This window comes from Pedobacter jejuensis (genome assembly GCF_003725795.1).
Taxonomy (GTDB): Bacteria; Bacteroidota; Bacteroidia; order Sphingobacteriales; family Sphingobacteriaceae; genus Pedobacter; species Pedobacter jejuensis.
Genome location: NZ_RBEE01000041.1, coordinates 1 through 48,803 on the forward strand (window position 1 = coordinate 1; position 48,803 = coordinate 48,803).

Sequence of the window (48,803 nt, forward strand, 5' to 3'; positions counted from 1 at the left end):
ACATGCTCCAGAATATCCAGCTTTTACTGAATTATCTCTTATGTTCAATGTATCGTCAGGTGTAAAGACAAAAATTGCAAAATTAGAATTTTTAGCACTTTCAATTAAAGAATTAAGTGTCGTAGCAGATAATTCAAAATTTGTCTGCGACCAAATTTCTACAAATGCATAGTGTTGTAAGTTTGTTTGAATTGCTTTTGCAATAGGTAGCCCTTCAACTGAACTACCAATAAAAATTCTAGGTTTCAAGATATAATTAGCTTATAAAGTATTTTACTAAAATAGTTTTAAAATTTGAATTTTAATACCCTTGTTTACTTAATTAATAAGCTAAACTTGTAGAATAATTCTTGTCGATCTTTTTCTATTCGCTAAAATATTTAATGCACTCAATACAGCAAAAAGAAGAAGAAACGTCTCTAAATGTATAGATATCCATCTCCTACTGTATATTTCTCTTTTTGCTTTAAGGTTATATGCAAGGGTTACGGTAAAAAGAAAATGTCTCAAAAAACGAATATTTATGAGTACTGTAAAATGATTTAAAAGCTGTATGTGTAATTTCACAGATCCGGAGATTGATGAGGATGGCTATTGTAGTGACGCCTGACTAACTTCCGAATATGATAGCGAATGTCATACATTGGATAAACCGCTGTCGGTTGACCCCCACTCGCCAAAAATATTTTTCTCATAACTCAATATTAATCAATGAAGTTATAAACCATAAAAAATTGGTGCAAAGGGGTCATTCAATTGTGGTTTATCCACCCTTGCAGCTGCCATTCGAATGTAATCCAATCCTTCCCCCCTTGAATAACCAGTACCGATTTTCCTAATTACCTGGAAGAGTTGACTATAAAGATTTATCAGATTGTCTTTACAAAGACGTGATAAATTGAGGTTTAATAAATTGAAAAAACTGAACTTTGTATTGAGCATAATAATATATAAATTTATTTCTTTTCCAAGATTAACCCTTTACCACTCTTTATATGTTGGATACAAAAATAAGTTGAGATAATAATCAAACCTACTAAAACATTTGACAAAAGATCAGAGATGAGAAAATTATCAACGCCAGAAATCCCAGTTTATATGCGTTATGTCTTAAGCTTTGGATTAGTTTCTATCGCGACTATCATTAAACTTTACCATTTTAATATGATAGGATTATCAACGCCTTTTCTATTGTATTTCGGCACCGTCATTGTTTGCAGCCGATGGCTTGGAAAAGGCCCCGCCTACTTTGGCATTTCGATTTCGTTACTCGCTATCATATATTTTTTTATGGCTCCTTACGGTGCCCTCGCCATCAATCATAATCAATCGATACAATTATTGCTTTATACTGTCGAGGCCTGGCTCCTTATCGGATTGAGCAATGCTTTAAACGAATCAACAAAAAAAAACCTGACGCAAATGAAACTATTTGAGGCCATAATGGCGAAGTCAACGGACGGAATAGTTGTTGTAGATAAAGATGGTAAGCGTACCTACTGCAGCCCTTCAGTAGAAAATGTAATAGGTTATAGCGCTGAAGAATATCTTAAGCTACCCGCATGGAAACTTGGTCATCCTGACGAGTTAGAAAGAATCAAGGAGCAGTATAAGAATCTCACCGAAAGCAGCGGTGAGTGTATGGTTTTGCTACATCGGATGAGACACAAAAATGGCAAATGGATTTGGGTGGAAAGCAGGGTGACCAATTCGCTCGATGAATCTGGCGTAGCATCAATGATTGCTAATTTTAACAATGTTACAAAAAGGATAGAAACTGAACAGCACCTAAAAGATTTTATTGGTATAGTTTCTCACGAACTTAAATCGCCTCTTACCAGCATGAAAGCATATGGGCAGATAACGTTGAAGAAAATCGACTTAAAGGATGATTCCGGTGCATCTACTTTCGCTTTAAGAATGTCGCATCTGACTGACCGAATGTTGAAGCTGATAAATGACATGCTTGATGTAGCTACAATTAATGCAGGCCAACTGAAACTTGATATACAGAAATTTGATTTGAATGCTTTAGTTCACGAGGTAGTGGATTCACTTCAGCAAACAACAGATAGACATCAACTTATTATCAATTTCAGTGAACTTCAGGAAATTAGCGGCGATAAGGAAAAATAGCCCAAATACTCACCAATCTGATTACAAATGCCATTAAATATACACCATCAGGCGGAGAAATAAACATAGCATCCAAAATTATTGATGACAGAATTAGAATATCAATAACTGATCATGGCATAGGTATTCCAAAAAAAGATTTTGATATCATTTTCGACAGGCTATACCGCATTGGCAGCTCAGGCGTCATCAAAGGACTGGGCTTTGGTTTGTATATTTGTCAGAAAATAATTCAGCAACTTGGAGGAACGATAACTGTTGAGAGTGAAGAGGGAATCGGCTCTACATTTAGTTTTGAATTGCCATACCCCAATAAGTAGTAGGTTTGATTCGCCCTTTTAATAAATAAAATACCAAAAGATTTCTCATAAATCACCTTTCAATTATAATGGTCAATTAGGCTGCCTACTTTATAATCACAGACACACGAAATATTCAAACGCCTAAGTAACTGACCTAAAGAAATAATTAATTTCGTATAGGGAGAACAAAGGATTAATGTTCAACCGTAAAAAAACGGTATTTAAATATTCTTAATTCAATTACGGAACAACTAATTGGTATTAAATACAGTAAACAAACTCAAGGTTAAAAAGATATAGAAATGTTCATAAGAAAACATTAGAAATATCAAACGAGCAATAAATCTGTATCTCTTAGTAGTCTAAACTAACCTTCATCTAGTAGTAATTTGCTTGGTTTGGCTATTTTAACTATTATACTATTGTTAGCCTTTAAATTGGATAAACCAGAATGGATTGATCCCGTCCCACCAGAAATAAATTTGCTATAAAGTATTACTTGTCAATTGATTAGTAATTTGGCGGCAAGGGATTAATCAGATTAGTTTATCCACCTTGAGCTTAAAAAATGGCATTTCTTTCTCCCAGAGTTCCTTCTGAAGGTGACACCAGTGCGCTTTGTACTCTTCGCAGGCATACTCGATTATTTTTGTCCCCTCAAGCTCCCGCGCTGAGTAGCCCAATAATTCGGTTAATGCCTCGTTTACCTTGATAATAGTCAGGTCTGATCGAATTATCTTGCTTGCAGCGCTGGTATGTTAAAGATAGTATTAAACTTATTCTCGCACCTCCAGAAACCTATTTTCAATGTTCGCTTTACTATCATCTTGTTTCATGGCAGAGACATCTTCTCCGGGCTGATTATTTGTGGTTTCATGCTATTGAATGAGCGACGGGCCTTAGGCATAACGTTACTATTTGGAACAATGATTCCACTCAACGATATGGTTACCGTGCTCAGTAAAAACTATAACGGCGTTCTACAGGCCCTTCCCCATGTTATCGCCATCATTGTTTGCTTTGTATTCGGGATAGTTTTATTAATAACCAAACCTAAATTGAAAGCTTCGTGAGAGCACCGGGATATATTAAGCTTATCAGTTCAGTTGACATCAATACTAACAATAGTGTAGTGGAGCTCAATATTCTTCCTGGAGAGAAAACTCCCTGACATTACCATACTTTATTTTCTGAAACATTCTCGGTCCTAAAAGGAACCCTTAAATTAGGTAAAGGTAGAGAGATCCTCCCTTTAAAACAGGGAGATTTAGCGACAATAAACCCAAAAGAGAAACATTATTATCATAATGTTTCTAACGAGGAATGTAGAATAACCACCACCATTGATCCTGGGAACAAGAACTTTGAGAACGCCCTTTTATATTTTAAAAGGATTGGAAAATGACCGTTTGGCCACAGAAGCAGAAACGCCAAGTAAGTTTTCAGATTTAGTCTTGTTTGTATACCTAAGCAATTCCAGAATGGTAGGCATTCAGAAATAGCTGAGCCGATATTTAGCTACTTTCCTAAAGCCGCTATTAAAAAAGGTAATTTCAACCATTTAATTCAAAAGTATTGTAACTAAAAACAAAAATCATAAGGGAAACTCAAAACCAATGCCAATTACAATAGACCCTGAAAGTGGTAAAATTTTATCTGTAGTAGGTGGTAACTACCAGATACTTGTTTTGGGGCAAACAAACCTACGAAGCATTTGCGATTATTGAAATGCTGATGCCTCCTCAAAACGGCCCAGGCCAAATTCACACGATAAGTTTTATAATTCCTTTTATATCGTCGATGGCGAAGTGAAGTTCATTCCGAAACCGGGGTTTATATCGCAAGAAAGAGTTCTTTTTTAGTGGAGCATGAAGGAGGTATAGTACATTATTTAAATATGTAAGCGATAAGATGGCTTAATTGCTTTATTTAGTTATGCCTGCCGGGCTGGAAGAGTCTTTTGAAGAAGTTGGCAATCCACTTGCTGCTGAAGAATTTCTTCCACCGCCACCAATGACCACTGAAACTATCAAAGACTTACAGGCCATTGCACAAAAGCATGAACAAGTATTGTATCCGCCAACCTTACTTGATTCGATATTTTAAAAATAATTTAAATGATATGTCAGATAAAAATATAATACTGATCAACAACTTAAAAATATCGAAAATTAAATTTTAAAAAATAACTCACTTTGGCCAGTTCCTGCAAATCAGATAATAAAAAGTTCGAAATTTTCCCAGTAACGGCTAGAGAAATGGTGATAAACTGTTGTGCAAATTTTGTGCAAATAAGTTTTGGCTGTCATATTATGATTTGCAAAACTGAAAGCAAAAACGTAGAATGATTTTAAGCTCTGAGAATTCAAAAAAAACTATTTATCGTTATCTAATTTTGTTGTGCAAATTTTGTACAAATAAAAAACCCGACTCGGACGGAGTGGGGCTAATTTATTGATTATCAGATATATATTGTGGAATCGAACCAGCGATCCTCTGATTAAAAGTGAGTTTAGAAGAATTGTTATAGCCTTACTTAAAAGCTACGCTATTTTGGCTATTGGAGAATAGAAAATTTTTCTTTCAATAGCGCCATGTCTGCGCTCACCTTAATATCTAAGACCTTGGCATAAATTTGAGTTGTTTTAATATTAGTATGTCCCAGCATTTTTGAAACACTTTCGATCGGAACTCCATTTAGTAAAGTTACCGTTGTTGCAAATGTATGCCTTGCGATGTGGGAGCTCAAGTGTTTTTCAATTCCACACAGAATTGCAATCTCCTTTAAATACTCATTCATCTTCTGGTTACTTGATACTGGCAGTACCCTACCCTTATTTATACAGTAGGCATTATCTTGATATCTGTCCAATATTACCACAGCTGAAGGTAGTAAAGGAACTGCAGAGCGTACACCTGTTTTTGTCCTGTTAGTATAAATCCAGCTACTACCATCAATTCCTATCTGGATATTAGATAAACTGAGTTTTTCTACGTCTGAATATGCAAGTCCGGTAAGACAACAAAAAAGAAAAATATCCCTGACTTGAGAAAGCCTTTCAGTAGAAAATTTTTTTCTAGCCAAGATATTAAGTTCTTCATTAGACAAAAAAGGACGTTCGACTGGTTTCATGTTTATCTTATACCCAAACATCGGGTCCTTATCTATCCATCCTGACGCCAAAGTGATTCGGAGAATCTTTCCAAAGTTCTTTAGGTATTTTGCAGCAGTATTACCAGAACATTTATTTTCCGTTCTTAGAAAAAATTCAAAGTCATTTATAAAAGGACGATTGATTTTCTTAATGTTCATGTCTTTGGTGCAATATTTCTTTTCAAGAAAAGCTAAAACATGACGCTCCAATACCTGAAATCTTTTGAGGGTTCCTATGGCATAACCATTCCCGATTAAAGCTTCCATGTTTTGATTATGAAGCATAACAGCTTCCATTACGGTATGAATTTCCTTTTCAATCCCTAACCACTTACATCTAATACTTTCTGCTGTAATTTCCTCAGATGACTCCGAAAGATTCTTATGTGCCTTATAAATTTCAGATTGAAGATTGTCAAGATATGCATTGAAAATTTTTACTTCCTCTTTACTTCCAATCTGGCGACCTGTTTTAGGATTCCAGCGGTCAAGGTCACAATTAACACCGGTAGTTGTTTCGGAACGTTGTCCTGAAACCGTTATGCGCACATAAACCGGAACAATTTTCTTTTGTTGATTTTTTGGTCTCTTTACATAAAAGAGCAGACTAAAATTAGTTTTCATATAACTGAATTAAGGTTAACAAAGTTAGCCTTACAGTCTAAAAACGACAAGATGTTCATCCTTTGAACTACTTGATTAACAATAGGTTACAAGCTATTCGGTGAGTCATTGCTAAATTTCAAATGACTCACCGAATGACGCACCTTTTATATGTGATTTAATGCACATATTAGGGCTTTTAGGCCTTCCACAAAAAACACTAATCATATGATTTACAACGTTTTAGTGTTTTTTGGTCTCATTTTCAGTGACCCCTCAGGGGTTCGAACCCTGGACCCACAGATTAAGAGTCTGTTGCTCTACCAGCTGAGCTAAGAAGTCGGTGATTATTAATCAAATATAAAATAAAAGGGTGATATAGCAATGTATTGTATAGTAAGTTGAGAATACCTAGTAATAATAAATTTTTCATAAGATTTTTTTAAACTATCCTATATCATTCTTAGGTTGTCGAATTATTACATTAGGTCTTCGACAAGCTCAGACTGGCACCTAAATAAATTCAATTCTACCGTCTTCCACTAGGGTTTTATTTACCATAGTATCCTAAATGTTATCGGTATCCCAAATGTAACCCATAGTAACATTCAATCCCTTCTAACATATTTTTGCATCCAATTAACAACAAAGATTTATTAATTAACAGCAAAATTATGACCACATACAACAACAACAATAAGGTTTCGCTTGCCGAAAGTTTATTTCGTAAGCACTTATCTTATTTCACAAACCCGGAAATGAACCGGGAAGAATACGCTAAAATCTTTACTGAAGATGTGGTACAGGAATTTCCTTTTGCGCCAGCGCCATACGCAAAAACAGTAAGTGGAAATGAGGCAATTACCGAATACATTAGAAACGTAATCAAAGGGGCGAGTGATTGGGCTTTTACAAATTTTAATTTTTTCCCTACCTCCGACCCAAACATGGTATTTGTTGAATTTGAAGGCAGTGCCAAAGTAATTGCTACTGGTAAGTTATACCAACAAATCTACGTGGGTCGTATATCGATAAGAGGAGAGCAGATTGAAAACTATCGAGAGTATTGGAACCCAACTTCGATTTTTGAGGCATTTGTATAAATTTAATAGTTACTGTTTTATCGCCGTATTGCTTGTACGACAAGTCTTGCTGAATTTATTTCAGCATCTTCGCTGCAAAAAAGACCGGGAGATAATTCAGAGTGACGTAAACTAAAAAATGTAGCTTATTAATAAGTTGAAGGAAAATTAATAATCGAATTCAGGTTAGTAATTAGGAAAACCATTGGTCATAGACCGCTCTATTCCGCTGCGCTCCAATCGAGGTGACGGGAATATAAAACGTCATTTCGAGCATCGCCGAGAAATCTTTTTAATTAGCCGTATGAAGATTTTAGTTCCGCTACGTTCCAATGGAGCTGACGGTAATGCCCGAAAAGCGACTTACCTTTGTTAAATAAACGTGATTGAAATGGAAAGCCCCAATTTTTCATTGGGCTTGCAATGTAAAGCAGGGCTGAAACACCAAAAGGATTACTGAACTAACTTTCAGAGAAAAATAAAATTGCCAAAGAAACACAGAAATCACAGAAGAAGTATGAATGTAATTCCGAATATGATCGATAAATCTTTGTAACCTGAGTTCAATTCTTAAACTTAATATTTGCTGTTTTATCGCCGTAATGCTTGTAAGACAAGTATTGCTGAATTTATTTCAGGGTGACGTAAACTAAAAAGTAGGATTAAAATTATTGTTCTTTGAATCTTTGACGATGCTGTTTCCCCCATTCGTGCATGGAAACAATCATTTCTGAAAGCGTTTGGCTATAAGGCGTTAATTCATATTCGACGGAAATTGGTCGAGTGTTTAACACAGTTCTGGTAACCAAACCATTGATTTCAAGATCCTTTAATTCCTTCGATAAAATTCTTGGAGATATTTCAGCCTCTCTGGATAATTCGCGAAACTTAAGTTTACCGCCCCTTAAAATGGCTATTAAAACTAATTTCCATTTTCCTCCAATAACATCGAGGGTATCTTGCAAAGCGAGCCAAGCTTTTTTGCATTCTTCATCAGTCGCGGGCTTTAAACAACGGTCTTTATTCATCACGATACCATAAATATTATCAAGGCAAAAGTATGCCATTTGCCTATATTTTAATGTCTAATTAACAACATAAAACATTTTAAATTATAAAACCTATTATGGATATATACACTAAAAATCCCAAAGACTTACTTACAGAAAGTTATTTTGTTTATACTTTTCTTATTCCGCCTAGTAAGATATGAGCTTTAATAAGCAAGCATAAATAATACATACCTTAAACCTCACCCTATCAAAGTTTTTGGTTTGGCTCATGCTATACGAACTATGAAAATTGGTTCAAACCACAGTTTTTCATTTCCCTCTCTTCAAGGAGAGGGATGCAATGGCCAAACAATAACTACTACCTTTCATAGGGTGAGGTTAAGTTAGAAGTATTACATCAAATCTTCAACAGGCTCAGACTGACAACTAAGATTATACTCTAACCTCCTGCTCTACCTTTTATATCATCCGTTGCCGTATTTCTGTATCTGGCTGATTTCACATTTTGGTTACCGAAACCATAACTCACGCTAAAGTTTGCCCGTCTGCTGGTGTATCTATTTGTAACCCTTAAATTTACGTTTTGATAATCAAGTGCACCTTTCCAGTAATTGGTAAGCAGAATATCATCCATATTTAGCCTTAACTTAAGCTTTTTGTTTAACATACTTTTTTGTATTCCGGCATTTAAAGCATATTGCGGAATGGTTGTTTGCTCTACACCCGAAACCTTTGGAGATTCGTACCAAAAACTTATTTCTACAGTGAAGCTTTTAGGTAGAATAAATGTTTGGGAGGTATTGAAATTATAAGCCAGTTTACTTGCGCTGTAGGCTGCACCTTCTATGTTTGCATCGGTAAACTTGTTATAGTACAAACTCGCATTGTTTTGCATGTTCCACCATTTAGTAATTTTGATAGGGAAATACAGGTTTGCAGAATAGTTTTGTGCTCGGCCTAAATTCTGCCTGATTACGCTAACTATTCGAGTTACTTCATCTTGTTGAGAAATTTGAGTGATCAAATCTTTCGTATTGGCATAATTTATAGAAAGCGAAAATTCTTTGTGGCTATAACCAATTTCATAATTATCAGTAAATTGAGGTTTTAGGTAAGGATTTCCTTGATCGATTGCGTATGGGTCCATGTAAAAGGCAAATGGATTTAGTTGCTGGTAATTTGGTCGGTCGACCCTGCGACTATACGAATACCTGATGTTGTTATTTTCGTTCAGTTTATGATTTAAGAAAGCAGTTGGAAAAAGGGAAAGATAATTCCTATCTACTTCCTTATTTGTTGTAACAGAGTTTCCGTTTGAATGTGTGTGTTCCGCCCTCAATCCAACTTGAATTTGCAAAACCTTCCATTCTTTACCAAAATTTAAATAAGCCGCATTTATATTTTCTTTATAAACGAAATTATTTGACTTGTTTAAATCATTTTGCCAAACACCAGTTATAAACTGTTCTGATAGAAAATCATTATTGGTAACTACATAACTGCTTTTTAACCCTGTCTCAAACTTCATCGTTTTGTTTATGGGAATAGTCAAATCTGTTTTGGCGGCGAATATATCAATATTGGCATCGGTCGTATTCCTTAATAAAGTAGTGTTCGTTTGTTGCCCGGTTTGGTTTAAATATCTGGCGTTAAACTCTTCATTTTTTTTATTGTTGAAGTTCGAATAATCAACATCGAAAGTGATATTCTTACCAGCTTTATCAAAATCGTGTTTAACATTAAAGTTAGCTGTTAAGTTATTTGCAGGCGATTTGGAAAATGCATCTTGCAATACAGAATTGTTGCTGGTTACGTTCGATTGTACCTCTTTTATAGATGTATTGCTGAAATTTACCAGATCGGTATTTACGGTGTTCGCATCAACCATTACGCCAAAAACAGTTTGTTCTGAAGCATAATAATCTGCACCCAACTTTCCCTGGAAACCAACTCCTTTATTTTTTCTATCAAAATTTTGAGTGAAATCGCTTGCTAAACCATTGGCAAAAGTAGTTCTTGTGAGGAAAGTATTGTTAAAACTTGCTTTTCGGGCCAAAGCTCCATTTCCGAAAATATTCCATTTACCGTTTCTGTGGTTTAAGTTTAGATTTACACCTGCTCTTCCCAAATCCTTTGGCGAATCGGGCATAATACCTTGTCCGCCATTAAATGAAACGGTTCCGTTTGTGCCAAAAGCCTTATTTCTTTTTAACTTGATGTTGATTATCCCGGCATTTCCTGATGCATCATATTTTGATGATGGATTGGTTATGAGTTCTATTGTTGCAATTTGGTCGCTACTCATATTGCTTAATAATGTGGTTACATCGGCACCAGAAAGAAAATTGGTTTTTCCATCAATCATAATGGTTACGCCCGATTTATTGTTGAGTTTTATTTGTTCACTTTGTCTATCAATTTGAACGCCTGGCGCCTTTTCTAAGACTTCTAAAGCAGTACTTCCCGATGAAACAATGCTATTCTCTACATTTAAAACCGTTTTGTCCATTTGATGCTCGATGTAAGGTTTGCGACCTTGAATACTAACATCCTTAAGTTGTTTGGCATCCGTTTCCATCAAAATATCAGGAATTTTAACATCCGCATTAAGATTAAACACAGCAGTCTTTTTGATTTTGTATCCAATCATAGAAACTTGCATTTGGTAATTACCTTGTTTTAGGTCTTCGAAAATAAATTCTCCGTTCACATTGGCAGCACCGCTTTTTACTACCGTTGTATCCGGAGAATTTAAAATTCTTACTACTGCAAAGGGCAAGCCCAAACCTTTTTCATCTACAACTTTACCCGAAAGTTTATTGAATTTTTGGGCAAAGGAAACCCCACACACCAAAAGGCATGCAATTAGCGTAAATAATGTTTTCATGGTTTTTTAAATTTGACCTATGAAGTTTAATCCGATTCGCATATTAAACTTCATAAGTATGTAAGTTAGTTTTCTTCAATATTAATACCCAACTCTTGCTCAACTTCTCTAATTCTGGTAGATACTGAATCTTGATAAATGGTATCAGCTGACCTGTTTTTCTTCAAAAATTCCAAATCAAGCAGTTCTTGTTTTAGTTTTTTCTTCTTTATAGCATCTTCTTTTAATTGTGCAATGCATTTCAAACCATCTTCTGTCATTATCCAGGCAGTAGAATCGTTTGAGTCGTTTTCCTTATCAGCACAATCCCAGGTTCCATAATTATTAATATATCTGTAAGCGTCTTGTTTAATAATCAGCTTTGTTCCAACAGGAACTTCGAGGTAGATATAAACTTCCTGATTGCGCCAGATGCTACCTTTTTTTAATTGAAAACGGGGATTAAAAACTAATGACTCATCTTTTGAAATATAGCTGTAACTTATGTTTTGTGCATTCTGCAACGCACTTGGGAAAGTTTTTCCCTGCGATTCATATTTCTGAACAATACGTGTTGTGGCTGTCTCGCTTTTATTAATGATGATGCGAATGTTATTTGGCGATACGAACGGTCCATCTTCAAAATCATCAACCACAATTTTATTTTTTTCGTTTCCATTGATATGGTATGCAATGCTGTCTTCCTTACTAAAAAATTTACTTTTATCGATATCAATAACGTAGATAGGTAGCGTTTTCAAATCATTTGTTTGAGTAAGTTCGGCATGTTGCTTAAACTCCGATGAAATTTTTGCCGCTTGATAACCCACCGTAGCAACGCCAGCCAACCAGATAATTAATAAGGCGAAAGAAAGTGTTTTATTTATAGCTTGTTTACTAAAAGCAACACGAATAGAAAAGAGCACGAGCGCTAAAATGGGAATGAAGCAAACAATAAAGGCGCTTAGAACAATTACACCACGGTTACCATCATTCACAATAGAAAACGGAAAATATTCATAAATACTTTCATCCCAAAAACCTTGAAATGCAGCCGCTCCAACGATTAAAGAAAGTAAAAATAATGCTCCAAATACGATAATGATAATGGCAATAACCTTAAAAATTACTTTTCCGGTACCTGAAACAAAACGACCCAGCCATTCGAAAAATTCACCAATAAAAATACCCACCTGTGCGAAAATTGGTTGTGCATGTTTGTTGGCTTCAGATAAACGCTCTTTTACTGCTTGCAATTCTTCATCAAGGTTTTTTTGAAATCCTTGTAGATTGGCGGGCTCGCCTTTCATCTCCATTTTTTCTAATCTCGATTTAGCTTTTGGCATAATTATCCAAAGCAACGCATAAACCAAAAGACCAGTTCCACCAAGTAAAACTGTCAAAAGAGTAGCTAAGCGAATCCATTTCACATCGAAATCTAAATAATGAGCAACACCAGCACATACACCAGCAATTACACGCTCATCCATATCGCGGTACAATTTTTTATCTACAGGTTGAGCTTGATAGTTTGTGTTTATAACAGGCTCACTTTCCTCATCTTCAATGGTGTCGAAATCTTGCACACGACCCATTTGGCCAATAACAAAATTAACATTGGCAGCATCCACAACCTGTTTTTTCTGTTCTTCCAATTGCTCGGTTAATAATTCTGCAATTCTATTTTCGATGTCGGTAACGATTTCCAAATCATCTGCATGATTTACAAAATAGTGTTTCACTTCGTTTAAATAAGCTTTCAAAAGCTCGTAGGCACTTTCTTCAATATGAATAATTGTATTGCCAATATTTATGATGATGGTCTTTTCCATTTCTTTGCGGTTATAAATTTTTACGAATTGGCTCCTTTTTGTGATATACCTACAGCATAAGCCAACTCTTGCCAGGTTTGATCTAATTGAGATAAAATGCCTTTACCATCTTCTGTTAAAGTATAATATTTCCGTGGCGGACCAGAGGTAGATTCTACCCAGTTGTAGCTTAACAAACCATTGTTTTTAAGCCTGGTTAATAATGGATACAACGTTCCCTCAACAACAAGCAGTTTTGCTGATTTTAATTCAGCAATAATATCCGAGGCATAAATTTCTCCTCTTGCTATAATTGATAAAACACAGTATTCCAGAATTCCTTTCCGCATTTGTGTTTGCGTATTTTCTGCTATCATAAAACAAAGATATATTATTTATATAATACTATGCATTACATAGTACTAAAATAATTTAAAGTTAAATGTTAAGTATCTGTAAATCAAATAAATAATTTTTTAAATAATTTTAATGAAGATAAATTGGTTTATTTTACCCAATTTTGAAAAGCAAAACCTGCGGTTCTTCGGCCAAGATAGTCCTGCTTTTGCCCATAGTCCCGATGAAAAATCGGGAGCTATTTGGCGCAATCAGGTTTAAATTACTTAAGACTGTGTAAGAAATTCAGAGCCATAAATAGAAAGAAGTATGAAGCTATCTAAAAATGCGAATATCCTCTAAAAACGTTTTAATTTCTGCGAAAATCTTCTTAGATCTGCGGGACAAACAAATCGTTTGGCGTAATCAGTTTAGTTTATTTAAGACTGTGCAGAAAATTCACAAGGATAAATTGGAAAGAGCTTATTAATTACATTTTACCCTTTTTTGAAAAGCAAAACCTGCGGTTCTTCGGTCAAGATAGTCCTGCTTTTACCCATAGTCCCGATGAAAAATCGGGAGCTATTTGGCGCAATCAGGTTTAAATTACTTAAGACTGTGTAAGAAATATCAAAGCGATAAATAGATAGAAGTATGAAGTTATCTAGAAATGCGAATATCCTCTAAAAACGTTTTAATTTCTGCGAAGATCTTCTTAGATCTGCGAGACAAACAAATCGACTTCAATACAAAAAACATTATGGTTTCTATACCCACGGAAATGACACTGATTGAGAAGAACCTCAGGGAGAACAAAAAACTATACAAACACCATAGATTTAATATATTTTGATAATTTTGCAGCGTTTAATTTTATCAGATGAAAAAATCTATAGCAAGCATTGTTGCTGAAGCCAATCAACAAGGCGAAGGTTCATTAAAAAGAACCCTTGGTCCTGTTAATTTAATATTGATAGGGGTTGGTTTAACGTTAGGTGCCGGACTATTTTCCATAACCGGCTTGGCGGCGGCAAACCACTCCGGACCAGCAGTAACTTTGTCATTTGTAATTGCCGCATTAGGCTGCGGTTTTGCAGCATTGTGCTACGCAGAATTTGCATCAATGATTCCTGTCGCCGGTAGTGCTTATACCTATTCATACGCCACCATGGGCGAACTTTTTGCCTGGATTATCGGTTGGGATTTAGTTTTAGAATATTCTGTGGGTTGCGCTACAGTTGCCATAAGCTGGTCGCAATATTTAACACGGTTTTTAGCCAGTCTCGGCCTTTATTTACCTCCACAACTTACGCTTTCGCCCTTCGAAACCGCAAAACTTGCTGATGGAAGTACGGTTAATGGAATAGTGAATATTCCGGCAGCATTGGTTGTGGTTTTAATGACAGCCATTTTAATTCGCGGCACCAAAGGCTCAGCAATTGTGAATGGCATTATTGTTTTTCTAAAAGTTGGTGTTGTTTTAGTTTTCATCGCCCTTGGCTGGCAATACATTGACCCAGCAAATTACCATCCATATATACCCGAAAACACAGGAACCTTTGGCCATTACGGCTGGAGTGGTGTATTACGTGGTGCAGGTTTAGTTTTCTTCGTTTTTATTGGTTTCGATGCCGTTGCAGCATCCGCACAAGAAACTAAAAATCCTTCGAGAGATTTACCCATTGGAATAATTGGTTCGCTACTAGTTTGCACGGTATTATTTGGTTTGTTTGGGCACGTAATGACTGGCTTAGCAAACTATAAAGAGTTTGCAAATAGTGGCGCTCCAGTTGCTATTGCAATCGAGAAAACACCCTATGCATGGTTAAGCCAGGCAATAATACTGGCAATTTTAATTGGTTATACCTCTGTAATTTTGATTGATTTAATGGCGCAATCGAGAATGTTTTATTCGATAAGTAAAGATGGTTTGCTACCAAAGATTTTTTCTGATGTGCATCCAAAATTTAAAACGCCATGGAAATCTAACATGATGTTATGTGCTTTTATCGGACTTTTTGCAGCTTTTGTACCAATGAATGTGGTTGGAGAAATGACAAGTATAGGAACGCTTTTAGCCTTTTTAATGGTTTGTGTTGGGATTCTTATCCTAAGAAAAACAGACCCAGATGCTAAACGTCCGTTTAGAGTTCCGTTTGTGCCGCTAATCCCAATTCTAGGTATTTTAGTTTGTCTGGTAATGATGGCCTTTTTACCTTGGGAAACTTGGTTAAGACTTGGTGTTTGGTTATTTATAGGTTTAGCAATATATTATTGGTACGGTAAAAAGCATAGTAAACTTAATGGATTAAATTCTACACAGGAACCCTTAAAATAGTGTAGAATTTTGAGTAAAAAATTCTCATAGATTTTATGTTGTAGAATAAATTCACCACTAAATTTTAAACAATGATGGATTTTAGAAGGATGGCAAGTAGATACAAATCAATTCATTAACATTAAATTGTAAGTTATTAACAATTAAACACTTTCGTAATTTTTTGGCTTAAGATTTGTTTTATAGAAAATACCTATAAAAACATTTTCCTATGATTATTAAATTAGACACATCTGTTTTTCGATTTGCAAAGTCGAAAGTACAAACCGAAGATAAAATTATCTATAGCCTTACTAAAGCACAATGGATAAATGCTGATAGAATTGTAATGGCAGCTATGTTTGCGGCAACTATAGCCGGTGCAATTTTATTTAATTAGATTTTTTATTTTTTGAAAACAATTGCTTTTATAAATTCATTATAATAGAGTTTCTCATCTATAATTTCAAAATTTTCTCGTGAAAAGTACTGGGTCATTTCAATAAGTTTTGATGCTTCTACAATACCTAAAAGTTTGAAAAATAAATACATTGAATTTAACAGCATCCTTTGCCACCATTTCCCTTTTGAACTAGTTAAACTAAAATCTACAAAAAACCATAAACCTCCTTTTTTAAGCATCAAGTTTAGTTTATTAAAAATATGTTCAGCTTTCTCTAATTGGAAGTTATCGAATAAAAATGGGGTTAAAATAACATCAAATCTATCGCTAGAATAGAATTCTTCTATATCAAGTTGTACAAAATTAATTGTGTTTTCTCCAAAGTTTCGAGCCTTAGAAAGTGTTATCATTTTCTCAGAAATCTCTACATACGTTATCGTCAATCCTGATGAATGAACTTGCTTAATTTCTTCCAAAAGCCAGCCCGTACCCCCACCAACAATTAAAATCGAACTGTTTTCGGGTATAAATTTCAATTGATTAATTTGTGCATTAACCTGCGATTTACCAAACACAAACTGACTTAGTACATCATAGCTATTCGCAATCTTATCGTAGTTATTGTTCAATTTTTTAAGACTTAAAATCACCAGTAAACTTACATATCAGCATTTTATTCGCAGTTATTTAAGAAATTGCATTCCTACAATCCCGCAAATTGCTTTGAATAAAATTAAACCATCTATCACCATTAAATAGTATAAAATTTGCTTTCGCTTATGCATAGAATAAGCTAAATAAATCGTTAAGATAAATGGAAGCACGTTAAAGAAAACCTGAGGCCATCCAAATCCTTTGTAAACAGCAAAAATACCAAGCGAGCATAATCCAATAATCAATAAAGGAATCAGGATATTAAATATCGTTCGGCGCAAACCGTATCGTACTACAAAAGTTCTCAAGTGCTTATTTGCGTCTGTTGGATAATCTTTAATATCAAAAATTATAGCATTAACAGTGCAAAACATCCAGTTTTTTATGAATAGCCACGTCCACAATACAGAATCATGGTAACCAATTCCTGTTTCTATTTTTAACATGATTAGTGGCAAAACATTAGCACAACAAGCCCAAACAAAACCAATTACGAAGGCCTTTAACCAACCTGTATTGCGAAGGTTAAAATTTAAAAATGATTTTGGTAATAACTCATAATATAATGCTCCGGCAACCATAATCACAAATATTGCTACCCAATACGTAATGGAAAGATTTAAAATGTTGTTAAAATTTTGGTAGAGTAAATTAATGGCTAAAACCAAACACAAGGCAATAAGTAAAACCTGACTTATACCGATGAACTTTTTATGTTTGAAATACCACTGATTTCGAGGGTTTGTGTTAGAAGGATTTTTAGAAACCTTATTGTAAGCGTAGGTGTAATAAATTGTAGGTGCAAGGAATAGCAGTAAATAGTAATTCAGGGAATTGAAAGGCAATCTCAACTGTAGTGTTGCTTCTAAAGTTAAAGCAACAGCTAAAACCCCCACAAAGTAATTACCGAAAAATATAAAGCGGATGACTTTACCCATACTCAATTGGCTCATCAAAATGAATTGCCAATTTCGGATATAAAAATGATATTGATTGGAAATTGATAGAGAATTTTAAGTAGCAGAATTCTTTATCAATTATTCTATCAAGACTCTGCTTTTCCAAGATTTGATTTGCTTTTCTCTTCTTGCTGCGTCTGTCATTGAATAGAAATTCTCCTTCCAAACAACAATCCAATCTCCTGCATGACCTGTAAAACCTGAATGATTCGTATTGTGTGTTCTTTACCTTACTTCCAGATTAGATGTTGAGCCAACATAGTGTTTGTTGCGAATTTTAGAATATAGAATATAAGTGTTGAATATAATCATGATTTATCAGACCACAATATATAAAAAAAGCCTTTCAGTTTCCTAAAAGGCTTTGGTGGGAAATGAGGGGTTCGAACCCCCGACCCTCCCGACTGATAATGTCAGGATGCTCTGAACCAAATGACCTAATTTCTTAAAACAAAAAAAGCCTTTGGTTTCCTGAAAGGCTTTGTGGGAAATGAGGGGTTCGAACCCCCGACCCTCCCGACGAAATGTCGGGATGCTCTGAACCAACTGAGCTAATTTCTCAAAACAAAAAAAACCTTTCAGTTTCCTGAAAGGCTTCGGTGGGGAATGAGGGGTTCGAACCCCCGACCCTCCCGACGAAATGTCGGGATGCTCTAAACCAGCTGAGCTAATTTCTTAAAACAAAAAAAGCCTTTCAGTTTCCTAAAAGGCTTTGGTGGGAAATGAGGGGTTCGAACCCCCGACCCTCCCGACGAAATGTCGGGATGCTCTGAACCAACTGGGCTAATTTCTTAAAACAAAAAAAGCCTTTCAGTTTTCTGAAAGGCTTTGGTGGGAAATGAGGGGTTCGAACCCCCGACCCTCCCGACGAAATGTCGGGATGCTCTGAACCAACTGGGCTAATTTCTTAAAACAAAAAAAGCCTTTCAGTTTCCTGAAAGGCTTTTTGGTGGGAAATGAGGGGTTCGAACCCCCGACCCTCCCGACGAAATGTCGGGATGCTCTGAACCAACTGAGCTAATTTCTTAAAAACAAAAAAAGCCTTTCAGTTTCCTAAAAGGCTTTGTGGGAAATGAGGGGTTCGAACCCCCGACCCTCCCGACGAAGTGTCGGGATGCTCTGAACCAGCTGAGCTAATTTCTTAAAACAAAAAAGCCTTTCAATTTCCTGAAAGGCTTTGTGGGAAATGAGGGGTTCGAACCCCCGACCCCCTCGGTGTAAACGAGGTGCTCTGAACCAGCTGAGCTAATTTCCCAATAATTTGAGATTGCAAAATTTAAAACCTTTTCAAATCCTTGAAAAGTTTAGTGGGAAATGAGGGGTTCGAACCCCCGACCCCCTCGGTGTAAACGAGGTGCTCTGAACCAGCTGAGCTAATTTCCCTTTCCTTTTGGGATTGCAAATATAGCGGTATAATCTTGTTTCGCAAATCTTTTTTATTTTTTTTCAACTAAGCAATATTTCTAAAATTTTGTGCGATTGAACTTCACCAAATGAAGCCGTATGTAAGGTATAGAAAACCAATATCTTATCGAGTAAAAACCGTCTTTGTTTGTTGGTCATTTTAATATCAGCGATCTTTTCTAAAGGAGTATTAAATAAAGAAACAAATATTAAGGCATCTTCGAGATGCAGATATTGGGCATGAATAGGAACCCTTGATACGTATTCTCCCTCTTGGAGATCAAAATAAATCTGGTCTGTTCGCCGAATTTCATTTGGTGAAAAACCTAAAAACCGCGTCAACTTAAGTAAAAATGATAAATGAAAATTCGGATTTAGATCTTCGCTCTCATCAAACCAGGCAACCGAATTAAATATATAATCGAATAAACTCTCATCAGCCGATTGCTGCCTAATGCTTTTATACAACACTTCATTTAAGAAAATTACAATGCTGGTCTTAATTACATCATAGGGAATACTTTTAAAAACAGGAGTTTGGCGAACTTCAGATACGCGTTGAATATCGGTATTAACTTTATGATAAACCACCATATCAAGCAAATGCAGTGATTGCAACATGTTCATCTTTACCTTTGCTTTGGGCTTTTTAACACCATTAATAAGATAAGATTGCATGCCAAATTTATCGGTAAGCACCTGTACAATCACACTACTTTCGCTGTAATTTGTAGTCTTTAAAACTATACCCCTAACCTTGTGCAACATGCTAATAAAACATTTTTATCAAAAGTATGTTATTTGTGCAAATTTAGTTGTGCAAAAACCAATCGCATTTTACAAATTAGATTAGTTTTGCCTTTAAATAACATCATTAAACTAAGCTGCAAATGTGGATTAAGCTATCGCGATTTATTCTTCAAAACCGTATCGCAATCATCGTATTTTTCTTATTAGGCACAGTATTTATGGCTTACCAGGCCAAAAACGTAAAGCTATCTTATACCGGAAGTAAAATTTTGCCTGTTACCGATAGTGCTTTCGTAAAATACAACAATTTCAAAAAAACCTTTGGCGAAGATGGTAGCGTAATGGTTATCGGTATTCAATCTCCGGCTATTTTCAAGAAAGAAATTTACAACCAGTGGGTACAATTAAGTAACGACATTCAGAAGCTAAAAGGCATTAAACAGGTTTTATCATCTGGAAGGATTTTTCAACTGGAAAAAGATACTGTTAATCAGAAATTTCAACTGAAAGCTATGCCTGCAGGATTGGTGAAAACCGATGCTGAAATGGATTCGATTAAAAACACACTGTATAACACTCAGTTTTTTGAAGGCTTGGTTTACAATAAGCAAAATGCAACCTTAATGGCCATTACTTTCGATACCAAAATCCTAAATACGGCCGATCGAAATCCCATCTTAAAGCAAATTGAAGAGAAAGCAAAAGCTTTTCAACAAAAATCAAAAATACAAGTACACATATCTGGTTTACCTTACATCCGCACAGCGGTTAGTAAATTAGTAAGTAACGAATTTGTACTGTTCCTGGGCTTATCAATTCTTGTTTCGGCTATCATCCTATTAATTTTCTTTAGAAAATTTTATGCCGTTTTCTTTCCAATATTGGTGGTTATAATGGGTGTAATTTGGAGTATCGGTACCTTGGTTTTATTTGGATTTGAACTCACCATTTTAACAGGACTTATTCCGCCACTAATTGTAATTATTGGTATCCCAAATAGTATTTTATTGTTAAACAAATACCAAAATGAACTTAGAAAAGATGGCGATAAACCACGTGCTTTAAGCGTTACCATAGAAAGAATCGCAGTTACCACACTTATTGCAAACATAACAGCTGCTATTGGTTTTGGCGTATTGTATTTTACCGGAAGTGAACTGTTGATGCAGTTTGGTAGCGTAGCATCAATAAATGTTATGATAACCTGGTTAATGTGTTTGTGCTTAATCCCGATAATTTTTAGCTATTTGCCTGCACCAAAATTAAATGCGCAAACACATGTAGAAGAAGGTTTTTTACACAAATTATTGGTAAAAACCGATGTTCTTGTTCAAAACAAAAGTTCTTTAATTTATATAGCAACAATTGTAATTTCTATAATTGCCTTTATAGGCGTTATGAAAATAAATGTTAATGGCTATGTGGTTGATGACTTACCTAAAAACTCAGAAATATTAACCGATTTAAAGTTTTTTGAAAAGAATTTTGAAGGGATTTTACCGCTAGAAGTAAGTGTTGATACAAAGAAAAAGAACGGTGTATTTAACCTAACAAACCTTAAACGAATGGAAAAAATGGAGAAAATGATTTCTTCATATCCTGAGTTTTCTCGTTCTATCTCAGTCAACATGGGCTTGAAATATGCTACTCAGGCATTTTACAATAATGATTCTACGTTTTTCCGCTTGCCAGATAATATGGAAAAAAACTTCATTTTATCATACATTGCCAATGGCGGAAAGGGAAATGCAAGTTTGCTAACAAATTTTGTGAGTAAGGATAATCAAAGTACAAGAATTAGTTTTCAAATGGCCGATGTTGGATCTAAACGCTTAGATGCCATCATGACCGAACTAAAACCCCGTATTGATAGCATTCTGCCGCCAGATAAATTTGATGTAGAATTAACAGGCTCAAGTGTAATCTTCTCTAAAGGAACAGATTATATGTTGAAGCACTTGTTCGAAAGTATCGGTTTAGCCATTGTGTTGATTTCGCTTCTTCGCCTTGCCCAGTTTAAAAGTTTAGGCATTATGTTTATTTCTTTACTGCCTAATATAGTACCATTAATTATTACGGCTGGTATTATGGGTTATTTTGGAATTTCATTAAAACCATCAACCATTTTAATCTTTACTATAGCATTTGGTTTGGCTTCTGATCAAACGATATACTTCTTAACCAGATATCAGCAAGAGCTAAACCTTACTAACTTTAGCGTTCCGAAGGTAGTAACAGATACCATAACTGAAACAGGTGTGAGCATGACGCACATTGCCCTAATTTTATTCTTTGGTTTTGGAATTTTTACCGCCTCGACTTTCGGAGGAACAGTGGTTTTAGGATTATTACTTTCTATAACTTTGTTTGTAGCCTTAATATTTAACCTTACCTTATTGCCGGCATTGGTTTTATGGTTAGATAAAAAGAAAGTTAGAAAAGTTGTTTCTGATGAAGAATCGGCGAAGAATATTGGCGGATTTGACCATTAAGCATTACACATAAACCTATGAGGTTTTTAAAAACTTCATAGGTTCAAATAAAATTATAATCAAACCTACTCTTCAGTAGGTTTTTTCTTTTCTTCATCAACAGGAACTTCAACTGTTGGGTCTGTTTTAATTTCAGCGTTGCCGTCACCATCTTTTTTCGCGAAAAGAATTGGGTAAAGCAGCCAGAGCGCACCAACCATAACCAAAATACCCGCTAAGATTTGTAAGTAACGAGCAGAATCTACCTCATTGGCATCTAAAATTAAATATGCGATATAAGAAAGTATGCCTAAAATTAAAACCAAAACGGCTTTTTGTAACTTAAGTAGCTTAATCATGAGGTTCTCTTTTTTAAGGTAATGATATGAAATAAAATAAGTATTAGTCCAATAAGTTCTAAAACACCGCAAAAATAAAATGCATAAAGCACAATATCTCGATTCTTAACGCTCAAAATGGCTAGAATTGGCAATGCGATTACGGCAATTAGCATGCAATAAAGCCCAATATTAAATAATTTCACATCAAAAGTATTTACATCAAAACTACCAAAATTGAGCGGAAAACCTTAACTTTGCATCCTTAATTTTTTGAGGTACTTGATTGATGTATAGCGAATTTAAACAATTAGAGCTTGCCAAAATAGGGCAAGAAATACTGGATTTTTGGAAAAAGGAAAACATCTTTGAAAAAAGCATTTCTTCCCGTCCTAAATCTAATCCGTTTACTTTTTACGAAGGTCCACCGTCTGCCAATGGCATGCCCGGAATTCACCACGTAATGGCTCGTGCTATTAAAGATATTTTTTGTCGTTATAAAACTTTAAAAGGCTTTCAGGTTAAACGCAAAGGCGGTTGGGATACTCATGGTTTACCAATTGAACTTGCTGTTGAAAAAAAATTAGGCATTACCAAAGAAGATATTGGCAAAAAAATAAGCGTTGACGATTACAATGCAGCTTGCCGTACAGAGGTAATGAAATATACTGATGTTTGGAACGACCTGACCGAAAAAATGGGTTATTGGGTTGACCTTGAAAAACCTTACATCACTTACGAAAACGAATACATTGAAACCCTTTGGTGGATTTTAAAACAACTTTACGATAAGAACTTTTTGTACAAAGGCTATACGGTTCAGCCGTATTCGCCAGCTGCAGGAACCGGTTTAAGCTCACATGAGTTAAATCAGCCCGGCACCTACAAAATGCTGAAAGACACTTCAATTACAGCGCAATTCAGACTTAAGAAAGACCAAAATCATCCTTTAATTAATCAATTATTTGAGGAAGATACGGAGGATACGGTAATCATCGCCTGGACAACCACACCATGGACCTTGCCTAGTAACGGTGCTTTGGCCGTTGGCGAAAAAATCGTATATGTAAAGGTTAAAACTTTTAATCAATATACTTTCGAGCCGGTTAGCGTTGTTTTAGCAAAAGATTTAGTGGCTAAACATTTCAAGAAAGAGGCTGAAAATCTTTCTTTCAACGATTATAAAGGCGGTGATAAATTAATTCCGTGGACCATCGTTTCTGAGTTTACAGGTAAAGATTTGGTTGGATTAAAATACCATCAATTATTAAATTATGTTTCTTCGCCAGAGTTAGAGGAAAATGCCTTTCGCGTTATCCCTGCTGATTATGTAACTACAGAAGATGGTACAGGAATCGTTCACATCGCATCAGTTTTTGGTGGAGATGACTTTCGTGTAGCAAAAGAAAATGGCGTTCCGGCGGTTATGATTTTTGATGACAAAGGAAATGAACTGCCTTTGGTTGATAAGCAAGGAAAATTTGTTGCTGAGGTTACAGATTTTGCAGGACGCTATGTAAAAGAAGAATATTATAGTGATGAAGAACGCAGTAATCCTGAATTCAGAGCAACAGATGTTTTAATCGCAATTAAATTAAAAGAAGACAACAAAGCTTTCGACGTTAAAAAATACGAACACAGTTACCCACATTGCTGGAGAACTGATAAACCAATTTTGTATTATCCTTTAGATAGCTGGTTTATTAAAACCACAGCTGTTAAAGATAAAATGGTAGAGTTGAATAAAACCATTAACTGGAAACCTGAATCAACCGGTACCGGTCGTTTTGGCAACTGGCTTGAAAACCTGGTTGACTGGAATTTATCGCGTTCTCGTTATTGGGGAACTCCTCTTCCAATTTGGAGAACTACAGATGGTTTAGAGGAAAAATGTATTGGTTCTATCGCTGAGTTAAATTCAGAAATAGCTAAATCTATCGAAGCTGGCTTTATGCCTGCAGGTTTTGAACTGAAAGATATGCACCGCCCTTATGTTGATGATGTGATTTTAACTTCATCAAAAGGCGAAAAAATGACTCGCGAAACTGACCTGATTGATGTTTGGTTTGATAGCGGTGCCATGCCTTATGCGCAATGGCATTTTCCATTCGAAAACAAAGACGAATTTGAAAATGCTTACCCTGCAGATTTTATTGCGGAAGGTGTAGATCAAACTCGTGGTTGGTTTTTTACACTACATGCAATTGCAGTAATGTTAAGTGAGGCCAGCGATGAAATCAAAGCCGTAAATGAGAAAGTTGGAAACCGAGGTGTAGCCTTTAAAAATGTAGTTTCAAATGGTTTGGTGTTAGATAAGAATGGAAATAAAATGTCTAAGCGTTTAGGCAATGCAGTTGACCCATTCAGCACCATCGAGACTTACAGTGCCGATGCAACACGTTGGTACATGATTAGTAATGCATCGCCATGGGATAACCTTAAATTTAGTTTAGAAGGACTGGACGAAGTTCGTAGGAAATTTTTCGGAACACTTTACAATACCTATGCCTTCTTCGCTTTGTATGCAAACATTGATAAGTTCGAAATCGACAAAAATAATTTAAGTAAGGTTGAAGAAAGAACTGAACTAGACCGCTGGATTTTATCGTTATTGCAAAACTTAATTAACGAAGTTGATGAAGCTTACAATACATACGAACCAACAAAAGCATCTAGAGCGATACAAACATTTGTAGATGAACATTTAAGCAACTGGTACATCAGATTAAGTCGTCGCCGCTTTTGGAAAGGCGAAATGACAGATGATAAACGTGCTGCTTACGAAACACTTTATACTTGTTTAGAAACTTTAGCTCAGTTGATGAGCCCCGTTGCCCCTTTCTTTGCCGATTGGTTGTACAAAAACTTAACCGTTACTGATGCACATGCAGCAGAATCTGTACACTTAACCTTATGGAAAGATGCAGATAAAAGCTTAATTGATATGGCATTAAACGAAAGAATGGTTTATGCCCAGGATATTTCATCAATGGTTTTGTCATTGCGTAAAAAATCAAGCATAAATGTTCGTCAGCCTTTAGCCAAAATCTTAATCCCATCATTAAATGGAGATTTTGAACAAAAGATTTCTAAAGTTGCAGATTACATCCTTTCTGAAACGAATGTTAAGCACATCGAATTTATAACAGATACGCATGGCATTGTAAAGAAAAAACTGAAACCAAACTTTAAATCGTTAGGAAAAAAAGTTGGCAAGGATATGAGCTTGGTTAAAGAAGCTTTAGAAAACGCAAATCAGGATGATATTCAACGTTTAGAAAACGAAGGGTTTTTAACAGTTGTTGGCAGTAGTGATGTAGAGTTTACTATTGATTTAAATGGCGATGTTGAAGTTTTTGCAGAAGATATTCCGGGATGGCAAGTTACTAATCTGGGCAATTTAACGGTTGCTTTAGATGTTACGATATCTGATGAGTTGAAGCAAGAAGGTATATCACGAGAATTGGTAAATCGGATTCAAAATTTGCGTAAAGAATTAAACTTTGAAGTAACCGATAGAATAAAGGTTGCTTTACAAAATGATAATCTTGTAGCCGATGCAATTGCTAAAAACAAGGCATACATTTGCGCAGAAATTTTAGCCGACGAATTAGAATTAACAGATACGGTTGCAAATGCAAACAAAATCACTATCGATGATGTTGACTTAAGCATTTCAGTAACTAAAATATAAATCAATATATTAGAAAACTAAATTAAAAGCATGGAAAACAGCAATAAAACCCGCTACTCAGACAGTGAACTACAAGAATTTAAAGAGTTAATTCAAGATAAATTACGCAGTTCTAAAGAAGAACTTAATGCACTAACAACATCTTTAAGTAACCCAAATGCTAACGGAACGGAAGATACTTCAGGTGCCTATAAAACATTAGAAGATGGTTCTGCTACGATGGAAAAAGAGCAAATCAATCAATTGGCTGCTCGTCAGAAAAAATTCATTGATAACCTTGAAAATGCATTGGTTCGTATTGAAAACAAAACCTATGGCGTTTGTCGCGAAACTGGAAAGTTAATACCTAAAGAACGTTTACGTGCTGTACCGCATGCAACCTTAAGTATGGAAGCTAAATTAAAGCAGAATTAATGAAAGGCTACACAAAACCTTTAATATTGATTTTCTTAGTTTTATTAGCCGACCAGGTGATAAAAACCTGGGTTAAAACAAACATGTATTTAGGCCAGGAGTTTAACATTATTGGTAAATGGTTTATCATCCACTTTACCGAAAATAATGGGATGGCTTTTGGGATGGAATTTGGCGGAGAGTTTGGAAAACTAGCCTTATCGTTATTTAGAATTGTAGCCGTTGCCGGGATTGGTTACGGTTTACACTATTTAATCAAAAATAAATACCACCGCGGTTTAATTTTAAACGTAGCACTAATATTTTCCGGTGCTTTAGGTAACATTATCGACTCGGTATTTTACGGTAAAATTTATGGCTACGAAGGTCTATTTCATGGTCGTGTAGTAGATATGTTTTACTTTCCAATTGCCGAAGGACATTTTCCAACCTGGATTCCGATTTGGGGTGGTGATGAATTTGTATTCTTCAGACCGGTTTTTAACCTTGCAGATGCTGCAATTTCAGTTGGTGTAATCTTAATTTTAATTTTCCAGAAAAACTATTTTAAGGAAGATGTAAAAGATGAAGTTAGCATCAATAGTGAAACAATAGAAGACTAAATAGATTTACGATTGTAGATTTAAGAATTACGATTTTAAATCTAACATGCCATTTATAATTGCAAGCCCATTTCTTAACTGAATTGGGCTTTTTTAATGTTGTAAATTCCTACCCTACATTTCCGTCATGGCGAACAAACGCTAAGCTTATTTTATATTATACTAAGTTCAATATTAATGAAAATAACAACGCAAATGCTTAATCCCTAAATAACAAGCAAATCAAATATCCTACAAAATAAGCTAGTAGATCATAAATGCTGAAGTAAGTTCCTAGCACAACACTCCAAAACTTATTGTTCTGCAAACCCAGCCAATTCACGTAATTAACTGCTTGCAGAAATTCGATTATAAAGGAAAAAATTAATAGGCTTAAAGCTAACTTTCTATTATTTGTTACTAAAAATATTCTGAAAAAAGCGTACATCAAAACCACAACCAATACGTCACCACCAAATGGTCGTATAATAGCGTCGTGTAAATAAATTGCAATTAATACCTCTATAACTAATATAGCTGGGAAGATTAATAAGAACTTTAAGTTAAAAGTTAATTTCATGAGTGGATAAACGAAAAAGGCCTCGATAAATATCGAGGCCTTTACATCTTATAACAAGATAATTATTTCTTAGCTACCAATTTAACTGATAATTCGAAGTTATCGTCAATCGCTTTATCACCAATGCTATCAAAGAATGATTTTGAACCGTAACGAATGTCGTATTTAGTTCTATCAACTGTGATTTTACCAGCTAAAGCAGAAACAGTTCCATCAGCATTTACTGCAACAGTTGCAGGGAAACTCAATGGTTTTGTAATACCTTTAATGGTTAAATTACCAGATACCACTAAGCTAGTTCCAGAACCAGCAACCTTAGTAATTACAAAGTTTGCAGCCGGAAATTTAGCAACACCGAAGAAATCATCTGCTTTTAAGTGACCTTCTAATTTTGCGCTACCATCAGCATCTTTGATCGAGTTCATATCGATAATAAAGCCACCTTGAACTAATTTTTTACCATCAAGAATTAAAGTTCCTGATTTTAAAGATACTGTTCCGTTGTGAGAACCTGTTACTTTTTTTCCAACCCAGGTAATGGTCGATTTTTCTGTATCTACAGTATAAGTCACAGATTTCGTAGGTTTTTTAAAAGCTGACAAAGCTACCACTGCCACTAATAAAAAGATTGAGCTGAATTTTAATTTCATTTTTTAGTTTTTTTAATTTATGATACAAATATAGATTAAGAACCGACATTCTCTAATTGACCTATGTTAACTTTTTAAAAAATATTCGGATTTTGTTTAAAACTAATTGACTGTGTTTATAGCAATAAGGTTTAATGTATTTAAATATAAATTTTTTACAGAATTTCTGGAAAGCAAATTAACCAAATAAATTATCGGTAGTCGGGCTCATCTGCTCTATTTAACTTTTCTTCTACACGTATTTCAGTTTGCATTACACCTATCAGCATTTTCTGCGAAGATACTTCTCTGTCTGTATCTTCAACAGACCGAAACACCGTGGAAGATTTTAAAAAAAAGATATCTTAAAATCCATAAATTTTAGAAGAGCAATCCCTGAAGCATCTATTAATGTTCGTCCCGCTATCGCTTCAAGTCCTCATCCTCGTTCCTCGTCTTCCGGGCTTTTACGCTCTATCGGGTCTAGATAAATTTTGCTTCTGTAAGCATCCAAGGCTGCATAAAACCCATCGTCATTTCGAGCGTAGCCGAGAAATCTTTGAACATAGCATTCTTGGGCTACGGTCTGTGTTCCCAAAGGCCAAAACAAATGCTAAAACTTTTAACTTCCGCCACAAAATGATACCATTTCATTCCCGTTTAAATAATTAATGTTGTGCTATCATTTCGAGTTGTAAGATGCCAAAAAAACCGCCTATCTTAGTTGTATAATTTAGGTAAGTATGAACCACAACGCAAAATCAATACGGCCTTTTATAGGCGCTAAAAACTTTGAAACATCAAGAAATTTCTACCGCGACTTAGGTTTTGAAGAAGTTACTTTGGGCAACCAAATGTCAGTTTTTAAAACTGGGAACATGGCTTTTTACTTACAAGATGCCTATGTAAAAGATTGGATTGAAAATACCATGATATTTATGGAAGTTGATGATGTGAATCGATTTTACAATGAATTATCAGCATTAGACTTAACAACTAAATATAAGGTTAAGCTATCGCCTATTAAATATGATGATTGGGGCAATGAGTGTTTCTTGCATGACCCAGCTGGTAATTTATGGCATTTTGGGCAATTTAAATAAGTCTCTAATTTTCCCATCATTAATTAATTGTTCTCGTTTAGGCTATTAACCAACCCTTGTTTTTAAACCTGACAGTAGCGACAGCCCCGAGTTTTTCTACGAGGGCTACAGCGGAATGGCAGGACTGCAGTTCCCCATAAAATACTGAACATTCATTTCCAAAAACTGTTAACATAAATACTAATATCTTTAAAATAAGAAAATGTTAATAAAAAATCCTCCCCCTTGCCCCCTCCAGAGGGGGACACATGGCGCAGATAGCGATGTGCAAGAAAGGACCAGTATTATTAAAGCTGCTTTTTAAGTTAACGTCACCCTGAATTTATTTCAGGCTCTTATTTGCAGGAAAGATGCTGAAATAAATTCAGCAAGACGTGTCGTACAAGCAATACTACTATAAAACAGCAAAATATTCAGTTTAAGAATCAAGTTCGGTTTGATATAAAATCCTCCCCCTGCCCCCTCCAGAGGGGGATACATGATGCAGATATCGATGTGCAAGAAAAGACCAGTATTATTAAAGCTGCTTTTTAAGTTAACGTCACCCTGAATTTATTTCAGGGTCTTATTTGCAAGAAAGATGCTGAAATAAATTCAGCAAGACGTGTCGTACAAGCAATACGGCGATAAAACAGCAAAATATTCAGTTTAAGAATCAAGTTCGGTTTGATATAAAATCCTCCCCCTTGCCCCCTCCAGAGGGGGACACATGGTGCAGAAAGCAATGGGCAAGAAAAGACTAGTATTATTAAAGCTGCTTTTTAAGTTAACGTCACCCTGAATTTATTTCGAATCTTATTTGCAGGAAAGATGCTGAAATAAATTCAGCAAGACGTGTCGTATAAGCAATACGGCTATAAAACAGCGAAATATTCAGTTTAAGAATTAAGTTCGGTTTGATATAAAATCCTCCCCCTTGCCCCCTCCAGAGGGGGACACATGGTGCAGAAAGCAATGGGCAAGAAAAGACTAGTATTATTAAAGCTGCTTTTTAAGTTAACGTCACCCTGAATTTATTTCAGGGTCTTATTTGCAGGAAAGATGCTGAAATAAATTCAGCAAGACGTGTCGTACAAGCAATAAGGCAATAAAACAGCGAAATATTCAGTTAAGAATCCAGTTCGGTTTGATATAAAATCCTCCCCCTTGCCCCCTCCAGAGGGGGATACATGGTGCAGATAGCGATGTGCAAGAAAAGATCAGATTGCAATGAATAGTTAATTTTTAGGCTATAAACCAACCTTTGTTTTTAAACCTGACAGGAGTGACAGCCCCGAGTTTTTCTACGAGGGCTACAGCGAATGGCAGGACTGCTTTACCCGATAAAATACGGAACGTTCATTTCCAAAAAAAAATCTGCAAGTTTTATAAAAATGAGTTTACAAACTTGCAGATGATTTTATCTAATAAGATGGCCACGTCGGCTGAAAAAGCCTTCTCGAAATGACGAACGGGCCTAAATAAGTCGATGGAAAAGAAAAACCATTTCCCATTTTTACCTTTTACATTTTTAAGGTACTATTTCTTCCAAATAACTTTCTATCGGCGGACAAGCACAAATTAATGAGCGGTCGCCGTGGCTATCGTTAACGCGACCAACTGATGGCCAGAACTTACGCTCTAACACATACGGCAATGGAAACGCTGCTGTTTGACGGCTGTAAGCATGCTCCCATTCATTAGCTGTAATTACCGAAACCGTGTGCGGTGCATTTTTTAGCGGATTATCAATTTTATCGAATGTGCCGTTTTCTACTTCATCTACTTCTTTTTTAATGGCGATTAAGGCATCACAGAAACGATCTAACTCATGTTTAGGTTCAGATTCTGTAGGTTCAACCATTAAGGTGCCTGCAACCGGGAATGAAACCGTTGGTGCATGGAAACCATAATCCATTAAACGCTTAGCAATATCCGTAACTTCGATTCCAAAAGCTTTGAATGAGCGGCAATCTAAAATCATCTCGTGTGCACAACGACCCTGAGCACCAGAATACAACACCGGATAGTGTTGCTCCAAACGAGCTTTCATGTAGTTTGCGTTTAAAATTGCGTATTTGGTTGCATTGGTTAATCCCTCTGCACCCATCATAGCAATATAAGCATGAGAAATTATCAAAATTGATGCTGAGCCCCAAGGAGCAGAAGAAACTGCAGAAATGGATTTTCCTTTATCAATATCAACCACCGTATGACCAGGAAGATAAGGAACCAAATGTTTCGCAACACCGATTGGACCCATACCGGGACCACCACCGCCGTGAGGAATACAGAAAGTTTTGTGCAGGTTTAAGTGGCAAACATCTGCACCAATATTAGCTGGACTGGTTAAACCAACTTGTGCGTTCATATTTGCACCATCCATATAAACCTGACCACCGTTAGCGTGAATGGTTTCGCAAATTTCGATAATACTTTCTTCGAATACGCCGTGAGTTGATGGATAAGTTACCATCAAACAAGAAAGGTTTTCTTTATGTAATTCTGCTTTTGCTTTTAAATCTTCAACATCGATATTACCGTTTTCTAACGATTTTACGACAACAATTTTCATATCGGCCATTGCTGCAGATGCAGGATTTGTACCATGAGCTGATGCCGGAATTAAAGCTACGTTACGATGGAAATCGCCTCTATCGTGGTGATAAGCACGGATAACCATTAAACCGGCGTATTCGCCTTGAGCACCAGCATTAGGCTGTAAACTCATGGCTGCGAAACCTGTGATTTCGCTTAACCATTTATCCAGTTCGTTAAAAACAGAGTAATAACCTAAAACTTGGTCGGCCGGAGCAAATGGATGGATGCGACCGAAGTGAGACCAGGTAACCGGAATCATTTCTGCAGTTGCATTTAATTTCATGGTGCAACTACCTAAAGCAATCATCGAATGGCAAAGCGATAAATCTTTTGCCTCTAACGATTTTATGTAACGCAACATTTCATGTTCTGAATGGTGCGAATTGAAAACCGGATGTGTTAAAAATGCCGATGTACGTTGCAATTCATCAGGAATAACAGTTTCTACGTTTTCTACAACCTCAACTTCATCAGCTGCGATAGCTTTAACTTTAGCAAAGATTTTAGCAATTAGAGCGATATCTTCAAAGGTGGTGGTTTCATCAACAGAAATGCTGACTACACTACCCGAGTAATTTAAATTGATTTCATTATCAATACAACCCGATTGAATACCAGCTTTTAAATCGCCCAATTCGAAACGAATGGTATCGAAATAAACAGAACTTAATTGCTCGTAACCTAAATTTTTAATGGTTGATGCTAAGCTGATGGCCAAACCATGCGTACGTTCTGCAATGGCTTTTAAACCTTTCGGACCATGATAAGCAGCATAAAAACCAGCCATAATGGCCAATAATGCTTGTGCAGTACAAATGTTTGATGTTGCTTTATCTCTACGGATGTGCTGCTCCCGGGTTTGCAAAGCCATACGTAAAGCGTAATCGCCGTGGCTATCAATGGTTACACCGATTATACGACCAGGGATAGAACGTTTATATTCATCTTTAGTTGCAAAAAATGCGGCATGTGGCCCACCAAAACCCATCGGAATACCGAAACGTTGCGTTGTTCCCACCACAATATCAGCACCCCATTCGCCCGGAGGCGTTAATAAAGTTAAGCTTAAAATATCTGCAGCTACTGTTAATTTAATATTTTGATTGTGCAGTTCGGCTGCGAAGTTCTTGTAATCGAAAACCTCACCATTTCCTGCCGGATATTGAACAATCGCACCAAAGAAATCTTCAGTTGCAGCGAAATCTAAATGACTGCCAATAACCAATTCAATACCGTAAGGATTTGCACGGGTTTTTAAAATATCTATCGTTTGAGCAAAAACCAGTTCGGATACGAAATATTTTTTAGCCGCCTGGTTTTTACGTGTACTGTATTGCATAAACATAGCCTCAGCCGCAGCTGTACCTTCATCCAAAAGTGATGCATTGGCAATTTCCATTCCGGTTAAATCGATAACCATGGTTTGGAAATTTAACAAAGCCTGTAAACGACCTTGTGCAATTTCTGCCTGGTAAGGCGTATACTGCGTGTACCATCCTGGATTTTCGAAAACGTTACGCAAAATTACACCTGGGGTAATGGTATCATAATAACCCTGTCCGATAAAGCTTTTAAAAACTTTATTCAACAATGAAGTTTGTTTTAAAGCACCAAGATATTCCGTTTCTGATTTCGCAGCTGGCAAATTTAAAGGTTGTTTTAACCTAATTGTTGCCGGCACAGTTTGTTCAATCAAATCATCAATCGAATTAACGCCAACGGTTTGCAACATTGCTTCAGTATCTTCATGATTTGGCGCAATATGTCGGTTCTGAAACTCTTCTTTGTAGTGGATGTTTAAGCTCATGCTATGTGAATAATAAGATGCGGCAAAGGTAAGTAAAACGAAGCTGTATTTCGCTATGTAACAATGTAAAAAAGGTGTCTTATTTACATGTAAAGGCTACAAAGATGATAGATTTAAATTGGCTGATTAATGGGGGATTGTTGCACTTTTAGAAGAAAGTCTTAATAATTTAGAAAGCAATGCTTGAGCAAAAATTAAAGTTTGTTCCCGCACTCCGCTAAATCTTTTTGTTCTCACCATCTGCAAACCCGAACGACTGCAAACAAAAAGGATATCGCTTCGTTCGGGTTTAGGAAATTAAATTTGTGCTAAAAAACCTTCCAACGCATAAATTAGCATTAAATTTAAGATTAGAAAATAATTAACGAAAACATCAGAGAAAAATATTTCTTATTTTGCTAGCTTTAATTTCCCATATATTACACTAAGACCAATAATGTTTAAAACCAAAAAAACCAATGTTGCTATTTTAGTTCATGCTTGCGACAGGTATGAATTTCTGTTTCAAGGCTTTGATTACTTTTTTTCAGCACATTGGGATTTTAAAATTCCTGGCAATTATTATTTCGCAACCGAAGCGTTGGATGTTAAAATTAATGGCTTTGAGAATATTAAATCAGGCAATGGCGCCTGGGCTGATCGACTAGCTTTCTTATTAAAAAATGAAATAGAAGAAGACTACATTCTTTATTTTCAAGAAGATATGTGGTTAAGTAAGCCTGTGAATCGGAAATTTTTTACAGAGCTATTTGACCAGGCTATTCAAAACGATTGGAAGCATGTGAAACTGCACAGTTCTGATGTGTATAAAACTAAACCAACCGATAATTTTATTGAAGGATTTAATGTTTCTGAATTGGACAATCGGAAATCTGATTTTTTAATGTCGCACCAAGTTACACTATGGAAAAAAGATTACTTGTTGGCTCAGCTTTATAAAAATGAGCATCCATGGAGAAATGAAAGAAGAGCAACAAAGCGTTTAAAAAAGCTTAATCCACAAATTTTTCATATCGATTACTTCTCAGAAAACGGTTCTGCAGAAATTAATGTAAACAATCAGCCTGTAAAACGAAGTGAATATCATGCAGTTTCCTTTAATAGCACATTGAATTTTAATGTTTTAGAATACATTAAATTGCTAAACAAAGGAAAAGCAGCACAGAAAAAATATGCAACTGAATTACAAGACCATTACGATAACGATTTAACGCATGATGGAAAGCCGAAAGCTAAAAAAGAAGATGTTTTTAAAAAATTTAAAAATTGGTTTACCAAAAAGAAAGGCTAAAAAATCCTTTTTTTTCGATTTAATACTTATTTCTGTACTTTCCAGCCTTCATCTTTACTTAACTTAAGCTTGTAGGTTTTAGTAATAAAGTTGCTGTTTTCGCTCGCATCTTTATCAAATGGAGCAAAATCTGTATTTACTTTTTTTAGGGAAACCGTTACTTTCGATGTGCTTGAATTAACCTGAGAAAAATCAACCGGCTTTTCATCTGATAATACATATTCTACCACTTTTACAGTAGCCTTATCTTCATCTTGTTTTAAAACCAGCGGACTGGCTTTCTCGGTTAAAGTTATCTGGTAAACAAAGCTACTATCTTTAGATAAAAATTTTTTACTTGCTTCTTTCAATTTTAGCGAAACCATCCCCTTACTTTCTAAAATTTTATATTTGGCCAAATCTAATTTATCACTTTTGCTGCTAAATTTTATCTCTCCGAAATTGAAACGGGTAGTTTTATATTCAGGATTCGCCTTTAAATAATCTGTTATTACGGAACCAGCCTCATCTTGGTTAATAGTGGTTTTAGTTGTACATCCGGCAAAGCCGATAATAAGTATGGATAAAATATAAAAAGTAAGTTTTTTCATTTGTATGTGTTTTGTGTTTTAAAGGTATTTAATTTTTATTTCAACCGCAAAGAACGCTAAGTTTTTCGCAAAGGAAAAGACGATTATTTTTACCACCGAGGCCATAGAGATTTTCACAGAGAGCACATAAAGTAATTAATTTAGTTTTTGCCACAGATTCGCAGATTATTTTAATAGTTCTTAAATACATTACATATTGCTACAAAAAATTGTGCGCTTGTGGCTTTACTCGGTGTCCTTTGTGGTTTCTCATTAAGCACTTAGCTTTGCGTTCTTTGCGCTTTCAACTTTCCTCCTTTATCCTTGCGAACTTTGCGGTTAAATACGTTTTTGCTTTAAGTACTTCAAGTTTGGCAGAACCATTGCCGATAAAATCACACATACGCCAACCCACCGTAAAAAAGAAACCTGCTCTTGCAGCACAAACCCAGCCATCATTACGGCTACAGGCAATTCTGCTGCACTTAAGATAGAACTTAATGCTGTACCAATGCGAGGAACGCCTTCGGCATAAAACAATGGTGGAATTACTGTTCCAAAAACTGAAATTATTAACCCCCATTTTAATAAACTTCCATTTAGTGCTCCATTAAATAGAAATGCTGGTGGAAAAATTATGAAGATTAAGATACATGCTCCTGTTATCATTAAAGCGCTTTTCTGCAAAGGCGGATATTCATTCCCAATTTTACCACTTAACATTAAAAATCCTGCGTAAGCTATTGCAGCCAACAAGCCAAATCCTATTCCTGTTAAATTTAAACTTTCAATACTGGTTTCTATCATTCCGCTGGCTAAAACCGTTCCGCCTAAAACTAAGAGAATCGAAAGTAACTGTATAACCGTTGGTTTCTTTTTGAATATGACATACTCCATTAAAATACTCATCCAGATAAATTGCATCAATAATATTATAGCAACAGAATTTGGAACCAGCTTTACACATTGGTAATAAAAAATACTAACCATCCCAGTGCAGGTTCCCGCCAAAATCATTTTCCACCAAGGGGTTTTTATTTTAACTTCTCTTGATTTATAAACTGATGTTTTGGTTTGAAAGAAAAATAAAACCCACAAAATTACTGCACCAAAAAAAGCCTGAGCACCTGTAACATCGCCAAGTGTATAACCATCGTGGTACGCAAGTTTAACAAAAGTAGAAAGGATGCCGAAACTGCAGGCACCAAAAAAAACAAGGAGAATTCCTTTTAGCATATATTTAAGAATTAACCGCAAAGAACACTAAGTTAATCGCAAAGTAAGGCAAAGCTAAAATATAACCGAGCACCTAACTTTGCGTTACTTTGCGCCAAAATCCTTTGCGGTCTTTGCGGTTAAAAACTAAACTAGTTGTTGTAAATATTTTTGAATAGTAGTTTCAAGTCCCAAATAAAGAGCATCGCTAATTAAAGCATGCCCAATAGAAACTTCTAACAAACCCGGAATGCTTTGAGCAAAGTAATGAAGGTTATGTAAGTCCAAATCATGCCCAGCATTAATACCTAAATTTAAATGATTTGCATGGTGAGCAGCAGCAATGTAATTTACAATAGCCTTTTCTCTATCACCAAAATAATTATGCGCATAAGCTTCGGTGTACAACTCAATTCTATCTGTTCCTGTTTCGGCGGCACCTTCTACCATTTCTACAACCGGGTCGACAAAAATAGAAACCCGAATGCCTTCCTTTTGGAAAACGGCAACCATTTCCTTTAAATAATCTTTATGTTTAATCGTATCCCAACCATGATTTGATGTGATTTGACCTTCAGCATCGGGAACCAATGTAACCTGAGCCGGTTTATTTGCAAGCACCAAATCAACAAACTTATCTTCTTTGCAATTGCCTTCAATATTAAATTCAGTAGCAATAGCAGCTTTTAAATCGTAAACATCCTGATAGCGGATGTGACGTTCATCGGGACGTGGATGTACCGTAATTCCCTGCGCACCGAAAGCCTCACAATCCAGCGCAACTTTAACTAAATCAGGATTATTGCCGCCACGACTGTTGCGTAAGGTGGCAATTTTATTGATGTTAACCGATAACTTTGTCATGCCGCAAAGATATGGCTTTGCCTTTATTAATACGGAACGTTAAATAAATTTGACTTTTTTTTGCTCATATTTGTTTGCAGCAAATGAAGATAAAAGACACCTCATTATATAAACTTTTAATTGTTTTACTTGCCTTAGCGAGTATTCCTGCACTTTTTAGCGGTGTTATGGAGCCTGATGGTGCGCTTTATGCATCCATGTCTAAAAACATCATATTGCATAACGATTGGCTTAATCTTTATGGTCGCGGGGCAGATTGGTTAGACAAACCACATTTAACTTTTTGGATTAGTGCAGTATCTTTTAAAATTTTCGGTATTTCATCATTCGCTTTCAAGCTACCCTCATTTCTTCTTGGTTTGCTCGGTGCATGGTATTTGTACAAACTTGCTAAAGATATTTATGAGGAGAAAACCGCACTGATTAGTGCTTTGATTTTTCTAAGTGCGCTTCATACTATCACCTCTACGTTTGATGTAAGGGCGGAAATTTACATTACCACTTTTACTTTAGCTTCCATTTATCATTACTACAAAGCCCACCAACATTCATTTTGGAATGTGGTTGTAGGTTCGTTTTTTGCCGCTTGCGCAATACTCATAAAGGGAATTTTTGTACTAATACCTGTTTTTGCAGGCTTTATAATTTACTGGCTATTTACCAAACAGTATAAGCAGTTGATAAACCCGAAATGGTACATCGCGATATTTTTAATTTTGGTTTTTATTACCCCAGAATTATATGCGCTTTATACACAGTTTGATATGCATCCCAAAAAAGTTGTTTTTAACAGAACTGGGGTTTCTGGATTAAAATTTTTCTTTTGGGATAGTCAATTCGGGCGATTTTTTAACAACGGACCGATTAAAGGTAAAGGCGATATTTCCTTCTTTTTGCATACAACGCTTTGGGCATTTTTACCATGGTCTGTTTTGCTGTATGCAGCGGTTGTAAATTTATTTAAAAAGAAGAACCGAGAAAACTTAGCTCCGGAAAGTATCATCATCTGGGCGAGTGCAGCGGTAACATTTCTCATTTTTTCGCTTTCGAAATTTCAACTGCCACACTATATTTTGATAATTTTTCCTCAGTTTGCTATAATCACTGCATTGTATATTCAGAAACTGGAAGGTAAGACATTATGGATATTTCTTACCATACAAAATGTGGTTTTAGCACTGGTATTTATTCTTTTAAGCGTTATTTGGTTTTTCTTTGGTTTTGAAAACAGATACCTGGTTCTGTTTTTTATTTTAGCAGGAGCTTTTATAACTTTCTTTTTTATTAAAGGAAAAGATATTAAAACTTTGATTGGACGTAGCGTCGCTGTTTCATTAACGCTAGCGCTATTCCTGTTTCTATTCTTTTATCCTGCTCTTTTGAATTATCAATCGGGTATGCATGCTGGCAAATGGTTGAAGAGAAATTACCCAACAGCAAAACCGGCAGTTTTAAATTACATCGATGCTTTTTCTTTTGATTTTTATGCTCCAGGCGAAGTAAAATACTTTTATAATTATGGAGATTTAGATAAAAGTAAGGCTATAAAAGATTTGGTAATTTATGTACCCGAAGCAGAGTTATCCAAACTAAAAAAGGAGTATCATGCGGAAGTTTTGAAATCGTTTAACTACTTCCACATTACTAAACTAACTGGTAAATTTTTGAATGCGAAAACCCGCGACCAGGTTTTAGAACATTTTTATTTGGTGAAATTGAATTAAAATGGATTTATTTCTACGAATTATAAAGTTTGGCTTAACAGGTTTGCTCGGGATGGCAATTGATTTTGGAGCAACATGGTTATGCAAAGAGAAGATTAAAATTAATAAATATGTTTCTAATGCGATTGGTTTTACACTTGCCGTAACCAATAATTATTTAATTAATCGCGTTTGGACTTTCCAAAGCACCAATGCACACTGGGGAACTGAATTTAGTAAGTTCTTGGGAGTAAGTTTAATTGGATTGGCTTTAAATACGCTGATAATTTATCTATTTCACCAACGCAAAAATGGAACTAACTTTTATGTAGCGAAGTTTTTTGCAATTGTTATTGTTTTCGTGTGGAATTTTTTGGCGAATATGTTGTTTACGTTTAAGTAACGTTTTTGCCAATAAAATAAAACACAACAAGCCATACTAATCCTTTAATAAGGAAGAATAAAAACCCGACTAACCCCACCCGCTTAAACCAAAATTTTAGCTTTTCTTTGTTCATTGCGTTACAGTAAAGATAACGGATTTGAACTGGATTTTAAACTAGTGTTTGATTTCTTGATATTATAGAATAGTAAATACACTTTAACAAACTTTATGAAAAGATTTATCTATTTATAACATAAATTCAATCATTAATTTTCCTTCACATTATTAATAAGCTGCTTTTTTTAGTTTGCGTCACCCTGAATTTATTTCAGGGTCTTTTTTACAGGGAAGATGCTGAAATAAATTCAGCATGACGTATCGTACAAGCAATACGGTGATAAAAATAGCAAAATATTAAGTTTAAGAATCGAACTCCCAAGTTTAACAATAAGCTTTCGAGGGTTTTTTACCACCTAAGACATTTAACAACATCTTAGCTGGTGATTAAATTGAGGAAAGGTGAAATGTATCTACTTATAATAAGATTTTAAGCTTTCTGCCGAATTATTTACTCGTAGGCAATAATTTTATTTCTTTTGCTTTAAAACGATTATTAACTATCTCGCCAGTTACTTCGGCTTTGCTAATTGCATTACAAAAACCATGTTCGCCATGTGCATCACCAAAATCATCTATATTTTTCCCATCTACGAAGTATGGCTTGCCATCAATTTTAACAGCTAGTTCGCAATCCTTTCCTTTCATTTTGAACTGACACTCGCCACAGGCAATTTCTACAATTTGCTTGGAAATTAATTTCGAAGAAGCTTTTTGATTTGGAACTGTTTGCGCAAATCCACCTATTGCACACATGCCAATTAGGAAAGAAAATATTAAATTTTTCATTGATGCTTTTTTTCAAATTTAAGTTTTATCAGCAAAAGAATTACTGTATTTAGTTAATTAAACCTGATAAAAATGGAAATACTTTTTGTTGCAAGTCTTTTACGAGTTCGAACTGACAATGCCAAAAAGATTGGAATGGTTAGCAGGACTGCCTTACCCGAAGCATTACTTTACTATCGTTTTCAAAAAAAATCAACCATATAAGGCATACTAAAAAATATAAGCTCAAATGTTGCTAGATATCTTCATGGATAAAAAATAAAAAAGGGATATGCAAAAATGCAAATCCCTTTATAAAATTATAAGCCCCAATGGGGTTTGGTCTTAGTATCTGTATGTATCTGATTTAAAAGGACCTTCAACCGGCACACCGATGTAATCAGCTTGGTATTGATCTAAAACATCTAACTCAACACCAATTTTTTCTAAGTGTAAACGAGCAACTTTTTCATCTAAATGCTTAGGTAAAACGTAAACTTTGTTTTCGTAAGCAGCAGTATTTGTCCAAAGTTCTAATTGCGCTAAAGTTTGGTTTGTAAACGAGGCACTCATTACAAAACTTGGGTGACCAGTTGCGCAACCTAGATTTACTAAACGACCTTCGGCTAAAACGATAACATCTTTACCTTCGATTGTATATTTATCAACCTGTGGCTTAATTTCGATTTTAGTGTCGCCATAGTTTCCGTTTAACCAAGCCATATCAATTTCGTTATCGAAGTGACCGATATTACAAACAATCGCTTTATCTTTTAATGCTCTGAAGTGTTCTTCGCGAACGATGTTACAGTTACCAGTTGTGGTTACTACAATATCTGCCTCTTTAATAGCATTAGCTAATTTTTTAACTTCGTAACCTTCCATTGCAGCTTGTAAAGCACAAATTGGGTCGATTTCTGTTACAATAACACGTACACCTTGTGAGCTTAATGATTCTGCAGAACCTTTACCAACATCGCCATAACCACATACAACAGCTACTTTACCAGCCATCATAATATCAGTAGCACGACGAATTGCATCAACTAAAGATTCGCGACATCCGTATTTGTTATCAAATTTAGATTTTGTTACCGAATCATTAACGTTAATTGCTGGTGTGTGCAATGTTCCGTTTTTCATTCTTTCGTACAAACGGTGAACACCAGTTGTAGTTTCTTCTGATAAACCTTTGATAGCTGCGATTAGCTCAGGATATTTATCAAAAACCATATTGGTTAAATCGCCACCATCATCCAAAATCATGTTTAATGGTTGCTGCTCAGGTCCAAAATGAAGTGTTTGTTCGATACACCAATCAAATTCTTCCTCATTTAAACCTTTCCAGGCGTAAACCTGAATACCAGCAGCAGCAATTGCAGCCGCAGCATGATCTTGTGTTGAGAAAATATTGCAAGATGACCAGGTAACTTCGGCACCTAATGCAGTTAATGTTTCGATTAATACCGCTGTTTGGATAGTCATATGCAGACAGCCTGCAATACGAGCACCTTTTAACGGTTGCGTTGGACCGAATTCTTTACGTAAACTCATTAAACCTGGCATTTCTGCTTCGGCTAATTCGATTTCTTTACGGCCCCATTCTGCCAGTGAAATGTCCTTAACTTTGTAAGGGATGTAAGTTGTCTCTACTGATGACATAAAATTATTATTTAATTAATTGATTATCAATTGTTTGTGTGATTTTTAAATTTGCTTGCGCAAACAATTTGCAAACAGCTTCAATTATCAGCACACAAAAGTAAGCAATTTTCACGTGAATAAATATCACTCGGTACAACACAAAGTTTTACAGAATTATTTCTACATTAGGATTACTTATGTATGTAAAACAGGGAATAATGAATATATCAGTTAAAAAAATAAAAGTCAATCCAATAAATTTTGCAATTGTATCTTTTGGTATTCTACTTGTTGTTGCAATTACACCAGCAATATATTTATCAACGAGCATTATCAATATTAATCTATATTATATAATTAGCGCTTTCATAACTTTAATAATAATAAATGCTTTGGTGGCATTTATTCGGGTCAGTGATTTGGGAATACCTAATCACCTTAAAATGATGCATTTTTTTGGTTTATTTTATAATCTATCTAGAGCTGATTATAAAATAAAGGTATCAGAGATAATTGAAACATATGGAAAATCTACGGATGAAAAGAAATCAATTATAGGATTTCTTTTCTATTCAACAATTCATTTTTACTTTCTATTTTTCGCATACTTTATCGCTTTTTCTTCAATCATAATTCTTATACTTTATGCAATATCATTACAACAATTTTTTCTCATCCCATTCTCGTTATTACTGGTAGCTGTTATCTCTTATTGTTGCTTCACGATTTACAATACAACTTTCTCGAAAAGCATGTTCGCAAATGTTAGCTTCACTTTTAAAAATATTAAGGAGCAAAATTTTGATATAATCGAGACTGATGTACAACAATCAAAATTTATAGAAACTAATTTTAAAGATTATTCAGCAAATCCTATTGATAATAATAAAATTATTTCTGAAAAAGCAGTTAATAAAGAGATTAAGTCATCGGGGATAGAAGAAGAACTATTTAAAGATTTGTTTACTGAAAAATTCAAAGAACATATTGATTCTATTATTAAAAGCCTCACAGAACTAGGCTACTTTATTAATGGTAGATGGGGGCATAAAAAGAAATATGTTGCTCGGTTTATTTTTGAAGAATTTGTTAAACTTAAAGTTATGAATGATTTTACTCATGCTAAGGCAGGCCGTTGCTTTAATTCAAAGTTTGAAAATATAAGCATAGCTGGATTTGAAGATAAAATTGAAGATACAACGCCTATCCGTATTGAAGTTAGAGAAAATGTTAAATCTGATTTAGAACTTATTGTGTCGAAATTAGAGAACAACAATTTCATATGATTTAGACAAACCCTATTATCCCCTATTTTTACCTACAGTAGGTAAAATCCCCATACAAAATCTTACAAAATCTAACATTTGTGCCATAACAAAATCGGCACAGAATGGAAAACATCATTGTAACAAGCGAACCTCAACTAAAACAATTAATCGTTGAGGCATTAATTACTGTTCTAGAGAATACCAAATTATCGGACAGTTCAACAAAAACAAAATACCTATCTACTGAAGAGGCATCAAAGATTATAAAAAAATCTGCTGGTGCCTTAAGGCAAATCGTTCATAAAGGCGAAATCCCATCAATCAAACGAGGCAATACCCTTTTATTTTTAGAAGAAGATTTAATTCTTTGGATAGAAAAAGGCAGGAGAAGTATCTCTACCGAAGACCCCGCAAAGTATCTCAAATAGTTTTCTTGAAAAAATAAAGCGAAAACACGCCAATGTCTTCGCTTTTAAATCAATTCATTGAGTACCTGCTCATCAAGAGCAAAGGTACCGTTTTAATCTATTACAACAAATCAATTCAAATGGATACCAATAAAAATTCAACAGCTGATATTCTCAGATTATTTGAAGTCAGAACTGCAAACCAAGTTTTAAAAGATGCATTCTTAACACCAGACCCAATAGAACTTTATCCACCATTAATAATTCAGGGCGAATTAGTTATTCTTTTTGCTGATACAGGAATTGGCAAGACTGCCTTAATCGTGCAAATAGGGATACACATAGCCAATTCAAATTATGTTGTGTTATATGTCGATTTAGAACTTTCAGACAAACAATTTGAAAAACGCTATCGTGATGAGAATGGAGTTCATTTTAAGTTTCCTGAAAACTTCTTTAGAGCTGGCTATTCTTCGTTACGAAAGATGCCAGAAAAAGATTACGATAAATTTTTCATTGACTCTCTGGAGGAGAGTATTATGCGAACTAATGCAACGGTAATTATAATAGATAACATGACAAAGGTTGTTGCAGGCGATACGGACTCTGCAAAAAATGCAATCCCGATTATGAGTAGCCTAAGTGCATTAAAGTTCGATAAAAAATTAACATTCATCATTTTAGAGCACAACAAAAAGGTTGATGATTGGAAACCTATAAGCCTTAATGACCTACAAGGCTCAAAAATGAAATCAAATTTCGCCGACTCTGTATTTACAATAGGCAGAAGTGCTAAAGAAAAAGGTATACGCTACATTAAACAGCTTAAAGTGAGGAGTGCAGAATTAGATTATGATGCTGATAATGTATTGATATGTGAGCTTTCAAAAGAAAAGGGATTTTTAGGTTTTAAGGAGATAGGAAAAGGAAATGAATATGACTTGATTAGGTCAATAAACGAAGAAGATAGAAGTATTCAGATCGAAAAGATATTAGCCTTGAAAGAAAAAGGTTTGTCAAATGTATCTATTGCTAAAGAATTAGGCGTAACCGAGGGGGCAATACGAAAAAGATTGAAAACATAATTGTACCATTCGTACACCTCGTACCATTCGTACCACCCTTAAAAAGTACGAGTAGTACGAATGGTACGAAGATAATTAACTAAGCAAGTTTTAATAGGTCGTTTGCACGAAGCAAGCCATGTTTTGGTAAGACCAAAACGCTTGCCTCGCTAGCACTCAGATATAACAACTCACTATGTTCATAGAATTATGGCTAGACCGCAAAAAGAAAAAAACGAAAAACGCAGTATTAAATTTACATTTCGAATGAATGAAAATGAATTTCAAGCTTTGGCAAAACTTTGCAGTTATGCTAACCTTTCTGGAGCAGAGGTATTACGTGAAACCGTCTTTAAAAATAGGTTGCTTCAACCCAAAATTCCAGTATTAGACATTCAAGCTTATGGAGAACTAAAACGCATTGGTAATAACATCAACCAAATCGCAAAACATCTTAATTCAGGCGCAACAAACCAAATTGATTTCAAAATTATAAATGAGTTATCTGTAAAGCTAGATACCATTATTAAAACTATTTTAAAGTGATAGCAAAGCAAGCAATCGGAAAATCATTTGGTGGAGCTTTAAACTATAATCTAAAAAAGGTTTACAGTTCCGATATCAAAACTAAAGCAGAGTTGTTGGCGATAAATTTCCTTTGTCTGGCCCATAGTGAAATCAAAAAGGAATTGGAGATTATGAAAGCTTTAAATCCAAACCTTAAACGAAATACCTACCATACCAGCCTAAATTTTTCAGTTGATGAAAAGATATCGAACACAAAAATGGAAGCCATTGCAAAGGAATATATGGAAAAGATGGGTTTCGACAATAATCCTTATTTTATTTTTAGACATAATGATGCAGAGCATCCGCATTGCCATATTCTGGCATTAAGAAATAGATTTGACGGAACGGTTGTTTCCGATAGCAACAACTACGCAAGAAGTGAAACAATAGTTCGAGAACTGGAAAATAAATTTGGTTTAACGAAAGTTAATGCCAGCAAATTATCACTCAATAAATCGCCAGATAAGGATGAATTGGAAATGATAAATCGTACAGGTAGAGTTTCTGATAAAATGCTGATGCAAGAAAAAGTAACTAATGCTCTTTCATCAAGCAAAAACATAGCGGAGTTTATTAATCAACTTGAAAAATCAGGTATCAATCCATTATTTAATCAAGCTTCAGCAGGTCGTGTGTCGGGCATAACCTTTATTAGTCAAAATTTTAAATCAAGAGGACAAGCCCTAGGTAATCAGTTCAAATGGGGTAATATATCAAACAAAATAAATTATGAGCAAACTAGAGACAGCAAAGCAATTAGCCAAGCAAACGATAGAACAAGAGAAAAGTACACCATCGGAACAGGAACCGAAAATGCCAACTCTCAAAGAAGTTTTCCATCTACTGAAAGACTTCATAATAAAAATGAAATCATTAGAGAAAGACCAATACAGGTTGATGGTGTTCATAAAGGACAACTTAACGAAGAAGAATATCAAAGAAACAAATCATCAGGAACTAATTTTGAATTTGGAGAAATTACAAAAGGGGCAGCAAAAGACGGAGGTGATAATGAAAATAATGTTTTATTTGATATTGACTATGCTGATAGTATTAGGCGCAATAATCATATTAATTTTGATTTAAACATTGCTGACGATGAAGATGACAGCAAAAAAAGAAAGAAGATGAAGAGATAACCGTATATCTAGCTATCTGAATACCTAGATATACCTATATTCATATATCTGTATATCCATATATATGAAAACTACATTGGCAAGTCAGGAAAGAAATCTTTAATAGAACATCCAAATAACTTAGCCAATTGATTTAAGTGTTGAATATTATATTTCGCTCTGTAGCGTGGCGACTCAATGGCTCCAATAAAGCTTAGTGATTTATCCAATTCTGTAGCAAGCTTGGCTTGAGAAATATCAGCTTTAAGCCGATATTCTTTCACTTTACCAATTACATACAAATCAATTTCTGACTTAGAATTGCGCTTCTCCATTCAATGTGCAATTTCAAAAATGATTTATTTAGCAGCACACATACAGGTATGAGTAAATTATTGTATTTTAGTTTTACAATTTCTACTCTATGAAAACTATATTTAAATTTATCATTGCCTCATTTGTTAGTTTCTTTATGATGATTGGAGCACTAGGTACATCGGGTTACCGTTCTGTATTTCTGATTGGACTTGCATTTGTGGTATGGATAATTTTTATAAAGTCGGTTTCCACAAGCCCAAATAGAACAAGAGTTAACAAAAGGGATTTTGATGAATTCATGAGATTTAAAAAACGAGGGTATTAATTATGGCAGAAACACTTAATGTAAAAAGTAATGGGAATATTTTTTTTATCCTTATCAGTGAATTGCCAACAGATGAACAAGCCCCATTTAAACAATGGCTTCACAGCGAGGGGCAAACACAACCATTAATTGACAAGCAGTTAGATGGAAATTGCGCCTATCCTTGGGATTATGAGTTGTGGAAATCAAATCCAAATGCCACTCATTTACTTTAGCTTATCTTTTTCTTTTTGCTGTAATAGTGTTTTTGCATTTAAAATATAGTTCCGCTATATATTTGCTATAATAATATAGCGGTCGGTATACTATTATAGTTATGAAAATTAATTCCTACTACAGTCCAGAAGCCTTTACTCATACCAGTATTGGTTGGTATGTTATTAGGGTTTAAATAATCTATCTACAACCAATTTTATTAATTGCTTTAATGTTGTTATAAAAAGTGCCCCAAAATGATTTAACATAATGGAACACAATAAAACTACGCGGTAATTTTTGTCACAAAACTAGATACAGTTAAGCGGTGGACGCCTAATATTCTACCGATTGCACTGTATGAAACTTTTCGGTCTAATAGTTCTTTAATCTTTCTTTCGTGACCAGTAAGTTTTGTTGTAGCAGACTTACTGCCTTTTGGACGACCTAAGATAACGCCCTCCGCTTTTTTTCTGGCTAATGCTTCCTTTGTTCTTTGTGAAATCAAATTCCTTTCTATTTCTGCAGAGAGGCCAAATGCGAACGCTAAAACTTTTGAATTGATATCACTTCCCAAACGGTAATTGTCTTTAATAGTCCATACTTGAATATCTCTATTCATACATTCATTGAGTACGCCCATAATCATCAATAAATTTCTGCCTAACCGAGATAATTCTGAACAAATCAAAATATCTTCTTTTTTCATTTTTTTCAGAAGCTTACCTAATTTTCTATCATCAACATTTTTTGAACCTGAAATAGTTTCTTCTATCCATTTATCAACAATAAATGTATGCTTGCCACAAAACTGGTTGATTTCATAGCGTTGATTTTCTACCGTTTGCTTGTCTGTACTTACTCTGATGTATCCGTAAATCATAATATAGTTTGAGTTAAATAAATTGCAAATGTATACTGTTAATTTAAACCAAACTTGATTAAGTAAACTCAGACGATTTTAAGTGACAAAATTTCAGCGTTTTTGTTAAACA

The 48,803-nt window shown here is 35.1% G+C and carries 45 protein-coding genes, 6 tRNA genes and 1 pseudogene; 24 read left to right on the forward strand and 28 right to left on the reverse strand.

Annotation, left to right across the window (positions count from 1 at the left end; genetic code table 11):
- A partial coding sequence (locus D7004_RS14370) for a TIR domain-containing protein (RefSeq protein WP_167459507.1) occupies window positions 1-249 on the reverse strand: 249 nt, incomplete at its 3' end.
- A gap of 813 nt (window positions 250-1,062) precedes the next feature.
- Between D7004_RS14370 and D7004_RS14380 the strand changes: the two genes are divergently transcribed.
- Together D7004_RS14380 and D7004_RS21290 are read left to right on the forward strand one after the other, a co-directional pair.
- On the forward strand, window positions 1,063-2,136 hold the full coding sequence (locus tag D7004_RS14380; protein ID WP_123206552.1) for a PAS domain S-box protein: 1,074 nt from the start codon (window positions 1,063-1,065) through the stop codon (window positions 2,134-2,136).
- A gap of 32 nt (window positions 2,137-2,168) precedes the next feature.
- Window positions 2,169-2,456 (forward strand): sensor histidine kinase, encoded by a 288-nt coding sequence (locus D7004_RS21290; protein ID WP_407946543.1) that lies wholly within the window; start codon window positions 2,169-2,171, stop codon window positions 2,454-2,456.
- 518 nt (window positions 2,457-2,974) lie between these two features.
- Here the strand turns inward: D7004_RS21290 and D7004_RS21295 are convergent.
- A complete protein-coding gene (locus D7004_RS21295; protein ID WP_123206554.1) occupies window positions 2,975-3,175 on the reverse strand; it encodes a PAS domain-containing protein in 201 nt (66 codons plus the stop codon).
- Between the two features lie 18 nt (window positions 3,176-3,193).
- Here D7004_RS21295 and D7004_RS21300 point away from each other — a divergent pair, with 18 nt between their 5' ends.
- From D7004_RS21300 to D7004_RS20860, 3 genes and pseudogenes are all read left to right on the forward strand, one after another.
- Entirely contained in the window at window positions 3,194-3,511 is a 318-nt protein-coding gene (locus D7004_RS21300; protein ID WP_123206555.1) for a DUF4267 domain-containing protein, read from the forward strand.
- A gap of 110 nt (window positions 3,512-3,621) precedes the next feature.
- Window positions 3,622-3,843 (forward strand): annotated as a pseudogene (locus D7004_RS21305) (cupin domain-containing protein); the annotation flags it as partial.
- Between the two features lie 530 nt (window positions 3,844-4,373).
- Window positions 4,374-4,544 carry a hypothetical protein gene (locus D7004_RS20860; protein ID WP_208646859.1) on the forward strand — a complete coding sequence of 57 codons (171 nt, stop codon included), beginning with the start codon at window positions 4,374-4,376 and terminating at the stop codon, window positions 4,542-4,544.
- Window positions 4,545-4,995: 451 nt separating this feature from the next.
- Here D7004_RS20860 and D7004_RS14410 read toward each other — a convergent pair whose 3' ends face one another.
- On the reverse strand, window positions 4,996-6,216 hold the full coding sequence (locus tag D7004_RS14410) for a site-specific integrase (protein ID WP_123206556.1): 1,221 nt from the start codon (window positions 6,214-6,216) through the stop codon (window positions 4,996-4,998).
- Between the two features lie 248 nt (window positions 6,217-6,464).
- Window positions 6,465-6,537, reverse strand: a tRNA-Lys gene (locus tag D7004_RS14415).
- Between the two features lie 332 nt (window positions 6,538-6,869).
- Between D7004_RS14415 and D7004_RS14420 the strand changes: the two genes are divergently transcribed.
- On the forward strand, window positions 6,870-7,298 hold the full coding sequence (locus tag D7004_RS14420; RefSeq protein WP_123206557.1) for a nuclear transport factor 2 family protein: 429 nt from the start codon (window positions 6,870-6,872) through the stop codon (window positions 7,296-7,298).
- A gap of 647 nt (window positions 7,299-7,945) precedes the next feature.
- Here the strand turns inward: D7004_RS14420 and D7004_RS14425 are convergent.
- The 4 genes from D7004_RS14425 to D7004_RS14440 form a co-directional block, all read right to left on the reverse strand.
- A complete protein-coding gene (locus D7004_RS14425; protein ID WP_244214347.1) occupies window positions 7,946-8,344 on the reverse strand; it encodes a winged helix-turn-helix transcriptional regulator in 399 nt (132 codons plus the stop codon).
- Window positions 8,345-8,729: 385 nt separating this feature from the next.
- The gene (locus tag D7004_RS14430) at window positions 8,730-11,177 is read right to left on the reverse strand and encodes an outer membrane beta-barrel family protein (RefSeq protein ID WP_123206559.1); all 2,448 of its coding nucleotides are present in this window, start codon (window positions 11,175-11,177) and stop codon (window positions 8,730-8,732) included.
- Between the two features lie 65 nt (window positions 11,178-11,242).
- Entirely contained in the window at window positions 11,243-12,988 is a 1,746-nt protein-coding gene (locus D7004_RS14435) for a PspC domain-containing protein (RefSeq protein WP_123206560.1), read from the reverse strand.
- Window positions 12,989-13,008: 20 nt separating this feature from the next.
- A complete protein-coding gene (locus D7004_RS14440) occupies window positions 13,009-13,344 on the reverse strand; it encodes a PadR family transcriptional regulator (protein ID WP_123206561.1) in 336 nt (111 codons plus the stop codon).
- A gap of 112 nt (window positions 13,345-13,456) precedes the next feature.
- Between D7004_RS14440 and D7004_RS21160 the strand changes: the two genes are divergently transcribed.
- The 3 genes from D7004_RS21160 (at window position 13,457) to D7004_RS20725 (ending at window position 16,020) form a co-directional block, all read left to right on the forward strand.
- Window positions 13,457-13,585, forward strand: coding sequence for a hypothetical protein (locus D7004_RS21160; RefSeq protein ID WP_279634761.1), 129 nt, complete (start codon window positions 13,457-13,459; stop codon window positions 13,583-13,585).
- Between the two features lie 598 nt (window positions 13,586-14,183).
- Complete coding sequence (locus D7004_RS14445; protein ID WP_123206562.1) at window positions 14,184-15,641, forward strand: amino acid permease; 1,458 nt, start codon at window positions 14,184-14,186, stop codon at window positions 15,639-15,641.
- 211 nt (window positions 15,642-15,852) lie between these two features.
- A complete protein-coding gene (locus D7004_RS20725) occupies window positions 15,853-16,020 on the forward strand; it encodes a hypothetical protein (RefSeq protein ID WP_167459508.1) in 168 nt (55 codons plus the stop codon).
- A gap of 5 nt (window positions 16,021-16,025) precedes the next feature.
- On the opposite strand, the gene D7004_RS14450 is transcribed toward D7004_RS20725, so the two are convergent.
- From D7004_RS14450 to recO, 9 genes are all read right to left on the reverse strand, one after another.
- Entirely contained in the window at window positions 16,026-16,652 is a 627-nt protein-coding gene (locus D7004_RS14450; RefSeq protein ID WP_167459509.1) for a class I SAM-dependent methyltransferase, read from the reverse strand.
- A gap of 54 nt (window positions 16,653-16,706) precedes the next feature.
- On the reverse strand, window positions 16,707-17,630 hold the full coding sequence (locus D7004_RS14455) for a UbiA prenyltransferase family protein (RefSeq protein WP_244214348.1): 924 nt from the start codon (window positions 17,628-17,630) through the stop codon (window positions 16,707-16,709).
- A 231-nt stretch (window positions 17,631-17,861) separates the two neighbouring features.
- Complete coding sequence (locus D7004_RS21310) at window positions 17,862-17,948, reverse strand: GIY-YIG nuclease family protein (protein WP_208646860.1); 87 nt, start codon at window positions 17,946-17,948, stop codon at window positions 17,862-17,864.
- A 172-nt stretch (window positions 17,949-18,120) separates the two neighbouring features.
- Window positions 18,121-18,197 (reverse strand) — tRNA-Lys (locus D7004_RS14470).
- 39 nt (window positions 18,198-18,236) lie between these two features.
- Window positions 18,237-18,313, reverse strand: a tRNA-Lys gene (locus tag D7004_RS14475).
- Between the two features lie 389 nt (window positions 18,314-18,702).
- A tRNA-OTHER gene (locus tag D7004_RS14495) sits at window positions 18,703-18,779 on the reverse strand.
- Window positions 18,780-18,816: 37 nt separating this feature from the next.
- Window positions 18,817-18,891: transfer RNA gene (locus D7004_RS14500), tRNA-Val, on the reverse strand.
- Window positions 18,892-18,944: 53 nt separating this feature from the next.
- A tRNA-Val gene (locus D7004_RS14505) sits at window positions 18,945-19,019 on the reverse strand.
- Between the two features lie 63 nt (window positions 19,020-19,082).
- Window positions 19,083-19,808, reverse strand: coding sequence for a DNA repair protein RecO (gene recO / locus D7004_RS14510; RefSeq protein WP_123206565.1), 726 nt, complete (start codon window positions 19,806-19,808; stop codon window positions 19,083-19,085).
- Between the two features lie 122 nt (window positions 19,809-19,930).
- Between recO and D7004_RS14515 the strand changes: the two genes are divergently transcribed.
- On the forward strand, window positions 19,931-22,282 hold the full coding sequence (locus tag D7004_RS14515) for an efflux RND transporter permease subunit (protein ID WP_244214349.1): 2,352 nt from the start codon (window positions 19,931-19,933) through the stop codon (window positions 22,280-22,282).
- Window positions 22,283-22,347: 65 nt separating this feature from the next.
- On the opposite strand, the gene D7004_RS14520 is transcribed toward D7004_RS14515, so the two are convergent.
- A complete protein-coding gene (locus tag D7004_RS14520; RefSeq protein ID WP_123206566.1) occupies window positions 22,348-22,620 on the reverse strand; it encodes an isoleucyl-tRNA synthetase in 273 nt (90 codons plus the stop codon).
- A 268-nt stretch (window positions 22,621-22,888) separates the two neighbouring features.
- Here D7004_RS14520 and ileS point away from each other — a divergent pair, with 268 nt between their 5' ends.
- From ileS to D7004_RS14535, 3 genes are read left to right on the forward strand one after another with little or no spacing between them, the layout of a single operon-like run.
- The gene (gene ileS / locus D7004_RS14525) at window positions 22,889-26,293 is read left to right on the forward strand and encodes an isoleucine--tRNA ligase (protein ID WP_123206567.1); all 3,405 of its coding nucleotides are present in this window, start codon (window positions 22,889-22,891) and stop codon (window positions 26,291-26,293) included.
- A gap of 30 nt (window positions 26,294-26,323) precedes the next feature.
- On the forward strand, window positions 26,324-26,707 hold the full coding sequence (locus D7004_RS14530; protein ID WP_123206568.1) for a TraR/DksA family transcriptional regulator: 384 nt from the start codon (window positions 26,324-26,326) through the stop codon (window positions 26,705-26,707).
- On the forward strand, window positions 26,707-27,309 hold the full coding sequence (locus D7004_RS14535) for a lipoprotein signal peptidase (protein ID WP_123206569.1): 603 nt from the start codon (window positions 26,707-26,709) through the stop codon (window positions 27,307-27,309). The genes D7004_RS14530 and D7004_RS14535 overlap by 1 nt, the downstream gene beginning before the upstream one ends.
- Window positions 27,310-27,508: 199 nt before the next feature.
- Here the strand turns inward: D7004_RS14535 and D7004_RS21315 are convergent, their stop codons facing one another.
- Window positions 27,509-27,868 carry a ribosomal maturation YjgA family protein gene (locus D7004_RS21315; protein WP_123206570.1) on the reverse strand — a complete coding sequence of 120 codons (360 nt, stop codon included), beginning with the start codon at window positions 27,866-27,868 and terminating at the stop codon, window positions 27,509-27,511.
- A 62-nt stretch (window positions 27,869-27,930) separates the two neighbouring features.
- A complete protein-coding gene (locus D7004_RS14545; protein ID WP_123206571.1) occupies window positions 27,931-28,518 on the reverse strand; it encodes a YceI family protein in 588 nt (195 codons plus the stop codon).
- 722 nt (window positions 28,519-29,240) lie between these two features.
- On the opposite strand from D7004_RS14545, the gene D7004_RS14550 reads away from it, so the two are divergent.
- Complete coding sequence (locus tag D7004_RS14550) at window positions 29,241-29,600, forward strand: VOC family protein (RefSeq protein WP_123206572.1); 360 nt, start codon at window positions 29,241-29,243, stop codon at window positions 29,598-29,600.
- 1,510 nt (window positions 29,601-31,110) lie between these two features.
- Here D7004_RS14550 and gcvP read toward each other — a convergent pair.
- Window positions 31,111-33,987: an aminomethyl-transferring glycine dehydrogenase gene (gene gcvP / locus D7004_RS14555; protein WP_123206573.1), complete on the reverse strand. Its 2,877-nt coding sequence runs from the start codon at window positions 33,985-33,987 to the stop codon at window positions 31,111-31,113.
- 436 nt (window positions 33,988-34,423) lie between these two features.
- Between gcvP and D7004_RS14560 the strand changes: the two genes are divergently transcribed.
- Window positions 34,424-35,278, forward strand: a complete 855-nt coding sequence (locus tag D7004_RS14560) for a hypothetical protein (RefSeq protein ID WP_123206574.1) — start codon at window positions 34,424-34,426, stop codon at window positions 35,276-35,278.
- A gap of 26 nt (window positions 35,279-35,304) precedes the next feature.
- Here D7004_RS14560 and D7004_RS14565 read toward each other — a convergent pair whose 3' ends face one another.
- The 3 genes from D7004_RS14565 to D7004_RS14575 form a co-directional block, all read right to left on the reverse strand.
- Complete coding sequence (locus tag D7004_RS14565; protein WP_123206575.1) at window positions 35,305-35,868, reverse strand: hypothetical protein; 564 nt, start codon at window positions 35,866-35,868, stop codon at window positions 35,305-35,307.
- Window positions 35,869-36,186: 318 nt separating this feature from the next.
- Window positions 36,187-37,083 (reverse strand): EamA family transporter, encoded by an 897-nt coding sequence (locus tag D7004_RS14570; RefSeq protein ID WP_123206576.1) that lies wholly within the window; start codon window positions 37,081-37,083, stop codon window positions 36,187-36,189.
- 126 nt (window positions 37,084-37,209) lie between these two features.
- Window positions 37,210-37,926 (reverse strand): pyridoxine 5'-phosphate synthase, encoded by a 717-nt coding sequence (locus D7004_RS14575; RefSeq protein ID WP_123206577.1) that lies wholly within the window; start codon window positions 37,924-37,926, stop codon window positions 37,210-37,212.
- Window positions 37,927-38,009: 83 nt separating this feature from the next.
- Between D7004_RS14575 and D7004_RS14580 the strand changes: the two genes are divergently transcribed.
- Together D7004_RS14580 and D7004_RS14585 are read left to right on the forward strand one after the other, a co-directional pair.
- Window positions 38,010-39,650: an ArnT family glycosyltransferase gene (locus D7004_RS14580; protein ID WP_123206578.1), complete on the forward strand. Its 1,641-nt coding sequence runs from the start codon at window positions 38,010-38,012 to the stop codon at window positions 39,648-39,650.
- Between the two features lies 1 nt (window position 39,651).
- Window positions 39,652-40,032, forward strand: coding sequence for a GtrA family protein (locus tag D7004_RS14585; RefSeq protein WP_123206579.1), 381 nt, complete (start codon window positions 39,652-39,654; stop codon window positions 40,030-40,032).
- A 546-nt stretch (window positions 40,033-40,578) separates the two neighbouring features.
- Here the strand turns inward: D7004_RS14585 and D7004_RS14590 are convergent.
- On the reverse strand, window positions 40,579-40,920 hold the full coding sequence (locus D7004_RS14590; RefSeq protein WP_123206580.1) for a DUF6370 family protein: 342 nt from the start codon (window positions 40,918-40,920) through the stop codon (window positions 40,579-40,581).
- Between the two features lie 72 nt (window positions 40,921-40,992).
- Between D7004_RS14590 and D7004_RS21165 the strand changes: the two genes are divergently transcribed.
- The gene (locus tag D7004_RS21165; protein WP_279634762.1) at window positions 40,993-41,124 is read left to right on the forward strand and encodes a hypothetical protein; all 132 of its coding nucleotides are present in this window, start codon (window positions 40,993-40,995) and stop codon (window positions 41,122-41,124) included.
- Window positions 41,125-41,244: 120 nt separating this feature from the next.
- Here D7004_RS21165 and ahcY read toward each other — a convergent pair whose 3' ends face one another.
- Entirely contained in the window at window positions 41,245-42,561 is a 1,317-nt protein-coding gene (ahcY, locus tag D7004_RS14595; protein ID WP_123206581.1) for an adenosylhomocysteinase, read from the reverse strand.
- Between the two features lie 200 nt (window positions 42,562-42,761).
- Between ahcY and D7004_RS14600 the strand changes: the two genes are divergently transcribed.
- The 5 genes from D7004_RS14600 (at window position 42,762) to D7004_RS14620 (ending at window position 46,991) form a co-directional block, all read left to right on the forward strand.
- Window positions 42,762-43,829 carry a hypothetical protein gene (locus D7004_RS14600; RefSeq protein WP_148042813.1) on the forward strand — a complete coding sequence of 356 codons (1,068 nt, stop codon included), beginning with the start codon at window positions 42,762-42,764 and terminating at the stop codon, window positions 43,827-43,829.
- A gap of 104 nt (window positions 43,830-43,933) precedes the next feature.
- Entirely contained in the window at window positions 43,934-44,239 is a 306-nt protein-coding gene (locus tag D7004_RS14605) for a helix-turn-helix domain-containing protein (RefSeq protein ID WP_123206583.1), read from the forward strand.
- A 119-nt stretch (window positions 44,240-44,358) separates the two neighbouring features.
- Window positions 44,359-45,303: an AAA family ATPase gene (locus D7004_RS14610; protein ID WP_167459510.1), complete on the forward strand. Its 945-nt coding sequence runs from the start codon at window positions 44,359-44,361 to the stop codon at window positions 45,301-45,303.
- A 189-nt stretch (window positions 45,304-45,492) separates the two neighbouring features.
- Window positions 45,493-45,828 (forward strand): plasmid mobilization protein, encoded by a 336-nt coding sequence (locus D7004_RS14615; protein ID WP_123206585.1) that lies wholly within the window; start codon window positions 45,493-45,495, stop codon window positions 45,826-45,828.
- Complete coding sequence (locus tag D7004_RS14620) at window positions 45,825-46,991, forward strand: relaxase/mobilization nuclease domain-containing protein (RefSeq protein WP_123206586.1); 1,167 nt, start codon at window positions 45,825-45,827, stop codon at window positions 46,989-46,991. Before D7004_RS14615 ends, D7004_RS14620 begins: the two co-directional genes overlap by 4 nt.
- Before the next feature lie 71 nt (window positions 46,992-47,062).
- Here D7004_RS14620 and D7004_RS14625 read toward each other — a convergent pair whose 3' ends face one another.
- The gene (locus D7004_RS14625; protein ID WP_123206587.1) at window positions 47,063-47,305 is read right to left on the reverse strand and encodes a helix-turn-helix transcriptional regulator; all 243 of its coding nucleotides are present in this window, start codon (window positions 47,303-47,305) and stop codon (window positions 47,063-47,065) included.
- Between the two features lie 310 nt (window positions 47,306-47,615).
- Here D7004_RS14625 and D7004_RS14635 point away from each other — a divergent pair, with 310 nt between their 5' ends.
- Window positions 47,616-47,828, forward strand: coding sequence for a hypothetical protein (locus D7004_RS14635; RefSeq protein WP_123206589.1), 213 nt, complete (start codon window positions 47,616-47,618; stop codon window positions 47,826-47,828).
- Window positions 47,829-48,094: 266 nt separating this feature from the next.
- Here the strand turns inward: D7004_RS14635 and D7004_RS14640 are convergent, their stop codons facing one another.
- Window positions 48,095-48,691, reverse strand: a complete 597-nt coding sequence (locus D7004_RS14640; protein WP_123206590.1) for a master DNA invertase Mpi family serine-type recombinase — start codon at window positions 48,689-48,691, stop codon at window positions 48,095-48,097.
- Between the last annotated feature and the right edge of the window lie 112 nt (window positions 48,692-48,803).

What these genes read in the sequence shown, in the direction of transcription:
- D7004_RS14380 (WP_123206552.1), top strand. Translation starts at nt 1,063, where the DNA reads ATGAGAAAATTATCAACGCCAGAAATCCCAGTTTATATGCGTTATGTC.
- D7004_RS21300 (WP_123206555.1), top strand. Translation starts at nt 3,194, where the DNA reads ATGTTAAAGATAGTATTAAACTTATTCTCGCACCTCCAGAAACCTATT.
- D7004_RS20860 (WP_208646859.1), top strand. Translation starts at nt 4,374, where the DNA reads ATGCCTGCCGGGCTGGAAGAGTCTTTTGAAGAAGTTGGCAATCCACTT.
- D7004_RS14410 (WP_123206556.1), bottom strand. Translation starts at nt 6,216, where the DNA reads ATGAAAACTAATTTTAGTCTGCTCTTTTATGTAAAGAGACCAAAAAAT.
- D7004_RS14420 (WP_123206557.1), top strand. Translation starts at nt 6,870, where the DNA reads ATGACCACATACAACAACAACAATAAGGTTTCGCTTGCCGAAAGTTTA.
- D7004_RS14425 (WP_244214347.1), bottom strand. Translation starts at nt 8,344, where the DNA reads ATGGCATACTTTTGCCTTGATAATATTTATGGTATCGTGATGAATAAA.
- D7004_RS14430 (WP_123206559.1), bottom strand. Translation starts at nt 11,177, where the DNA reads ATGAAAACATTATTTACGCTAATTGCATGCCTTTTGGTGTGTGGGGTT.
- D7004_RS14435 (WP_123206560.1), bottom strand. Translation starts at nt 12,988, where the DNA reads ATGGAAAAGACCATCATCATAAATATTGGCAATACAATTATTCATATT.
- D7004_RS14440 (WP_123206561.1), bottom strand. Translation starts at nt 13,344, where the DNA reads ATGATAGCAGAAAATACGCAAACACAAATGCGGAAAGGAATTCTGGAA.
- D7004_RS21160 (WP_279634761.1), top strand. Translation starts at nt 13,457, where the DNA reads ATGAAGATAAATTGGTTTATTTTACCCAATTTTGAAAAGCAAAACCTG.
- D7004_RS14445 (WP_123206562.1), top strand. Translation starts at nt 14,184, where the DNA reads ATGAAAAAATCTATAGCAAGCATTGTTGCTGAAGCCAATCAACAAGGC.
- D7004_RS20725 (WP_167459508.1), top strand. Translation starts at nt 15,853, where the DNA reads ATGATTATTAAATTAGACACATCTGTTTTTCGATTTGCAAAGTCGAAA.
- D7004_RS14455 (WP_244214348.1), bottom strand. Translation starts at nt 17,630, where the DNA reads ATGAGCCAATTGAGTATGGGTAAAGTCATCCGCTTTATATTTTTCGGT.
- D7004_RS21310 (WP_208646860.1), bottom strand. Translation starts at nt 17,948, where the DNA reads ATGATTATATTCAACACTTATATTCTATATTCTAAAATTCGCAACAAA.
- recO (WP_123206565.1), bottom strand. Translation starts at nt 19,808, where the DNA reads ATGTTGCACAAGGTTAGGGGTATAGTTTTAAAGACTACAAATTACAGC.
- D7004_RS14515 (WP_244214349.1), top strand. Translation starts at nt 19,931, where the DNA reads ATGTGGATTAAGCTATCGCGATTTATTCTTCAAAACCGTATCGCAATC.
- D7004_RS14520 (WP_123206566.1), bottom strand. Translation starts at nt 22,620, where the DNA reads ATGATTAAGCTACTTAAGTTACAAAAAGCCGTTTTGGTTTTAATTTTA.
- ileS (WP_123206567.1), top strand. Translation starts at nt 22,889, where the DNA reads ATGTATAGCGAATTTAAACAATTAGAGCTTGCCAAAATAGGGCAAGAA.
- D7004_RS14530 (WP_123206568.1), top strand. Translation starts at nt 26,324, where the DNA reads ATGGAAAACAGCAATAAAACCCGCTACTCAGACAGTGAACTACAAGAA.
- D7004_RS14535 (WP_123206569.1), top strand. Translation starts at nt 26,707, where the DNA reads ATGAAAGGCTACACAAAACCTTTAATATTGATTTTCTTAGTTTTATTA.
- D7004_RS21315 (WP_123206570.1), bottom strand. Translation starts at nt 27,868, where the DNA reads ATGAAATTAACTTTTAACTTAAAGTTCTTATTAATCTTCCCAGCTATA.
- D7004_RS14545 (WP_123206571.1), bottom strand. Translation starts at nt 28,518, where the DNA reads ATGAAATTAAAATTCAGCTCAATCTTTTTATTAGTGGCAGTGGTAGCT.
- D7004_RS14550 (WP_123206572.1), top strand. Translation starts at nt 29,241, where the DNA reads ATGAACCACAACGCAAAATCAATACGGCCTTTTATAGGCGCTAAAAAC.
- gcvP (WP_123206573.1), bottom strand. Translation starts at nt 33,987, where the DNA reads ATGAGCTTAAACATCCACTACAAAGAAGAGTTTCAGAACCGACATATT.
- D7004_RS14560 (WP_123206574.1), top strand. Translation starts at nt 34,424, where the DNA reads ATGTTTAAAACCAAAAAAACCAATGTTGCTATTTTAGTTCATGCTTGC.
- D7004_RS14565 (WP_123206575.1), bottom strand. Translation starts at nt 35,868, where the DNA reads ATGAAAAAACTTACTTTTTATATTTTATCCATACTTATTATCGGCTTT.
- D7004_RS14570 (WP_123206576.1), bottom strand. Translation starts at nt 37,083, where the DNA reads ATGCTAAAAGGAATTCTCCTTGTTTTTTTTGGTGCCTGCAGTTTCGGC.
- D7004_RS14575 (WP_123206577.1), bottom strand. Translation starts at nt 37,926, where the DNA reads ATGACAAAGTTATCGGTTAACATCAATAAAATTGCCACCTTACGCAAC.
- D7004_RS14580 (WP_123206578.1), top strand. Translation starts at nt 38,010, where the DNA reads ATGAAGATAAAAGACACCTCATTATATAAACTTTTAATTGTTTTACTT.
- D7004_RS14585 (WP_123206579.1), top strand. Translation starts at nt 39,652, where the DNA reads ATGGATTTATTTCTACGAATTATAAAGTTTGGCTTAACAGGTTTGCTC.
- D7004_RS14590 (WP_123206580.1), bottom strand. Translation starts at nt 40,920, where the DNA reads ATGAAAAATTTAATATTTTCTTTCCTAATTGGCATGTGTGCAATAGGT.
- D7004_RS21165 (WP_279634762.1), top strand. Translation starts at nt 40,993, where the DNA reads ATGGAAATACTTTTTGTTGCAAGTCTTTTACGAGTTCGAACTGACAAT.
- ahcY (WP_123206581.1), bottom strand. Translation starts at nt 42,561, where the DNA reads ATGTCATCAGTAGAGACAACTTACATCCCTTACAAAGTTAAGGACATT.
- D7004_RS14600 (WP_148042813.1), top strand. Translation starts at nt 42,762, where the DNA reads ATGAATATATCAGTTAAAAAAATAAAAGTCAATCCAATAAATTTTGCA.
- D7004_RS14605 (WP_123206583.1), top strand. Translation starts at nt 43,934, where the DNA reads ATGGAAAACATCATTGTAACAAGCGAACCTCAACTAAAACAATTAATC.
- D7004_RS14610 (WP_167459510.1), top strand. Translation starts at nt 44,359, where the DNA reads ATGGATACCAATAAAAATTCAACAGCTGATATTCTCAGATTATTTGAA.
- D7004_RS14615 (WP_123206585.1), top strand. Translation starts at nt 45,493, where the DNA reads ATGGCTAGACCGCAAAAAGAAAAAAACGAAAAACGCAGTATTAAATTT.
- D7004_RS14625 (WP_123206587.1), bottom strand. Translation starts at nt 47,305, where the DNA reads ATGGAGAAGCGCAATTCTAAGTCAGAAATTGATTTGTATGTAATTGGT.
- D7004_RS14635 (WP_123206589.1), top strand. Translation starts at nt 47,616, where the DNA reads ATGGCAGAAACACTTAATGTAAAAAGTAATGGGAATATTTTTTTTATC.
- D7004_RS14640 (WP_123206590.1), bottom strand. Translation starts at nt 48,691, where the DNA reads ATGATTTACGGATACATCAGAGTAAGTACAGACAAGCAAACGGTAGAA.